The organism is Pseudomonas sp. NPDC089752, from assembly GCF_044748725.1.
In the GTDB taxonomy this organism is placed as follows: domain Bacteria; phylum Pseudomonadota; class Gammaproteobacteria; order Pseudomonadales; family Pseudomonadaceae; genus Aquipseudomonas.
The window spans coordinates 342,345-398,614 of record NZ_JBIVGP010000003.1; the positions used below are offsets into that span (position 1 = coordinate 342,345).

Sequence of the window (56,270 nt, forward strand, 5' to 3'; positions counted from 1 at the left end):
ATGGCTGCAGCTTCCTTGGGCAACCCGGCGGTCTGTTGCACGCGCAGGTAGTCGCTGGCCTTGTCCAGCGTCAGCAGCATGATGCGCTGCATGCCACAGGCCAGCAGGGCTTCACGCGCCTGGGTGGCCAGGTGCACGGCATTGGTGAATGGGCTGGGCTGGGCCAGCAATTCCTGGCACAGCTTGCGCCACTGGCCGAGCGCGTCGCTGGATGGCGGCGGCGGAGCCAGCATGTCGGGATGCGGGCGGCGCTGATCCCAGGGCCAGATCAAGGCTTCGGCTGGGTGGAACAGCGCATGCCTGGCATGGCGGCGGGCACTGGCGGCTGCCTGCTGGTGGACCTGTTGCTGGACGTCTTCCAGGGACGTCTGCAGGTACAGCGCGGTCAGCAGTTGCCAGCGCAGCAGGTGCGGGTTGTCCCAGCCCACCTGCGCCGCCAGGGCCAGGTTGTTGGCCAGCAGCAGGGTGTTGGCCGGCTGGTTGAACCAGCGGCTCAAGGCCGGCGCCTCGTCCAGACGGTGCTGCTGGCTCAACAGGTCTTCGTCGCGGGCGATGCTCAGTATCTGCCCAAGCTGTTCCCGCTCCTCCAGCAACAGACGGTAGCCTTGGGTGACCCATTGCGACAGACGCCAGTGCTCGGCCATGGCTTGGCACAGCGCCATGATGCGCACGCCAAACAGCTCCTGCTCGACTTCTGCAGCCTCCTCACCCTTGTGAATGACCCGCAGCTCCCAGGCGTCGAGCAGCTTGGGGTAGGCCAGTGCCATGGGCCACAGCGGCGACAGGAACAGCAGGCTGCCCCAGTGGATTTCCTGCCACAGCCGCGCCAGGCGGCTGGCGAACAGGCCGCTGGCCTGTTGGGACGCGTGCTGGCTGATCAGCAGGAACTGGCGCAGCACCGGCGGGATATCGTCATCCGGCAGTGCTGGCAGGCGGTTGAGCAGTTCGCGGGTGCGCGCCAGGCCCAGGCGATTGAGGGCGATTTCCAGGCTTTCGGCAGGTACGGCCTGGCTGGCATTGGCCGGGTGATTGGCCTCGCGCATCACCGACAGCACCAGGGCCGGGCTGTCCTGCATCAGTTCGGCGATATCGCGCAGCGAGCGGCGGTTATCATTGATGGCGCTCATGACCCGGTCGTAGCTGTGCTTCGGCACCGGTACACGGATACCGTCGAGCAGCTTTACCCAGGCCTCTAGCGTACGCGGATTCTGAGTGGGTACCTTGGATTCCATTGGCATTTTGACATCAGTCCGAACTGGCTTTTCGCTTTGAGTGGCTATAGTCTGGCGCAGTTCTGCCGATAAGTAGAAGAAGAGTTTTAAAGCTCCCGTCCCTCATCCCGACCACGACAGCAAGTGCTTTGAACCTATGGCTAAAATTATCGGCATCATCGTCGTATTCGCGAGCGTGCTCGGCGGATACGTACTCTCCCACGGCAAGATCGCGGCACTGATCCAGCCGTTCGAAGTGCTGATCATCGGCGGTGCAGCCTTTGGCGCCTTCATGCAGGCCAACCCCGGCTACATGACCATGCATGTGGTCAAGAAGTCGATGAAGATGTTCGGCTCCCGGTTTACCCACACCTTTTACCTGGAAGTACTGGGCCTGGTGTACGAAATCCTCAACAAGAGCCGTCGCGAAGGCATGATGGCGATCGAGAGCGATATCGAAGACGCCGCGGCCAGCCCGATCTTCGCCAAGTACCCCGCCGTGCTGGGCGATGAGCGCATGACCGCGTTCATCTGCGACTACCTGCGCATCATGTCCACCGGCAACATGGCACCCCACGAGCTCGAAGGCCTGTTCGACATGGAGCTGCTGAGCATGAAGGAAGAGCTCGAGCACCCGTCACACGCGGTCACCGGCATCGCCGACGGCATGCCCGGCTTCGGTATCGTCGCGGCGGTACTGGGTATCGTGGTGACCATGGCATCGCTGGGCGAGGGCGACCAGGCGGCCATCGGCATGCACGTGGGCGCGGCCCTGGTCGGTACCTTCTTCGGTATTCTCGCGGCCTACGGCTTCTTCGGCCCGCTGGCCAAGTGCCTGGAACACGACGCTAAGGAAGAGATCAACCTGTACGAGTCGATCAAGGCCTCGCTGGTGGCCTCGGCTTCCGGCATGCCGCCTTCGCTGGCCGTCGAGTTCGGGCGCAAGGTGCTGTATCCCAAGCACCGCCCGAGCTTTGCCGAGCTGGAACAAGCCGTTCGCGGTCGCTAAGCCATGGAAAACAATCAGCCGATAATCATCAAGCGCGTCAAGCGCTTCGGTGGAGGCCACCACGGCGGCGCCTGGAAGATCGCCTTCGCCGACTTCGCCACGGCGATGATGGCGTTCTTCCTGGTGCTGTGGTTGATGTCCACCGCCACGCCCGAGCAGAAGATCGCCATCGCCGGCTACTTCAAAGACCCGATCGGCTTCTCCGAAAGCGGTACGCCCTACGTGATCGACCTGGGCGGCTCGCCGCAGTTGGCACCGGAAAAGACCATCAACCCCGAAGAGAAGTCCGAGCCGACTCCTGATACCAGCATTCAGCTGGACAAGGATCAGGTCGAGACCATGGCCGAGCAGGTCGAGCGCGAGCGCCTCGAATTGCTGCTGCAGGAGCTGCAGAACAAGGTCGAGGAAAATCCGCAGCTGCAGAAGTTCAAGGACCAGATCCTCTTCGAGATCACCCAGGACGGCCTGCGCATCCAGATCATGGATGCCGAGAACCGGCCGATGTTCGACATCGGCAGCGCCCGCCTGCAGCCGTATTTCGAGGACATCCTGCTGGCCATGGCCGACACCATCAAGGCGGTGCCGAACAAGATCAGCATCAGCGGCCACACCGATGCCAAGCCGTATTCGGGCAGCGGTGATTACGGCAACTGGGAACTGTCGGCCAACCGCGCCAACGCCGCGCGCCGTGCGCTGGTCGCCGGTAGCTACCCGGATGACCAGGTGGCGCGCGTGGTGGGGTATGCGTCGTCGTCGCTGTTCGATCGCAAGGACCCGTTCAACCCGGTCAACCGTCGCATCGACATCATCGTCCTGACCAAGAAGGCCCAGCGCAATATCGAGGGTGAGCAAGGTGCGCCCGAGGCGCCAGCTGCCCAGCCCGCGCCGCCTGCCGGTACTGCCCCGGGGGCTTCTGCAGCGCCCGGTGCGGAGCAAGCGCCGATGCAGCCACGTGAACTGCGTCAGAAACTGAACATCTTCGAGGAAGGCACCTTGAAGATGGACGAGGCCAAAGACCAGTAACCCAGGGGCGCCGCAGTGGGAGCGGCTTCAGTCGCGAACACCGGCGTAGCCGGTGCCATCCACCGCGGCGCTTGCTTCGCGGCTAAAGCCGCTCCCACGGGGTGATCAGTAGCTGTCTTCCGGCAGGCTGGCGATGATCGAGCGGTAGCTGTTCATGCGCTGCGGCTTGATACGGCCGTCTTCCAATGCCTTGAGCAGCGCGCAACCTGGCTCGCGATCATGCTTGCAGTCGCGGAAGCGGCAGGTGCCGAACAAGTCCCGAAACTCGATGAACCCGCCCTCGACGTCATCGCGGCTGACGTGGCCCAGGCCGAATTCGCGAATACCCGGGGAGTCGATCAGGTCACCGCCGTTGGGGAAGTGGTACAGGCGCGCGGTGGTGGTGGTGTGCGTGCCCTGGCCCGACCATTCCGACAAGTCGCCAACGCGGGTATCGGCGGCTGGCAGCAGGCTGTTGACCAAAGACGACTTGCCCACGCCCGACTGGCCGACGAACACGCTGATGTGGCCGTCGAGCATCTGCTGCAGCCGCTGCATCCCGTCACCCTGGTGAGCCGAGACTTCCAGCAACGGATAGCCAAGGTCGCGATAGACCTCAAGCAACGCATGCAGGCCCGGGCCGTTCTCGTCGTTGATCAGGTCGGCTTTGTTAAGCAGCAGTAACGGGCGGATGCCGGCATGCTCGGCGGCGACCAGATAACGGTCGATCAGGTTCGGGTGCGGCTCGGGCGCCGGCGCGAAGACGATCACGATCAGGTCGACGTTGGCCGCCACCGGCTTGAGCTGGCCATGGTTGTTCGGCCGGCAGAGCTCGGTGCTGCGCGGCATCTGCGCGACGATCACGCCAATGCCCTGGTTACCGGCGCGCCAGACCACGCGGTCGCCGGTAACCAACGCCGGCAGGTTGGCCCGCAGGTGGCAACGGAACACCTGGCCGGCGACATCGCCGTCCTGGGCCTCGACTTCGACCTGCACGCCAAAGTGCGCGATCACCAGGCCCAACTGCTCTGGCCCCAGGTCACCGCCCTCCAGCTCATGCAGCACGTGCTGTTCGCGTTTGGCGGCGCGAGCAGCGCGTTCGTTCTGGATTTTTTCGATACGCCAGTTTTGGCGACGATTGAGCTGGCGTTTGGCCATGGACCTTCCAAGGTGGGGCAAGTTGAAAACGGCAGGCAGTTTAGCACGCCGGGTCATCGACCATTCTGCTTACCTTTGCGCCGCGCATGCGCAGGCCGTCGTCGCTAGGCTAATATGACGGCCATTACGAGGAGCCCCTTCATGCAAAACCCACAGAACCTGATCTGGATCGATCTGGAAATGACCGGCCTGGATCCGGACACCGATGTCATCATCGAGATGGCCACCATTGTCACCGACAGCGATCTGAACATCCTGGCCGAAGGCCCGGTGATCGCCATCCACCACAGTGACGAGGTGCTGGCGCGCATGGACGAGTGGAATACCCGCACCCACGGCGGTTCCGGGCTGACCCAGCGCGTGCGTGAAAGCAAGATCAGCATGGCCGAGGCCGAGGCGCAGACCCTCGCGTTTCTGGAGCAGTGGGTGCCGAAAGGCGAGTCGCCGATCTGCGGCAACAGCATCGGCCAGGACCGGCGTTTCCTGTACCGCTACATGCCTGCCCTGGAAAGCTACTTCCACTACCGCTACCTGGATGTTTCGACCCTGAAGATTCTGGCCAAGCGCTGGGCGCCGAAGGTGGCCGACGACTTCAAGAAGGGCAGCACCCACCTGGCGCTGGACGATATCCGCGAGTCGATCGCCGAACTGCGCCACTACCGCGAGCACTTCCTCAAGGTGTGAGCCGAAAGGGCGCAGATATTCTCATCGCGCCCTCTTTTGGTGCCTTGGGCAACTGGTTAGACTGCGCGCCTTTCTCGCACGGACCCGCGCCATGTTGTTGATGCTCTACCTTATCGCCATCACCGCCGAGGCCATGACCGGCGCCCTGTCTGCCGGCCGGCGCGGCATGGACTGGTTTGGCGTGGTGCTGATCGCCTGCGTCACTGCGCTGGGTGGCGGCTCGGTGCGCGACGTGCTGCTCGGGCACTACCCGTTGACCTGGGTGAAGCACCCGGAATACCTGGTGCTGACCAGCTGCGCCGCGCTGTTCACGATCTTCATTGCGCCGATGATGCGCCGCCTGCGCTCGCTGTTCCTGGTGCTGGATGCCCTGGGGTTGGTGGCCTTCACCCTGATTGGCTGCATGACTGCGCTGGAGATGGGGCAGGGCATGCTGGTGGCGTCGATCAGCGGGGTGATTACCGGGGTGTTTGGCGGGATTCTGCGGGATATCTTTTGTAACGACATCCCGCTGGTGTTCCGGCGCGAGCTGTATGCCAGCGTGTCGTTCGCTGCGGCGTGGTTCTATCTGGGGTGCGTGTATTTCAAGGTGCCGGCGGAGCAGGCGATGCTGCTGACCTTGTTTGGTGGGTTCCTGGTGCGGCTGTTGGCGATTCGCTTTCACTGGGAGATGCCGAAGTTTCACTACAACGACCAGCAGTAGGATGCGATACGGACTTTGTGGGAGCGGGCTTGCCCCGCGAAGGACGACGCTGAGCATGGCACCGGCTTTGCCGGTGTTCGCGGGGCAAGCCCGCTCCCACAGTTGAATTGTGTTGCTAGTTGATGCCGTGCCTGGCCAGCGCCCACGCCACGTGCTCGCGCACCAGCTCCGAGGGATCGTCCTTGCGGGCCTTCAAGGCCTCCAACACCGGAATCGTCGAAGGCGCATTGCCCAAACCCACGGCCAGGTTACGCAACCACCGCTCATACCCCGCCCGCCGCAAAGGCCCGCCCTCGGTCTTGCGCAGGAAGGTCTTCTCGTCCCACAGGAACATCTCGGCCAACTCGGCATTCTCCAGCCCGTGGCGAGGCTGGAAGTCGCTCTCCTGCGTGGGGCGTGCGAAACGGTTCCACGGGCAGACGATCTGGCAGTCATCGCAGCCGAATACCCGGTTGCCCATCATCGAGCGCAACTCCACGGGAATCGCGCCCTTCAACTCGATGGTCAGGTACGAGATGCAGCGTCTGGCATCCAGCACGTAAGGCCCGACGAAAGCCTGGGTCGGGCAGATGTCCAGGCACGCCTGGCAGCGCCCGCAGTGCTCGCTGGCATGCGCGTCGTCCACCGGCAGCGGCAGGTCGACGAACAGCTCGGCGAGGAAGAAGTAGCTGCCGGCCTTGCGGTTGAGCAGCAGGGTGTTCTTGCCGATCCAGCCTAGCCCGGCCTGTTCGGCGATCGCCTTTTCCAGTACCGGGGCGCTATCGACGAACGCGCGGTAACCGAACGGGCCGATGTCTTCCTGGATGCGATCGGCCAGGTGCTGCACGCGCTTGCGCACCAGCTTGTGGTAGTCCCGGCCCAGGGCGTAACGCGAAACATAGGCTTTTTCCGGCTGGGCCAGGCGTTGTGCCATCTGTGTGTCGCCCGGCAGGTAGTCCATGCGCAGCGACACCACGCGCACGGTGCCGGGAATCAACTGGTCGGGGTGGGCGCGTTTGCCATCGTGGGCGGCCAGGTACTCCATCTCACCCTGGTAGCCGGCGTCGAGCCAGCGTTGCAGGTGTTTTTCATGCTCGCCAAGGTCCACACCGGCGATGCCGACGTGGGCAAAACCGAGTTCTTGGCCCCAGATCTTGATCGATTGGGCCAGGGCGGCGAGGTCAAGTGTGCAAGCGGACATGGATGGGTAAGGCAATACGGGCTCAGGTGCGTATAATTCTGCCAGACATTGGAGCCTTTGACCCCATGCCGCAGACCAAACACCCCAGTAACACCCCGCAACTGCTCAGCAGCGTGTCCGTCGCGCGCCTGCCCGCCCGGCATGCGCATGCCCACAAAGGCGACTTCGGCCACGTGCTGGTGGTGGGCGGCGACCTCGGCACCGGCGGTGCCGTGCTGCTTAGCGCTGAAGCCGCCTTGCGCTGCGGTGCTGGGCTGGTCAGTGTGGCGACTCGCCCCGAACACGTGGCAGCAGGGCTCACCCGCCTGCCCGAAACCATGTGCCTGGGGGTGAGTTCGGCCAACCAGCTGATGGGCGTGCTGGAGCGCGCTTCGGTATTGGTGGTCGGGCCTGGTCTAGGCCAAGCCGCCTGGGGACGCAGCCTGTTATCGGCGGTGGCCAATGCCGAGCGGCCGCAGGTGTGGGACGCCGATGCGCTCAACCTGCTGGCGCGCACTCCGCTGGCATTGCCCAGTGGCAGCATCCTCACTCCGCATCCGGGGGAGGCAGCGCGGCTGTTGGGGATTTCCACCGAGGCGGTGCAGGCTGATCGCCCGGGCGCCGCGCGCAAGCTGGCGCGCCGTTACAACAGCATTTGTGTGTTGAAGGGCGCCGGTACACTGGTGGCCGACCCGGCCGGGCAGTTGATGCTGTGTGAACGTGGTCATCCGGCAATGGCCGGCGCGGGCTTGGGCGATGTGCTGACTGGCGTGCTGGCGGCGTTGCTGGCCCAGGGGCTGGATGCCTGGAGTGCAGCTGGCCTGGGCGTGTGGTTGCACGCCTGTGCCGGCGAGCGTCTGGGTGTAAAAGGTAGAGGCTTGGCGGCCAGTGATCTGGTGCCGGTCATTCGTGAGTTGTTGGAGGAGCATTCTGCGTGTCTGGCATAACCCTGTTTCTGGCCGATGAAGAGGCCACGGTTCAATTCGGCGCAGCACTGGCCAAAGTGACCGGCGGTCGCGGCGTGATCTTTCTGGAGGGCGACCTGGGCGCAGGCAAGACTACGCTTTCCCGAGGGCTGATTCGTGGCCTTGGTCATACGGGTGCAGTTAAAAGTCCGACCTTCACCGTGGTCGAACCCTACGAAATCGGTGATGTGCGCGCCTACCATTTCGACCTGTATCGCCTGGTCGACCCGGAGGAGCTCGAGTACCTGGGCATTCGCGACTATTTCGAGGGCGACCCGCTGTGCTTGTTCGAATGGCCAGAAAAGGGTGCGGGCGTTTTGCCAAAGCCTGACCTGACCATTACCATAAGCCCCCAAGCGGGCGGACGCTCGCTTCACCTTTCGCCGCAGGGGGCTCGCGGCGAGGCTTGGTGCAAGGCACTGGGCGAACACTAAAAACAGTAAGTGGGGTAGGTATGCGCATACGCGCACTGGTCGCATTCGTTGGGCTGCTGCTGACAACGGTGACCGTTGACGCTCTGGCCGTCACTCAAGTCAAGAGCATGCGCCTGTGGCGCGCGCCGGACAACACGCGGCTGGTCTTCGACCTTTCTGGCCCGGTGCAGCACAGCGTCTTCACCCTCAGCGCACCCGATCGCCTGGTCATCGATATCAATGGCGCAACCCTGGGCGCGCCGCTGAACGTTTCCACCTCCAATACGCCGATCAGCAGCGTGCGCTCCGCCCAGCGCACGCCGACCGACCTGCGCGTGGTGGTCGACCTGAAAAAGTCGGTCACACCCAAAAGCTTCACCCTTGCGCCCAACGCCCAGTACGGCAACCGCCTGGTCGTCGACCTGTACGACCAGGAAGCCGATGCCATCGCCGCCACGGCGCCGGTAGCACCACCCACGCCGGTGCAAACCCCGGTGACCACGCCCGCCGTACCGGTGTCCCCGGCTCAGCCCGCGATCAAACTGCCCCCTGTGCCCAGCGGCAAGCGCGACATCGTGGTCGCCATCGACGCCGGTCATGGCGGCGAAGACCCGGGCGCCTCCGGTTCGCGCGGCCAGCACGAGAAAGACATCGTGCTGCAGATCGCCAAGGAACTGCAGCGCCAGATCAACGGCGAGAAGGGCTACCGCGCCGAGCTGACCCGCACCGGTGACTACTTCATTCCGCTGCGCAAGCGCACCGAGATCGCCCGCAAGAAGGGCGCCGACCTGTTCATCTCGATCCACGCCGATGCCGCGCCGTCGCGGGCCGCCTTTGGCGCCTCGGTGTTCGCCTTGTCCGACCGTGGCGCCACGTCCGAGACCGCGCGCTGGCTGGCCGACACGGAAAACCGTTCCGACCTGATCGGTGGTGCCGGCAACGTCAGTCTCGACGACAAGGACCGCATGCTCGCCGGCGTGCTGCTGGACCTGTCGATGACCGCCACGCTCAGCTCCAGCCTCAACGTTGGGCAAAAGGTATTGGGCAACATGGGCCGCGTCACTTCGCTGCACAAGCAGCGTGTGGAACAGGCAGGCTTCATGGTGCTGAAGTCGCCAGACATCCCGTCGATCCTCGTTGAAACCGGGTTCATCTCCAACAACAACGAAGCCGCCAAGCTGGCCACGCGCAGCCATCAGCAGGCGCTGGCCCGTTCCATTCATACCGGCGTGCGCCAGTACTTCCAGCAGAACCCGCCGCCCGGTACCTACATCGCCTGGCTGCGCGACAGTGGCAAGATCGCCCAGGGGCCGCGTGAGCACACCGTCCGCCCGGGTGAAACGTTGGCGATGCTCGCTGTGCGCTACCAGGTCAGCGTGGCCAGCCTGCGCAGCACCAACAGCCTGAAGACCGATGAGTTGAAAGTCGGCCAGCACCTCAACGTCCCCGCTACCACACTGGCCGCACAATGAGTGGTGGTTCGCGCATCCAGCTGCTGAGCCCGCGGCTGGCCAACCAGATTGCCGCCGGTGAGGTGGTCGAGCGGCCGGCATCGGTGGCCAAGGAACTGCTGGAGAACAGCCTCGACTCCGGTGCCCGGCGCATCGATGTCGAGGTCGAGCAGGGCGGCGTCAAGCTGCTGCGGGTGCGTGACGATGGCAGCGGCATTTCCGCCGATGACCTGCCCTTGGCGCTTGCCCGTCACGCCACCAGCAAGATCCGTGAGCTGGAAGACCTCGAAGGCGTACTGAGCCTTGGTTTCAGGGGCGAGGCATTGGCCTCGATCAGCTCGGTGGCGCGCCTGACCCTGACCTCGCGCACCGCCAGTGCCGGCGAGGCTTGGCAGGTCGAAACCGAAGGCCGCGACATGACCCCGCGGGTACAGCCGGCGGCGCATCCTGTGGGTACTTCGGTAGAAGTGCGCGACCTGTTCTTCAATACCCCGGCCCGGCGCAAGTTTCTCAAAGCCGAAAAGACCGAATTCGATCACCTGCAGGAAGTCATCCGCCGGCTCGCCCTGGCCCGCTTCGATGTCGGCTTCCACCTGCGCCATAACGGCAAAAGCATCCTCAGCCTGCACGAAGCGCACGACGAAACCGCCCGTGCCCGCCGGGTCGGCGCCATTTGCGGCGCCGGCTTCATGGAGCAGGCGCTGCCAATCGATGTCGAGCGCAACGGCCTGCGCCTGTGGGGCTGGGTCGGCCTGCCGACCTTTTCGCGCAGCCAGGCTGACCTGCAGTACTTCTTCGTCAATGGTCGTGCGGTGCGCGACAAACTGGTCGCCCACGCGGTGCGTCAGGCCTACCGCGACGTGCTGTTCAACGGCCGTCACCCGACCTTCGTGCTGTTCCTGGAGCTTGAGCCCAATGGCGTCGACGTCAACGTCCACCCGACCAAGCACGAGGTGCGCTTCCGTGAGGGGCGCTCGGTCCACGATTTTCTCTATGGCACCCTGCACCGTGCCCTGGCTGACGTGCGCCCGGAAGATCAGTTGGCAGCCCCCGCAGCAGCTGCCGAGCTCGTTCGCCCGACCGGGCAACAAGTCGGTGAATTCGGCCCACAAGGTGAAATGCGCCTGGCCTCACCCGTGCTGGAGCAGCCTCAGTCGCCCCAGCACTCGATTTCCAACGGCGGCAGCGGCGCTGGCTATCAATACCAATACACCCCACGGCCGCAGCCGCTGCCGGCGGCAGAGGCCCAAGCGGCCTATCGCGAGTTCTACAAGCCGCTGAACGATGGCGCCGCCGCACCATCGACGCTGCCGCAAAGCCAGGGCGACATTCCGCCGCTGGGCTATGCCATGGCCCAGCTCAAGGGCATCTACATACTCGCCGAGAACGCGATCGGCCTGGTGTTGGTGGACATGCACGCCGCCCACGAGCGCATCATGTACGAGCGGCTCAAGGTGGCGATGGCCAGCGAAGGCCTAAGCGGCCAGCCGCTGCTGGTGCCCGAAACGCTGGCGCTGAGCCAGCGTGAGGCGGATTGTGCCGAGGAGCACGCCCAGTGGTTCCAGCGCCTGGGCTTCGAGCTGCAGCGCCTGGGCCCCGAGACCTTGGCGATCCGCCAGATTCCGGCGCTGCTCAAGCAGGCCGAGGCCAACCGCCTGGTGCAGGATGTGCTCGCCGACCTGATGGAGTACGGCACCAGCGATCGCATTCAGGCGCACCTCAACGAGTTGCTCGGTACCATGGCCTGTCACGGCGCCGTGCGCGCCAATCGGCGTCTGGCCATCCCCGAGATGAACGCCCTGCTGCGCGATATGGAAAACACCGAGCGCAGCGGTCAGTGCAACCATGGCCGACCGACCTGGACCCAGATGGGCCTGGACGACCTGGACAAACTTTTCCTGCGCGGTCGATGACATGAGCGGCAACCCCCCAGCAATATTCCTCATGGGCCCGACGGCGGCCGGCAAGACCGACCTGGCCATCGAACTGACCAAGGTCATGCCATGCGAATTGATCAGCGTCGATTCTGCGCTGGTCTACCGTGGCATGGACATCGGCAGCGCCAAGCCCTCCAAGGAAATCCTGGCGGCCCATCCGCACCGCCTGATCGACATCCGCGACCCGGCCGAAAGCTATTCCGCCGCGCAGTTTCGCAGCGACGCCCTGGAGGCGATGGCCGAGATCACCGCGCGCGGCAAGATCCCGCTGCTGGTCGGCGGCACCATGCTCTATTACAAGGCCTTGCTCGACGGCCTGGCAGACATGCCGCCCGCCGATGCTGCGGTGCGTGCAGAGCTCGAAGCCCAGGCCGAGGCGCTGGGCCTGGGCGAGCTGCACCGGCAGCTGGCCGAAGTGGACCCGGTGTCTGCTGCACGCATCCACCCCAACGACCCGCAGCGGTTGATCCGCGCGCTGGAGGTCTACCGGGTGAGTGGCGAGAGCATGACGGCCCATCGCCAGCGTCAATTCGCGGAAAGTAGCGCCGCAGACGCAGGCGCTGACGGGCATTTGCCCTATACTGTCGCGAGTTTGGCGATTGCTCCTACAGATCGTCACATTTTGCATCAGCGAATTGCGTTACGATTTTCGCAGATGCTGGAACAGGGCTTCGTCGACGAGGTCCGATCGCTACGAGCCAGAAGTGACTTGCACGCCGGGCTGCCGTCTATACGGGCAGTGGGGTATCGGCAAGTCTGGGACTACCTCGACGGCAAGCTGACTGAGAATGAGATGCGAGAACGCGGTATCATTGCCACTCGCCAGCTGGCCAAGCGGCAGTTCACCTGGTTGCGCGGTTGGTCCGACGTGCACTGGCTCGACAGCCTGGCCTGCGACAATCTGTCCCGCACCTTGAAATACCTGGGAACCGTCTCCATATTGAGCTGAGTCCCTGCTGATTGCCGTCTATTCTCTCGAAGGGGCGGCCTAACTTATCGATTTCTTTGATTTTCTATTATTGATCCTTACAGGAGTGCGGCATATGTCAAAAGGGCATTCGCTACAAGACCCTTACTTGAACACCTTGAGAAAAGAAAAGGTCCCGGTTTCGATCTATCTGGTCAACGGGATCAAGCTGCAGGGCTCGATTGAATCGTTCGACCAGTTCGTCGTACTGCTGAAGAACACTGTCAGCCAGATGGTCTACAAGCACGCGATTTCGACTGTGGTACCTGCCCGTCCGGTTCGCCTGCCAAGCCCGTCCGATTCCGAACACGGCGACAGCGAGCCAGGCAACGCCTGATAGGAGCCTGCATTGTTCTTTGAGCGCCACGGTGGTGGTGAGCGGGCGCTGCTCGTTCACTTGGAAGGTCAGAACCCTGAGGCGCGCGAAGACCCGCAGGAGTTTCAGGAGCTGGCATTGTCGGCCGGCGCCGACATCGTCTCGCTGGTCACGGTGGGCAGGCATCAGCCTACCGCCAAATACCTGATTGGCAGTGGCAAGGTCGAAGAGCTGCACGACCTGGTCCATGCCGAACAGGTAGACCTGGTGATTTTCAATCACACCCTCACGCCCAGTCAGGAGCGCAACCTCGAACGTGTGTTCGAGTGCCGTGTGCTCGACCGTACCGGGCTGATTCTCGATATCTTTGCCCAACGGGCGCGTACCCATGAAGGCAAGCTGCAGGTCGAACTGGCTCAGCTTGATCACATGAGCACGCGGCTGGTGCGCGGCTGGACTCACCTTGAGCGACAAAAAGGTGGTATCGGCCTGCGCGGCCCGGGTGAAACCCAGCTGGAAACCGACCGCCGCCTGTTGCGGGTACGCATTCGCCAGATCAAGTCTCGCCTGCAGAAGGTGCGCAGCCAGCGTGAGCAGGCGCGTCGCGGGCGCAAGCGCGCGGATATCCCGTCGGTATCCTTGGTGGGCTACACCAACGCCGGCAAGTCCACGCTGTTCAACGCCCTGACCGAATCCGAGGTCTACGCCGCCGACCAATTGTTCGCCACCCTCGACCCGACCCTGCGTCGTCTCGAGCTCAACGACCTTGGGCCGATCGTGCTGGCCGATACCGTAGGCTTCATTCGCCACCTGCCGCACAAGCTGGTCGAGGCATTTCGGGCTACGCTCGAAGAGTCGAGCAACTCCGACCTGCTGCTGCATGTGATCGACGCCCATGAGCCGGAGCGCATGGAGCAGATCGAGCAGGTGTTGGCGGTATTGGGCGAGATCGGTGCAGAAGGCTTGCCGATCCTCGAGGTCTATAACAAACTCGACCTGCTCGAAGATGTCGAGCCGCAGATCCAGCGCAACGCCGACGGCAAGCCGGAGCGGGTCTGGGTATCGGCACGAGACGGGCGTGGCCTGGAGCTGGTCGGTCAGGCGATTGCCGAGTTGCTGGGGGATGATCTGTTTGTCGGTACCCTGTGCCTGGAGCAGCGTTTTGCCCGCTTGCGCGCGCAATTCTTTGCAATGGGTGCCGTGCGGGGTGAGGAGCATGACGAAGAAGGGCGCAGCCTGCTGAGTGTGCGATTGCCCATGGTCGAATTGAATCGCCTGGTCAGCCGCGAAGGCATGGAGCCGCAAGTGTTTGTCGAGCAACACACTTTGCAATAAATGCCCGCCGAGGTCGTCGGGCAGCAGTGGCAGGCATTCTGTAGCATTGGACGGCGCGCCGTGGGCGCGTCTTTGCTTTATCAGATGGAGAGCGCTATGGCTTGGAACGAGCCGGGTGGCAACTCGAACAATCAGGATCCCTGGGGCGGTCGCCGTGGTGGCGGCGGCGGTGGTGGCGATAAAAAAGGCCCGCCGGATCTGGACGAGGCCTTCCGCAAACTGCAGGACAGCCTGAACGGCATGTTCGGCAGCGGCAAGAAACGTGGCGGCGGTGACCGCAATGTCGGCAAGGGCGGGGGCTATGGCCTGCTGGGCATCGGCCTGGCGGTACTGGCTGCCATCTGGCTGTACAGCGCCGTGTACGTGGTCGACGAGCAGGAGCAAGCCGTGGTGCTGCGCTTCGGCAAGTACTATGAGACGGTCGGTCCCGGCCTGAACATCTACTTCCCGCCTTTCGATCGCAAGTACATGGAAAACGTCACGCGTGAGCGTGCCTACACCAAGCAGGGCCAGATGCTCACCGAAGACGAGAACATCGTCGAGGTGCCGCTGACCGTCCAGTACAAGATCAGCAACCTGCAGGACTTCGTGCTCAACGTCGACCAGCCGGAAGTCAGCCTGCAGCATGCGACCGACAGCGCCCTGCGCCACGTGGTGGGTTCCACCTCGATGGACCAGGTGCTGACCGAAGGCCGTGAGCAGATGGCTGTGGATATCCGCGAACGCCTGCAGCGCTTCCTCGACAACTACCGCACCGGCATCACCGTCACCCAGGTCAACGTACAGAGCGCGGCAGCCCCGCGTGAAGTGCAGGAAGCCTTCGACGACGTGATCCGCGCCCGTGAAGACGAGCAGCGTGCCCGCAACCAGGCCGAGTCCTACGCCAATGGCGTGGTGCCGGAAGCCCGTGGTCAGGCCCAGCGCATCATCGAGGACGCCAACGGTTATCGCGACGAAGTCATCGCCCGCGCCAAGGGTGAGGCCGACCGCTTCACCAAGCTGGTCGCCGAGTACCGCAAGGCACCTGACGTGACCCGCCAGCGCCTGTACCTGGAGACCATGCAAGAGGTCTACAGCAATACCAGCAAAGTCATGGTGGCCACCAAGGACGGGCAGAGCAACCTGCTCTACCTGCCGCTGGACAAGATGGTCGAAGGCAGCCGCAACACGTCCGCGCCTACCACCAGTGTTTCCCCGTCGGCCAACGACGCGGCGGCACGTGCGGCGCAGGACCTGCAACAGCAACAGCAGCAGCTGCGTACTAGGGAGAGCCGCTGATGAGCAACAGATCGCTGATCGCCCTGATCGCCGTCGTGGTTCTGGCCATCGTCGGCTGGAACAGCTTCTACATCGTGGCCCAGACCGAGCGTGCGGTAATGCTGCGCTTCGGTAAGGTGGTCCAGGCCGATGTCCAGCCTGGCCTGCACATGAAGATCCCGTACGTGAACCAGGTCCGCAAGTTCGACGCTCGCCTGATGACCCTCGACGCTCCGACCCAGCGGTTCCTGACCCTGGAGAAAAAAGCGGTGATGGTCGACGCCTACGCCAAGTGGCGCGTCAAGGATGCCGAGCGTTTCTACACCGCCACTTCCGGCATGAAGCAGATCGCCGACGAGCGTCTGTCGCGTCGTCTGGAAAGCGGCCTGCGTGACCAGTTCGGTAAGCGCACCCTGCACGAAGTGGTTTCCGGTGAACGTGACGCGCTGATGGCTGACATCACCGCTTCGCTGAACCGCATGGCTGCCAAGGAGTTGGGTATCGAAGTCGTTGACGTCCGCGTCAAGGCCATCGACCTGCCGAAGGAAGTCAACCGCAGCGTGTTCGACCGCATGAGCACCGAGCGTGAGCGTGAAGCCCGCGAGCATCGCGCCAAAGGTAACGAACTGGCCGAAGGTATCCGAGCGGATGCCGACCGTCAGCGCCGTGTACTGCTGGCCGAAGCTTACCGCGAAGCTGAAGAAACCCGTGGTGATGGCGACGCCCAGTCGGCCTCCATCTATGCCAAGGCCTACACCCAGGACGCCGATTTCTATGCGTTCTACCGTAGCCTGCAGGCATACCGCGAGAGCTTCTCCAGCAAGAGCGACGTGCTGGTCCTGGATCCGAAGAACGAGTTCTTCCGCTTCCTGGACAAGAGCAAGCCGTAATGCATTGAGCCTCGTTTCATGGGGTGGCGCCCCGCCTGGCAGCTAAAACACCAGGCGGGGTGCATTCTGAATGAAAAGGGGTGTAAGATGCGGCAGCCGGGAAATTTCCCGGCTTTTTTGCGTCTGCAAGGTCAATTGGCAAAGCGCCAGTTGACGGTTTGGTCAGCTCGCAAGGCAATTTGAGGGTGTCGGGTACGGTGGTTGCGCTGGGATCAGTGCTGCCCGCTGCTGTGCGCGATACCGGCTTTACTGACGGCTGGCCTCTCGGCAAGCCGCCCGGACCAGAGGGGAAATGGCGTAATGGCAACGGTAGACCGCTGGCTGCTGCCAGATGGCATCGAGGAAGTACTGCCACCTGAGGCTGCGCGCATCGAGATCGCGCGCCGCCAGGTGTTGGACCTGTTCCAGAGTTGGGGTTACGAACTGGTCGTCACCCCGCATATCGAGTACCTGGAGTCGCTGCTCACCGGCGCCGGCCAGGACCTGGACCAGCGCACCTTCAAGGTGGTCGACCCGCAGTCGGGCCGCCTGATGGGCTTCCGCGCCGACTTCACCCCGCAGGTGGCGCGTATCGACGCCCACACCCTGCGCCGTGAAGGCCCGAGCCGCCTGTGCTACGCCGGCAGCGTGCTGCACGCCCAGCCGCGTGCACTGTCCACTTCGCGCAGCCCGATTCAGCTGGGTGCCGAGCTGTACGGCGACGCCAGCCCCACCAGCGATGTCGAAGTCATCAGCCTGATGCTCGCCACGCTGCAACTGACCGACGTTGCAGACGTGCACATGGACCTCGGCCACGTTGGCATCTACCGTGGCCTGGCGCGCGCCGCCGGCCTGTCGGGCGCAGTCGAGCAGCAGCTGTTCGACGCCCTGCAGCGCAAGTCGGTGGATGAAGTGCAGGCACTGACCGCCGACCTGCCGAAGGACCTGGGCAATATGCTGCGCGCCCTGGTCGAGCTGTGCGGTGGCCGCGAAGTGCTGGCCGAAGCCCGCGTGCGCCTGGGCCGTGCCCCGGCCAGCGTGCTGGCGGCGCTGGACGACCTGCTGGCGATCGCCGATCGCCTGGCGTCGCGCTACCCGGACTTGCCGTTGTACTTCGACCTCGGCGAGCTGCGTGGCTATAACTACCACACCGGCGTGGTGTTCGCCGTGTTCGTCCCCGGCGAAGGTCAATCGATCGCCCAGGGCGGTCGTTACGACGACATCGGCGCCGATTTCGGCCGGGCACGCCCGGCCACCGGATTCTCCACGGATTTGAAGACCCTGGTCACACTGGGGCGAGCGGAGGTCGTGTTACCAGCTGGCGGCATCTGGATGCCCGACAGTGGCGACGCGGCCCTCTGGCAGCAGGTCTGCCAGTTGCGCAACGAGGGCCAGCGTGTGGTCCAGGCTCTGCCTGGCCAGCCGTTGAGTGCTGCTCTCGAGGCGGATTGTGATCGGCAATTGATTCAGCAAGACGGGCGCTGGCAGGTTCTGCCGCTGACCCATTGAGTTTCTGCGTCGGCAGTAGGCCGGCAACCAAGTTTGCGTGAATGAGGACCAATGTAATGGGTAAGAATGTCGTCGTCCTGGGCACCCAGTGGGGTGATGAGGGCAAAGGCAAGATCGTCGATCTGCTGACCGAACATGCTGCCGCCGTAGTGCGCTACCAGGGTGGCCACAACGCGGGCCACACCCTGGTGATCAACGGTGAAAAAACCGTTCTGCACCTGATTCCCTCGGGCATCCTGCGCGAAGGCGTGCAGTGCCTGATCGGCAACGGCGTGGTCGTTGCCCCCGATGCCCTGATGCGTGAAATCACCAAGCTGGAAGAGAAGGGCGTGCCAGTGCGCGAGCGCCTGCGCATCAGCCCGGCTGCGCCGCTGATCCTGTCGTACCACGTGGCCCTGGACCAGGCCCGCGAAAAAGCCCGTGGCGAAGCCAAGATCGGCACCACCGGCCGTGGTATCGGCCCAGCCTACGAAGACAAGGTGGCGCGTCGCGGCCTGCGCGTGGGCGACCTGTTCCACCGTGAGCGTTTCGCTGCCAAGCTCGGTGAGCTGCTGGACTACCACAACTTCCAGCTGGTCAATTACTACAAAGAGCCGGCCATCGACTTCCAGCAGACGCTGGACGAGTGCATGGAGTACGCCGAGCTGCTCAAGCCGATGATGCTCGACGTCACTGCCGAGCTGCACAACCTGCGTCGCGCCGGCAAGGACATCATGTTCGAAGGCGCCCAGGGCTCGCTGCTGGACATCGACCACGGCACCTACCCGTACGTCACCAGTTCCAACACCACCGCTGGCGGTATCTCCACCGGCTCCGGTGTCGGCCCGATGTACCTGGACTACATCCTGGGTATCACCAAGGCCTACACCACCCGCGTGGGTTCCGGTCCGTTCCCGACCGAACTGTTCGACGAGACCGGCGCCGGCCTGGCCAAGCGTGGCCACGAGTTCGGTTCGACCACCGGCCGTGCCCGCCGTTGCGGTTGGTTCGATGCCGTCATCCTGCGTCGCGCCATCGACGTCAACAGCATCTCGGGCATCTGCCTGACCAAGCTGGACGTGCTGGACGGCATGGAAACCATCAACATCTGCGTTGGCTACAAGGACGCAAACGGCGCCGTCAACGATGCCCCGTCCGACGCCGACAGCTACATCGGCCTGGAGCCGGTGTACGAAACGATGCCAGGCTGGAGCGAGTCGACCGTGGGCGCCAAGTCCCTGGAAGCCCTGCCAGAAGCTGCTCGCGCTTACATCAAGCGTATCGAGGAGCTGGTCGGCGCGCCGATCGACATCATCTCCACCGGCCCGGACCGCAACGAGACCATCGTCCTGCGTCATCCGTTCGCCTGATCTGCCCTCCAGGCTGATCTGACGCCGCGGTCCTGAAAGGGATCGCGGCGTTTTCATTTGTGACCATTGCTAGACCTTGGCGCTTATCCCTGCTGTGCTCGGCACAACCCTTGCTGTAAGAAGCTCTGTAGATGCCATCAAAATAATGGCGCCAGAAAGCACGAGGGTTTCACCGTGTCTGCCATCCTTTCAGTGTTACGAAGCCGCCTGTTGCGGCCTGTGTTTGTTGCCCTCGGTATCGCCCTTTTGGTGCAGGTGCTGGTGGCGGTTGCGCTAACCCGAAGCACGGTCACCGCCCTTGAGGCCGACCTGGGCGAACGCCTGGGCACCGACAGCCGCAAGCTCGCCAGCGAGCTTGAACAGGCCGGGCAGGATGTCCGTGCGGGTCTCGACAACCTTTCTAGCAATACCCGTCAGCGCCTCAGCGCCGGCCTCTCCGAACGCTTGCAAAGCGAGCAGCAACAACTGCGCACGACGCTGGAAAAGAACCTCAAGGACTCAGCCAACGACATGGCCGAGCTGCTGGCCTCGGTCGCACCACGGGCGATCTGGGACAACGACGTGCCGACGCTGTCCGACTTCGCCCGCCGTGCCCAGCGCAATCCCAATGTACTGTTCGTGATCTATGACGACGCCCAGGGCCAGCACCTGACCCGCTACCTGAACCGACAGAACCCGATCAACCAGGCCTTGATGGAAAAAGGCCAAGGGGAGCGTGCTCTGGACAAAGTGCTCGAAGCTGCCCGCCGCGATCCGTCGGTGTATTTCGTCGAGGCCTCGATCAACCCCAATGGCGCGGAAATCGGCAAGGTCTTGATGGGCGTCTCCACCGCCGGTGTCGATCAGGAGCTCAAGGCGCTGGATCAACGCTTCAACGCCTTGATCGCCAGCGGCGAGCAACTGGTGGGTGACAGCCTCGGCGCAGCGGCCGCGGACAGCGGCAAGGCCCTCAGGGAGCGTTTGCAGACCGCGCAGGGCAGCGCCACGGCAATGCAGGCCAACACCGCGCAAACCGTGCGCGATGCGGCTGCAGAACTGCGCTGGCGGATTGGCCTGGGCCTGGTGCTGGTTGGCCTGGGCGTGCTGGTGCTCGTGGCTGTGGTGCTGGGCCGGCGGGTGCTCAGCAAGTTGCGCCTGCTGATCGCCGCGCTCAACGACCTGGCGGCCGGTGAGGGCGACCTGACCAAGCGTGTCAACCTCGACAGCCGCGACGAGATTGGCGACATGGCCTCGGCGGTCAACCGCTTCGTCGACAAGCTCCAGCCGATCGTCCGCGAGGCGGGTGAAGTGGCGCAGCGAACCGGTGTCGAAATTGGCGCAATGGCCCAGCGCAACGCCGGAGCCGATGCTGCCGCTGCGCTGCAGCGCGACGAAGTAGCCGCCAGCTTGCGCGACCTGTCGAGCATGGCGGACGAAGCCCAGGCCGAAAGCCACGCCATGCAGGCGGCGCTGCAGCAGGTGGTCGACATCCGCCAGGCTACCGACGAGAACAGCCGCGCTTCGACGCAATTGGCCGGCATGATCGAGAACCTCGCCGGCCAGGTCGAAACCGGCGCCCAGGTCATCGAGCGGCTTGCCAGGCAGAGCGAGCAGATCGAGGTGGTGCTGACCGTGATCCATGGCATTGCCGAGCAGACCAACCTGCTGGCCCTCAACGCGGCCATCGAGGCGGCGCGTGCCGGCGAAACCGGGCGCGGCTTTGCCGTGGTGGCGGACGAGGTGCGAGCGCTGGCGAGCAAGACGCAGAGCTCTACCGGAGACATTCAGGCGCATATCGCAGCGCTGCAGAAGGGCGCCAAAGAAGCGGTGGCCACCATCGGCCAGGCCGGCCTCAAGGCCAGCGAAGGCCTGTCGGTGCTGCGCGACAACGAGCGCCGCCAGCAATCGGTGCAGGCGGCGGTGGAGCAGGTGCATGCCGCCATCGGCCTGGCGACCCGCGCGGCAGAGCAGCAAGCCCATGGCGCCCAGGCGGTGCGCGGACGGGTGGAAACGATCCACGCCCAGGCCGAGCGCTCTGCCGAAGTCGTCATGCAGACCACCGCCAGCAGCAAGGTGCTGGACGATCTGGCAGCGCAGCTGCGCGCCAGCCTGGGGCAATTCCGCGCCTGAGCAATGCGTTGGGGATTTCCCTGTGGGAGCGGCTTCAGCCGCGAAGCAAGCGGCGCGATGAATGGCACCGGCTTCGCCGGTGTTCGCCGCTGAAGCCGCTCCCACAGTAGCCTCGATCAGTCCGTAAGCTGACCTTCATTAAGGCTGTTGCACAGCCTGGACCCGATCTCACGCCTTGTTCAAATACATCCGTGTCGTCAGCAAATACACCGGCAACCCCGAAACCACGATCAACAACGCCGCATAAGGCGCCGCCGCCGCAAACTCGACATTGGCCGTATGTGCCCACACTTCGGTAGCCAGGGTGGTCATGCCAGTCGGGCTAAGCAGCAAGGTAGCGGTCAGCTCCTTCATGGCATCGAGGAACACCAGGGCGAAGGCAGCGGCCAGGGCCGGGAAGATGATCGGCAACGTGACCCGGCAGAATGCCGAGAAGCTGCTGGCGCCCAGCGTGCGCGCCGCCTCCTCGAGCGTCGGCGAGGCCTTGTTCAGGGCCGTGCGCACAGGCGCCTGAGCCAGTGGCAGGAACAGCAGCGCATACGCCAACAGCAGCAACGCGGTGGTCTGGTAGAGCGCGGGCACGTAGTGCAGGGCGAAAACCACCAGCGTCAGCGCAATCACCAAACCAGGCAGGGCGTGAAGCAAGTACGGCAGACGCTCGGCCCATATCGCCAGGCGGCCTTTGTAGCGCACCACCAGGAAACTCACCGGCAGCGCCAGCAGCACACAGAAACCTGCGCCACCCAGCGACACTGATAACGAGGTGAGCAGCGCCTTGCTGATCGCCGCGACCGGGAATGCCGCCGAGGAGCCTACGCTCAGCCAGTAGCCAAGCATGGCCAGCGGAATTCCACTGCCCAGTATCGCCAGCCCCACGCAAAACACCTGCGCCAACGGCATCCAGCCGCCCAGCCGCACCGGCTGCGCACGGCGTGCCACACCTTGGCCGATACGCACGTGGCGGGCCTTGCCGCGCACTTTCAGCTCCAGCCAGAGCATCGCCAGGCACAGCGCCAGCAGCACCGCCGACAGCATGGCGGCATTGGCATTGCTGAACTCCAGCTCGAACTGCTGATAGATCGCTGTGGTAAACGTCTGCAGACCAAGGATCGACAGGGCGCCGAATTCCACCAGCATGTGCAGGGCGATCAGCAGCGCACCGCCGAGCATCGATGGCCACAGCAGCGGCAGGGTGACCTTGGTGAATACGCCCCAACGGCTGCAGCCCAGCGTCCGTGCCGACTCTTCAAGCGAAGTGTCGAGGTTGCGCAGGGTGGCGGCCACCGGCAGGAATACCAGCGGGTACTTGGACAAGGCCATGACCAGGATCGCTCCGCCCAGACCTTCGAAGTCCGAGCTCAACGACACCCAGGTAAAACTGCTGACGAACGATGGCACGGCGAACGGCAGGCACAGCACCACGCCCCACAACCTGCGCCCGGGCAGGTTGCTGCGTTCGAGCAGCCAGGCCAGGGCCAGTCCGATCACCATGCACGCCAGCGTCACCCCGACCATCAGCATCAGGGTGTTGCGCATCAGGCCCCAGACGAACGGGCGCCACAGCAGGTGCAGGGCTTCGCGCCAGCCGGCTTCCCAGGCTTTCATGGCGACGTACAGCAACGGCAGCAGGCTCATCGCCACCAGGAACAGCACAGGCAGCACCACCCAGATCGAGGGGCGCTTGCGGCGCGGTACGAAGCGTACCGGCACCGGCTCGGACAGGGCGGCGGTCATCAGAGCAGGCCGACCTCACGTTCAAGCTCCAGCGCTTCCTCGGCATTGCCCAGGTCGGCCGGCGAGATTTTCGGTGGGCGCAGGTCTTCGAACGGCTTCAGGCCACGGTCGGAAACCATGCCTTTGTGCAGCGGGTACTCGGCGGTGGTCTGGGTGATCACGCGCTGGCCTTCTTCGCTAGCCATCCAGTTGAGCAGCGCCTGGGCTTCTTTCGGATGCTTGCTGGCCTTGACCGCAGCGGCGCCGGAGATGGTGACCAGGTTGCCGGCGTCGCCGTCGGCAAGGTAGTACAGCTTGGAATCCAGTTTGCCGCGCTCGCGTTCCAGGGCGTACCAGTAGTAGTTGTTCACCAGCACGGCGGCGACTTCGCCTTTTTCCACGGCTTTGAGGGCGACCATGTTGTTGGTGTAGGTCTTGCCGAAGGCTTTCAGGCCGGTCAGCCATTCTTCGGTGGCTTCACGGCCGTGCATCTTGAGGATGGCTACGGCCTGTTCCTGGAAAGCACCGCTGGTCGGCACGTAACCGACGCGGCCATCCCACTCAGGGCCGGCGAAATCCATCACCGTGGTCGGCAGTTCTTTCTCGTCGATCTTCTTCGGGTTGAACACCACCACCCGGGTGCGTGCGGTGACGCCCATCCAGGTGCCGTTGGCGCCTACGTATTCCTTGGGCAGCATGTTTAGCGTGGCGTCGTCGATCTTCGCCAACAGGCCCAGCTCGCCCAGGTTGTTCAGTGGTGGCGATTCTTCGGTGTAGATGATGTCGGCCGGCGAACGGTCGCCTTCTTCGATGATCTGGCTGGCCAGCTGGTTGCTGCTGCCTTTGCGGATATTGATGTGAATACCGGTCTTGGCCTCGTAGGCCTTGGCGATGGCTTCGCCGATTTCCTTGTGCTGACCGTTGTACATGGTCAGGCTGACCGGGTCGTCTGCCATGGCGGCCGGAGCGCCTATCACCAGGCTCAGAACAGCGGCGGCCAGGGTGCGCATCAGCGGTTGCGGACGGATCGTCATGCGGGTACTTCCTCGCTTACGGCTACATATTTGGAAACAATGGTAAACGAAATCGTTTCTCAAGTGGCCGGGTGACGAGAAATTCATGGTCAGACCTTTGCCGGGCTGCAGCCATGCAGGGGAGGGCGATGCGAAAATCGCAGGCAAGAAAAAACCCACTAGCAAGCTAGTGGGTTTTTGTATGGTGCCCAGGAGAAGACTCGAACTTCCACGGCCGTGAAGCCGCTGATACCTGAAACCAGTGCGTCTACCAATTCCGCCACCTGGGCAAAGCTTTACATCATCTGATGAAGGCGACTATCGTTCGCTTCACACAGTAGTAACAGATCCTTGGTCATCTGTTACTTGAAATAGTTGGTGCCCAGGAGAAGACTCGAACTTCCACGGCCGTGAAGCCGCTGATACCTGAAACCAGTGCGTCTACCAATTCCGCCACCTGGGCACACATTCGAGATTACAAGATGCTTTACAGCGCCGTTCATCTCTTCTACAACTTCGGGGTTGCCCGTCGTTGTGGTGCGCACTATACGGGCGGTACGGAGGGCTGTAAAGCCCCCAATCGAAAAAAATTTCAAAAAATTCAACTTGTTGATTCCACACGCCTATTGCCGCACGCCGGACATGCTGCTGGGGCTGTCCAAGCCCGACATTTCCGGTTTCAATAGGCCTATGCCAGAATTCCTATCTATATACCCCAAGGTGAACCCCTTCTGATGGCCGATTGGCAATCCCTCGATCCCGAGGCCGCTCGCGAAGCGGAAAAATACGACAACCCTATCCCCAGCCGTGAGCTGATCCTGCAGCGCCTTGCCGACCGTGGCGAACCGGCCGCGCGCGAGGAGCTGGCGGCCGAGTTCGGTCTTTATGAAGAAGACCAGATCGAAGCCCTGCGCCGACGCCTGCGTGCCATGGAGCGTGACGGCCAGCTTATCTATACCCGGCGTGGCACCTATGCCCCGGTCGACAAGCTGGATCTGATCTGCGGCCGTATCTCCGGCCACCGCGACGGTTTCGGCTTCCTCATCCCTGACGATGGCAGCGAAGACCTGTTCCTCAGCCCGTCGCAGATGCGCCTGGCCTTCGATGGCGACCGCGGCCTGGCCCGGGTTTCAGGCGTCGACCGCCGTGGCCGCCGTGAAGGCGTGCTGGTCGAGATCATCTCGCGTGCCCACGAAAGCATTGTCGGCCGTTACTTCGAAGAAGGCGGCATCGGTTACGTGACGCCGGACAATCCGAAGATCCAGCAGGAAGTGCTGGTGACCGCGGGCCGCAACGGCGGCGCCAAGATCGGCCAGTTCGTCGAGATCAAGATCACCCATTGGCCAACCCCGCGCTTCCAGCCGCAGGGTGATGTGGTCGAAGTGATTGGTAACTACATGGCGCCGGGCATGGAAATCGACGTTGCCCTGCGCAGCTACGACATTCCGCACGTCTGGCCCCAGGACGTGATCAAGGAGGCGCGCAAGTTCCGCTCCGAAGTCGAAGAGAAGGACAAGGAAAAGCGCATCGACCTGCGCCACCTGCCGTTCGTCACCATCGACGGCGAAGATGCCCGCGACTTCGACGACGCCGTTTATTGCGAACCACTGGGCAAGCTGCGCATGTTCTCGGGTGGCTGGCGTCTTTATGTGGCCATCGCCGACGTGTCCAGCTACGTACGCCTGGGTTCGGCCCTGGACGTGGAAGCCCAGCAGCGCGGCAACTCGGTGTACTTCCCCGAGCGCGTGGTGCCGATGCTCCCCGAAGAGCTCTCCAACGGCCTGTGCTCGCTGAACCCGCACGTCGATCGCCTGGCCATGGTCTGCGAAATGACCATGAACAAAGCCGGCCAGATGGTCGACTACCAGTTCTACGAAGGGGTGATCCACTCCCATGCGCGCCTGACCTACAACAAGGTCAGCAGCATGCTCGAACACGCCCGCACCCGTGAGGGCAAGGCGCTGCGCGAGGAGTACAAGGAAGTCCTGCCGGACCTGAAGAACCTGTACAACCTGTACAAGGTGCTGCTCGAAGCCCGTCACGCCCGTGGCGCGATCGACTTCGAAACCCAGGAAACCCGCATCATCTTTGGTGAAGAGCGCAAGATCGCGGAAATCCGCCCGACCGTGCGTAACGACGCCCACAAGCTGATCGAGGAATGCATGCTGGCGGCCAACGTCGCCACCGCCGAGTTCCTCAACAAGCATGGCGTGCCAGCGCTGTACCGCGTGCACGACGGCCCGCCACCGGAGCGTCTGGAAAAGCTGCGCGCCTTCCTCGGCGAGCTGGGCCTGAGCCTGCACAAGGGCAAGGACCCTTCGCCGAAGGACTACCAGGCGCTGCTGGCGAGCATCGCCGGGCGCCCGGACTTCCACCTGATCCAGACCGTGATGCTGCGTTCGCTGAGCCAGGCGGTGTACAGCACCGACAACAACGGCCACTTCGGTTTGAATTACGAGGCGTACACCCACTTCACCTCGCCGATCCGTCGTTACCCGGACCTGCTGGTGCACCGTGCCATCCGCAGCGTCATCCGCTCCAAGGTCGATACCCCGCACGTCAAGCGTGCCGGTGCCATGAGCATTCCCAAGGCGCGTATCTACCCGTATGACGTCAACACCCTCGACCAGCTCGGCGAGCAGTGCTCGATGACCGAGCGCCGGGCCGATGAAGCCACCCGTGACGTGGTCAACTGGCTCAAGTGCGAGTTCATGAAGGACCGCGTCGGCGAGACCTTCCCGGGTGTGATCACTGCCGTGACCGGTTTCGGGTTGTTCGTCGAGCTGACCGATATCTACGTCGAAGGCCTGGTGCACGTCAGTGCGCTGCCGGGTGACTACTACCACTTCGACCCGGTGCATCACCGCCTGTCGGGTGAGCGTACCGGGCGCAGCTTCCGCCTGGGCGACACCATTGAAGTCAAGGTCATGCGCGTCGATCTCGACGAGCGCAAGATCGATTTCGAAGTATCCCAGCAGCAACTCGCTGCCCCGATTGGTCGTAAAAACCGCGGTGCCGCACCGGCCGCCGAGCAAGCCGAGCAGCAGCCGGTGGAGGTGGCCAAGGCCACGCCGAAGCCGCGCAGCCGCAAGAGCGAAACCGCTGAGGCGTACTTCCCGAAAGACGCCGTGCAGCGTAATGCCGAAGTGCGCAAGAGCCGCGAAATGAAGAAGGCGCTGATGAGCGATGCCCGCAGCGGTGGGCATGCCAGCAGCAAGTCGGATAAAGGCAGCAAGCCGTCCGGCAAACCGACCAAGCACCGTAAAGGCCCGCCGAAGTCCGGCGGCGCGCCACGCAAGAGCAAGAACAAGTCATGAGTCAGCTGGAAAAGATCTACGGCGTGCACGCCGTGCAGGCGCTGCTGCAGCACCATCCGAAGCGGGTCAAGCAGATCTGGTTGTCGGAAGGGCGCAGCGAGCCGCGCATCCAGGCGTTGCTGGCCCTGGCTGCGGAAAACCGTGTGCAGGTCGGCCAGGCCGAGCGCCGTGAGCTGGATGCCTGGGTCGAAGGCGTGCACCAGGGCGTGGTCGCCGAAGTCAGCCCTAGCCAGGTGTGGGGCGAGCTGATGCTCGAGGAGTTGCTCGAGCGCACCGAGACACCGCCGCTGATCCTGGTGCTGGACGGTGTCACCGACCCGCACAACCTCGGCGCCTGCCTGCGTACCGCCGATGCCGCTGGTGCCACGGCGGTGGTGGTGCCCAAGGACAAGTCGGCGACCCTGACGCCGGTGGTGCGCAAGGTAGCCTGTGGCGCGGCGGAAGTGATTCCGCTGGTGGCCGTGACCAACCTTGCGCGGACCCTTGAAAAGCTCCAGCAGCGCGGACTGTGGGTGGTCGGCACGGCCGGCGAAGCCGAACAGGAGATCTACCAGCAGGACCTGACCGGGCCGCTGGTGATGATCATGGGCGCGGAAGGCAAAGGCATGCGCCGGCTGACCCGCGAGCACTGTGATTTCCTGGTGAAGTTGCCGATGTCGGGTAGCGTGAGCAGCCTGAACGTGTCGGTGGCGACCGGGGTTTGCCTGTTCGAGGCCGTGCGTCAGCGTCAGGCCAAGCGCTGATTTACAGGCTGTGCCGGCCTTATCGCGGATGAATCCGCTCCTACACGGTTTCTGTAGGAGCGGATTCATCCGCGATAGGGCCGGCACAGTCGCAAATATGTTTCCGGCTGTTCAAATAATCGCCAATCACCTTGCTTGTCCGCCCCGCCTTCTCTACAATTGCGCCCCTTGCCGAGCTGGCAGGCGCTCATGTGCCTCCCCTCCGTGGCAAGACATACAGTGTCATTCACTCCTTGTCTGACCAGATTCGCTGGCAGACTACTAACCCGTAAGGAGCATTCATGCGTCATTACGAAATCATCTTCCTGGTTCACCCGGACCAGAGCGAGCAAGTCGGCGGCATGGTTGAGCGTTACACCAAGCTGATCGAAGAAGATGGTGGCAAGATCCACCGCCTGGAAGACTGGGGCCGTCGTCAACTGGCCTACGCAATCAACAATGTTCACAAGGCTCACTACGTGATGCTGAACGTTGAGTGCACCGGCAAGGCCCTGGCCGAGCTGGAAGACAACTTCCGCTACAACGATGCCGTGATCCGTAACCTGGTCATCCGTCGCGACGAAGCCGTAACCGGTCAGTCCGAGATGCTCAAGGCCGAAGAGAACCGCAGCGAGCGCCGTGAGCGTCGTGAGCGTCCTGAGCATGCTGACTCCGCCGAAGGCGATGACAGCAATGACAGCGACTCCAGCGATAACGCTGACGAGTAATCCACGGACCTTTTGAGGAGCCTATTACATGGCACGTTTCTTCCGTCGTCGTAAATTCTGCCGCTTCACTGCTGAAGACGTGAAAGAGATCGACTTCAAAGATCTCAACACCCTGAAAGCTTACGTATCCGAAACCGGCAAGATCGTTCCAAGCCGTATCACCGGTACCAAAGCTCGTTATCAGCGTCAGCTGGCTACCGCTATCAAGCGCGCCCGCTTCCTGGCCCTGCTGCCCTACACCGACAGCCACGGCCGCTGAGACCGGGTTGTCGACAAGTAGTAAGGGATAAGCATGCGAGCGTTGGCTGATTTCATCATGCGCGGTCGTGTGCAGGCCACCCTGGTGGTGGTCGTGAGTGCGGTATTACCGCTGCTGTTCTGGTTGAGTGCCGCTGCTGGCAGCCTTGTGCTGCTGCGGCGCGGGTTCAAGGACGCTTCAACGGTCATCGCCTTCGGCCTTTTGCCGGCGGTGGCGATCTGGGCCTTCGGTGACCCAAGCACCTTGCTGGTGCTGTTGGGGACACTGGGGCTGGCCGCCTTTTTGCGTGCCGGGCATTCCTGGAGCCGGGTGTTGTTGTTCAGTGTTGTGCTGGGGCTGGTCTACAGCCTCATCCTGGACACGGTGCTGCGCGAAACCTTCGAGGTGTTGGCCAAGGCGCTTTCCGAAGCGCTGCCGCAGGTCGAAGGCAAGCCAGTGATTCCCGGTGAGCTGATCGGCCCTGTGCTGGTCGCTTCCACAGCGGTGATGCTGCAGTTGTTCAGCGTGCTGGCGTTGATGCTGGCGCGTTATTGGCAAGCAGCGTTGTACAACCCTGGAGGCTTCGGTCGCGAGTTTCGCGCGCTGAAGTTGCCGCGGGCGGTCATGCTGGCTCTGGTTGCCGCGATGGTGTTGGGCCCGTTCATCGGCCCGCAGTTCATCGTCCTGGCTTCCGCGTCCAGCCTGGTGCTCGTTCTGGCCGGCATCGCCTTGATGCATGGGCTGGTGGCACAGGGGAGGCTGGCCGGTTTCTGGCTGGTCGGCATGTACGTGACGCTGCCGCTGATAATGCAGCTGATTTATCCGTTGCTCGTGGTGTTGGCCATTGTCGACAGCCTGATTGATTTTCGCGGTCGCAAGTCCCCTGAGGGGAATGACTCCGCGAACGGTGAAGGTTAAAAGTTAAGAGGTTTTACCAAATGGAACTGATCCTGCTGGAAAAAGTCGCTAACCTGGGCAACCTGGGCGACAAAGTAAAAGTTAAGGCTGGTTACGGCCGTAACTTCCTGCTGCCATTCGGCAAGGCCACCGTTGCCAACGCCGCCAACCTGGCTGCGTTCGAAGAGCGTCGCGCCGAGCTGGAAAAAGCTGCAGCAGACCGTAAATCGTCGGCTGAAAGCCGCGCTGCCCAACTGGCCGAGCTGGAAGTGACCATCACTGCCACCGCTGGCGACGAAGGCAAGCTGTTCGGTTCGATCGGCACCCACGACATCGCTGACGCCCTGACCGCCTCCGGCGTTGAAGTGGCCAAAGCTGAAGTGCGTCTGCCGAACGGCACCATCCGTCAGGTTGGCGAATACGACGTAGCCGTGCACCTGCACAGCGACGTTGAAGCCACCGTACGTGTGGTCGTCGTAGCTGCCTAAGCTGCGCTGACTGGCTGGCCCCTCGCGGTCTGGCCGGTTAACATCGGGCACGGTCCTGTTCTGAACAGGCCGTGCCCTTTGTCTTTTTCATCCTCCAGAATTCTTTCGTGGCCATGAACGAGATCACCAACCCCGAACAACTCGACCTGCAAACCGCTGCCCTGAAGGTGCCGCCGCATTCCATCGAGGCCGAACAGGCCGTGCTCGGTGGCCTGATGCTGGACAACAACGCCTGGGAGCGGGTGCTGGACCAGGTGTCGGACGGCGATTTCTATCGGCATGACCACCGCCTGATCTTCCGTGCCGTGCACAAGCTGGCCGACGCCAACCAGCCGTTCGACGTCGTTACCCTGCACGAGCAACTGGACAAGGAAGGTTTGTCGACCCAAGTCGGCGGCCTGGCGTACCTGGCCGAGCTGGCCAAGAACACGCCGTCGGTGGCCAACATCAAGGCCTACGCCGCGATCATTCGCGAGCGCGCCACGTTGCGCCAGCTGATCAGCATCAGCACCGACATCGCCGACAACGCCTTCAACCCGCAGGGGCGCAACGCCGAAGAGATCCTCGACGACGCCGAACGGCAGATCTTCCAGATCGCCGAAGCACGGCCGAAGACCGGCGGCCCGGTGGGCGTCAACGAGCTGTTGACCAAGGCCATCGACCGCATCGACACGCTGTTCAACTCCGACAGCGATATCACCGGTGTGTCCACCGGTTACACCGACCTGGACGAGAAAACCAGCGGCCTGCAGGCGGCCGACCTGATTATCGTCGCCGGCCGTCCGTCGATGGGTAAAACCACCTTCGCCATGAACCTCGTCGAAAACGCCGTGTTGCGTACCGACAAGGCGGTGCTGGTGTTCTCCCTCGAGATGCCAGGCGAATCGCTGATCATGCGTATGCTCTCGTCGCTGGGCCGCATCGACCAGACCAAGGTGCGTTCCGGCCAGCTGGATGACGACGACTGGCCGCGCCTGACCTCGGCGGTCAACCTGCTCAACGACCGCAAGCTGTTCATCGACGATACCGCTGGCATCAGCCCTTCGGAGATGCGCGCACGAACCCGCCGCCTGGCGCGTGAGCATGGCGAGATCGCCATGATCATGGTCGACTACCTGCAGCTGATGCAGATCCCGGGTTCGGCCGGTGATAACCGGACCAACGAGATTTCCGAGATTTCCCGCTCGCTCAAGGCCCTGGCCAAGGAATTCAACTGCCCGGTGATAGCCCTGTCGCAGCTCAACCGCTCCCTCGAACAGCGGCCGAACAAGCGCCCGGTGAACTCCGACTTGCGTGAATCCGGTGCAATCGAGCAGGACGCCGACGTGATCATGTTCGTTTACCGGGATGAGGTCTACCATCCGGAAACTGAGCACAAGGGCGTTGCCGAAATCATCATCGGCAAGCAGCGTAACGGCCCCATCGGTTTCGTTCGCTTGGCGTTCATTGGCAAGTACACCCGTTTCGAGAACCTCGCGCCGGGCATGTACAACTTCGACGACGACGAATAAAAATCTGGCGCGAAGCCCTGTGGGAGCGGGCTTGTCCCGCGAAGCAGGCACCGCGCTTGGATGGCACGAGCTTCGCCCGTGTTCGCGGGACAAGCCCGCTCCCACAGGAATCAGCGCAATTTTTTGTGAGCAAGACAGTTGCCCCTACAAGCGTCTGATGAATCCGACAGCTATCGTCGGATTTGGTCAAAATTTGTGCTATCCTCCGCGCCCGCGATTTCCCTGAACACCAAAACCGGTCACTGACATGCAAGCAGCCAAACCACTCTACGACTATCCCAAGTACTGGGCCGAATGCTTCGGACCAGCACCTTTCCTGCCGATGAGCAGGGAGGAGATGGATCTGCTCGGCTGGGATTCCTGCGACATCATCATCGTGACCGGTGACGCCTACGTCGACCACGCGTCGTTCGGCATGGCCATCATCGGCCGCCTGCTGGAGGCCCAGGGCTTCCGCGTGGGCATCATTGCCCAGCCGAACTGGCAGTCGAAAGACGACTTCATGAAGCTGGGCGAGCCGAACCTGTTCTTCGGCGTCGCGGCGGGCAACATGGACTCGATGATCAACCGCTACACCGCGGACAAGAAAATCCGTTCCGACGATGCCTACACCCCAGGCGGCATGGCCGGCAAGCGCCCGGACCGCGCCAGCCTGGTGTACAGCCAGCGTTGCAAGGAAGCCTACAAGCACGTGCCGATCGTGCTTGGCGGCATCGAGGCGTCGCTGCGCCGCATCGCCCACTATGACTACTGGCAGGACAAGGTCCGCCATTCGATTCTGGTCGACGCCAGCGCCGACATCCTGCTGTACGGCAACGCCGAGCGGGCCATCGTCGAAGTCGCCCAGCGCATGTCCCAGGGCGAGCGCATCGAGCAGATCACCGACGTGCGCGGTACGGCGTTCATCCGCCGTGACACGCCAGCGGGTTGGTATGAAATCGACTCGACCCGCATCGACCGCCCAGGCCGGGTCGACAAGATCATCAACCCCTACGTCAACACCCAGGACACCCAGGCCTGCGCCATCGAGCAAGCCAAGGGCGACCAGGAAGACCCGAACGAAGCCAAGGTCGTGCAGATCCTCGACAGCCCGAGCGTGACCCGGGAAAAGTCGGTGATCCGCCTGCCATCGTTCGAAAAGGTGCGCAACGACCCGGTGCTCTACGCCCACGCCAACCGCGTGCTGCATCTGGAGACCAACCCAGGTAACGCCCGCGCGCTGGTGCAGAAGCATGGCGAAGTGGATGTGTGGTTCAACCCGCCGCCCATTCCCATGACCACCGAAGAAATGGACTACGTGTTCGGCATGCCGTACGCCCGTATCCCGCACCCGGCCTACGGCAAGGAGCGCATTCCGGCCTACGAGATGATCCGCTTCTCGGTGAACATCATGCGTGGCTGCTTCGGCGGCTGCACCTTCTGCTCGATTACCGAGCACGAAGGCCGGATCATCCAGAACCGTTCGCACGAGTCGATCCTGCACGAAATCGAAGAGATGCGTGACAAGGTGCCGGGCTTCACCGGCGTGGTCTCCGACTTGGGCGGCCCGACCGCCAACATGTACCGCATCGCGTGCAAGAGCCACGATATCGAGAAGCACTGCCGCAAGCCGTCGTGCGTGTTCCCCGGCATCTGCGAGAACCTCAACACCGACCACAGCTCGTTGATCGAGCTATATCGCAAAGCCCGTGCCCTGCCAGGTGTGAAGAAGATTCTGATCGCCTCGGGCCTGCGTTACGACCTGGCGGTGGAATCGCCGGAGTACGTCAAGGAGCTGGTCACCCACCACGTGGGCGGCTACCTGAAGATTGCCCCGGAGCACACCGAGCGTGGCCCGCTGGACAAGATGATGAAGCCGGGCATCGGCACCTACGACCGCTTCAAGCGCATGTTCGAGAAGTTCTCGAAAGAGGCGGGCAAGGAGCAGTACCTGATCCCGTACTTCATCGCCGCGCACCCAGGCACCACCGACGAAGACATGATGAACCTGGCCCTGTGGCTCAAGGGCAACGGCTTCCGCGCCGACCAGGTGCAGGCGTTCTACCCATCGCCCATGGCTTCGGCCACGGCCATGTACCATTCGGGCAAGAACCCGCTGCGCAAGGTCACCTACAAGAGCGAAGGCGTGGACATCGTCAAGAGCGACGAGCAGCGCCGCCTGCACAAGGCGTTCCTGCGCTACCACGACCCGAAGGGCTGGCCGATGCTGCGTGAGGCGCTGGAGCGTATGGGCCGTGCCGATCTGATTGGCCCGGGCAAGCACCAGCTGATCCCACTGCACCAGCCGCAGACCGACAGCTACCAGAGCGCCCGGCGCAAGAACTCGACCCCGGCTGGCAGCCATAAGGTGGGCAAGGATCAGAAGATCCTCACCCAACACACCGGCCTGCCACCGCGTGCAAGCGACGGCAGCAAGCCGTGGGACAAACGCGAGAAGGCCAAGGCCGAGGCGTTTGCCCGCAATCAGCAGGCAGCCAAGGAACGCAAGGAAGCCGCAAAGGGCGGCAAGGGCGGCAACAAAAAGCCGCGACAGCCCGTTATTCCTCGCTGACCTCTGAGCTGTAAACCAAACCTGTGGGAGCGGGCTTGCCCCGCGAATGCGATAGTGGATTCACTGACGTATTCGCGGGACAAGCCCGCTCCCACAGGTTTTTTTGGGCGCTTGATAATGGCTTATGTCACTCCGGACGGGAGAATTCGCAGATCGCGCCGCTTGCCCCGTGAGCGTAAGCGGCGAGCAGGCTGTTCATGAAACTTGAGAGGGACATGGCGATTGCTCCTAAATGAGAGGTTGTCCCATCGTCTATTAAAAGGGCATGATGTGCCCTTAGATTGGTTGTATACAATCCATTGAACAATTCAACTGGCTGGCCACTTGACACCCCCTTGATGCATGTCAGCAGGGGACACGGCGGTTTCAGGCAGTCTCGCAATTGATAAAACCCTGCCAAGGAGATTCATGATGTTTGCGAAAGCTGTAGCGGTATCCCTGTTGACCCTCGCCAGCGCTTCCGTCTTCGCCGCCGAGTGCTCGGTAACTGTCGAATCGACGGACCAGATGTCCTATACCACCAAGGAATTCACCGTCGACAAGAGCTGCAAGGAGTTCACCGTCAAACTGACCCACTCCGGCAGCCTGCCGAAGAATGTGATGGGTCATAACCTGGTGATCAGCAAGACTGCCGACATGCAGGGCATTGCCACCGAGGGCATGAGCCAAGGCATCGACAAGGGTTACCTGAAGGAAGACAACGCCAACATCATCGCCCACACCGCGATGATCGGCGCGCCTGAGAAAGAAACCGAAGTGAAGTTCGACACTTCCAAGCTGGAAGCCGGTGGTGATTACAGCTTCTTCTGCACCTTCCCGGGTCACATCTCGATGATGAAGGGCAAGGTCGTCGTCAAGTAATGACAGCTGTATAGGTCTTTAGGGCCTATTCGCGGGCAAGCCCGCTCCCACAGTTCCTCTACTGATCTCAAGTGCAGTGGAGAACCTGTGGGAGCGGGCTTGCCCGCGAAGCTTTTAAGGGGCGAACGGCAGTTCGCGCTTGTGCTGGGTCTTGCGGTAGGTGGCCACGATGATATCGAACGCCGCTTGATCCACCGGCTCCCCATGCAGGAATGCATCAATTTGCTGGTAGGTCACGCCGTGTGACGCCTCGTCCGGCTTGCCCGGCTCCAGGTCTTCCAGGTCCGCGGTCGGCACCTTCTCCACCAGCGACTCAGGCGCACCGAAGCTGCGTGCCATCGCCCGCACCTGGTTCTTCACCAGGCCGCTCAGCGGCGCCAGATCACAAGCACCGTCACCAAACTTGGTAAAGAAGCCCATCACCGCCTCGGCGGCGTGATCGGTACCGATCACCAGGCCCGAACGGGCACCGGCGATGGTGTACTGCGCGACCATGCGCGTACGCGCCTTGATGTTGCCGACGACGAAGTCTACGAGGGTCGGCGAGCCATCCTTCAGCGCCTCCACTTCCAGCGCCAGCGCACGCACGGCGGGGGCGATGTCGACCGTATGCACCTCATCGGCCTTGATCACTTCCAGGCAGGCCTGGGCGTCATGCTCATCGTGCTGCACCTGATACGGCAGGCGCACGGCAATGAAACGATAATCCGGGTCGGCTTTTTCCGCACGCAGCTCATTGATGGCGCGCTGGGCGAGCAGGGCGGCGGTCAGTGAGTCGACACCACCACTGATGCCCAGCACCAGGGTCTTGAGCCGGGCGTTGGCCAGGCAATCCTTGATAAACGCCACGCGCCGGGCGACTTCGGCCTCCAGCGCAGCGGCGTCGGCGAACGGCGGCTGGACCTTGAGCGCCTGGGCAATCTCTTGCTGAACGGCTTGCATGGGTTACTCCTTGCTGGGGATTTTGAATACGTGACGCAGGTAGGCGACGAAGTTCTCGTCGCGGCACTGGGTCTTGGCGGCTTCGTCGGAGATCTTCGCCACTGGCGAGCCGTTGCAGTCGGTCATTTTCAGCACGATGTTCATCGGCGTCACGCCAGGGATGTCGCAGGTCAGGTTGGTGCCGATGCCGAAGCTGACGTTGATGCGACCACGCAGGGCACGGAAGATCTCCAGCGACCGAGTCAGGTTGAGGCCATCGGAGAACACCAGAGTCTTGGTCATCGGGTCGATACCCAGTTTCTGGTAGTGGGCGATGGCCTTTTCCGCCCAGGCCACCGGCTCGCCCGAATCATGGCGCAGGCCGTCGAACAGCTTGGCGAAGTACAAGTCGAAGTCGCCAAGGAAGGCATCCATGGTGATGCAGTCGGTCAGGGCGATGCCGAGCAGGCCGCGGTATTCGCGAACCCAGCAGTCGAGCGCGGCGATCTGGCTGTCGATCAGCCGCGGGCCGAGTTGCTGGTGGGCCATGATCCATTCGTGGGCCATGGTGCCCAGCGGCTTGATATCGAGTTTCCAGGCCAAGTCGACGTTGCTGGTGCCGACGAAGCGGGCCGGGAAGTCGTCGCGCAGTACCCGCACCACCTCTTCCTGGACGCGGCTGGAAAAGCGGCGGCGGGTGCCGAAGTCGGCCACTTGCAGCTCTGCCAGTTCGTCGGCGCTGGCGTGCGCCTGCAGCCAGTCGAACTTGCGGTACAGCTGGTCGCGCGCTTCGGCCAGGCGCAGGCGCGGGTGCAGGTGGCGGTTGCGCACCTCGCTGATGATCGCCAGCAGCGGCACTTCGAAAAGGATCACGTGCAGCCACGGGCCTTTCAGGCGCAGGCACAGCTGGTCGTTTTCAATGCCGAGGCGCACGTAGCGCAGGTTGAAGCGGAACAGGCGCAGGAAGCGCAGGAAATCGGGCTTTAAGAAGCTGATGCGTTCGAGGAAGGCCAACTGGCCATCACCCAGGGTGAGCTCGCTGAGCAGTTCGAGCTGGTGGCGGATCTCGCCGAGGTAGGGGCGCAGATCCTCGCCGTTGCGGCAGCGGAATTCCCATTCGACGTCGGCGTCGGGGTAGTTGTGCAGCACGGCCTGCATCATGGTGAGCTTGTAGAAGTCGGTGTCGAGCAGGTTGTGCACGATGCGCTCGGCGAATGCGCTCTCGCTCATCAAGGGTGGCTCCAGAAGCGGCGAATGGCGGTCATTGTGCCAGTCTTTTGGGTTCTATGGTGTTTGGGCGGGCCTCATCGCGGATGAATCCGCTCCTACCGGGTTCCGTGTCGTCTGTAGGAGCGGATTCATCCGCGATGAGGCCCGCGCAGGCTAAACAAGGTGTTTTTCCGTGCACCAGCTAGCCTTGAAACAGTGCGGTCGCGCACCAGCGGTGTGCAGTTCGGTGACGTCCGCTGTTACAGGGCGGTTGTACGTAAACACTTGCCAGGGTTGCAATGATGGCACAAGACAGTTGCTCCTTGTCTGCGCGCGTGGTGGCGCCTGCCCTATGGCAGACGGTTGCACGCTCAATAAAGAAAAGGCCGCCGGTCGCCTCGATGCCGCCTGCAAAGTGTGATTTCCCGGAATACAAAACCAATGGCACGGCCCTTGCTCGGAGCACAGGGCTGAGAAGTTGTAGTGCCAACCAAAAAAAACTCTAGGAGCACCACCTCATGTCGCAGACGTTTTACAAGAAAGGTTTCCTGGCACTTGCCGTCGCTACGGCACTGGGTGTTTCTTCGTATGTTCAGGCCGACGTCAAGATCGGTGTCGCGGGGCCCATGACTGGGGCGAACGCAGCGTTTGGCGAGCAATACATGAAAGGTGCGCAGGCAGCGGCCGACAAGGTCAATGCCGCCGGTGGCGTGAATGGCGAGAAGATCGTCCTGGTCAAAGGCGATGACGCCTGCGAGCCGAAGCAGGCCGTGGCCGTGGCCAACCGCCTGGTCGATCAGGACAAGGTGATCGGCGTGGTCGGCCATTTCTGTTCCTCCAACACCATCCCGGCGTCCGAGGTGTATGACGAAGCGGGCGTGATCGCCATTACCCCCGGCTCCACCAACCCGCAAGTGACCGAACGCGGGCTAAGCGGCATGTTCCGCATGTGCGGCCGTGACGACCAGCAGGGCATCGTCGCCGGCAACTACATCGTCGATGTGCTCAAAGGCAAGAAAGTCGTGGTGCTGCACGACAAGGACACCTACGGCCAGGGGTTGGCCGATGCGACCAAGGCACAGTTGGAGAAGCGCGGCGTGAAGCCTGTGCTGTACGAAGGCCTGACCCGTGGCGAGAAGGACTTCAGCGCCGTGGTCACCAAGATTCGCGCCGCCGGTGCCGACGTCGTGTACTTCGGTGGCCTGCATCCCGAGGCCGGCCCGCTGGTCCGTCAGCTGCGTGAACAGGGCTTGAAGGATGTGGCGTTCATGTCCGACGACGGCATCGTCACCGACGAATTGGTCGCCACCGCTGGCGGCGCCCAGTACACCAACGGCGTCTACATGACCTTCGGCGCCGACCCCCGCCTGCTGCCGGACAGCAAGGCCGTGGTCGAGGAGTTCCGCAAAGCCGGCACCGAGCCTGAAGGCTACACCCTGTACGCCTACGCCTCGGTTCAAGCCCTGGCCGCTGCCTTCAACGGCGCCAAGTCGAACAAGGGCGAAGACGCCGCCAAGTGGCTCAAGGCCAACCCGGTACAGACCGTCATGGGCGAGAAGAAGTGGGACAGCAAGGGCGACCTGACCGTCTCCGACTACGTGGTCTACCAGTGGGACAAGGACGGCAAGTACCACCAGCTGGAAAAACAAAAATAACAACGGCAGCCAGCCCGGGCACACGCCCGGGCCAATGCCCCTGCGGTACCTGTCCTTATTCGGAGACTTGCACGGTTCTGCGCTGCTGGGGTCGCTTCATCCGTGGCCCGTGGTGGTCGGCGCGCGTGCAGTCTCGCTCAGGTGAGATTGCGTTATGGATGGTATTTTCCTGCAGCAACTGGTCAACGGCCTGACCCTCGGGTCGGTCTATGGCCTGATCGCCATCGGCTACACAATGGTCTATGGCATCATCGGCATGATCAACTTCGCGCACGGCGAGGTGTATATGATTTCCGCGTACCTCGCGGCGATCAGCCTGGCATTGCTGGCTTATTTCGGTATCGAATCCTTCCCGCTGCTGATGCTCGGTACGTTGTTGTTCACCGTGGTCGTCACCGGCGTCTATGGCTTCACCATCGAACGCATCGCCTACAAACCCCTGCGCAACTCCACCCGCCTGGCACCGCTGATCAGCGCCATCGGCATCTCGCTTATCCTGCAGAACTACGCGCAGATCAGCCAGGGCGCTCGCCAGCAAGGCGTGCCGACCCTGCTCGAAGGCGCCCTGCGCGTCGAAGTGGGCACCGGTTTCGTGCAGCTGACCTACACCAAGATCTTCATCCTGATCGCCGCCTTCGTCGGCATGGGTCTGCTGACCTACGTGATCAAGTACACAAAGCTTGGCCGCATGTGCCGCGCCACCCAGCAAGACCGCAAGATGGCCTCGATTCTCGGTATCAACACCGACCGGGTGATTTCCTACGTGTTCGTCATCGGTGCGGTGATGGCCGCGCTGGCCGGTGTGCTGATCACCATGAACTACGGCACTTTCGACTTCTATGCCGGCTTCATCATCGGCATCAAGGCGTTCACCGCCGCAGTACTCGGTGGCATCGGCTCGCTGCCTGGCGCCATGCTCGGCGGGATCATCCTGGGGATTTCCGAGTCGCTGTTCTCTGGCCTGATCAATTCTGACTACAAGGACGTGTTCAGCTTCTCGCTGCTGGTGCTGATCCTTATCTTCCGCCCACAAGGCCTGCTGGGTCGCCCGCTCGTGGCTAAGGTGTGAACATGTCCACTGCCAAAACTGCTCCTGTTGCCGAAACCCACGGTTTCGATCTCAAACGCAGCCTGCTGGAGACCCTCGTCGCCGGCCTGCTGGCGCTCATCGTGTTCGGCCCGGTGGTCGGCGTGGTGCTCGATGGTTACACCTTCAATGCCGAACCGCGCCGCGTGGCCTGGCTGGTCGGCGGGGTGATGCTCGGGCGCTTCCTGCTCAGCTTGTACCTGCAGACCGCTGCCGGCCAACGCATGCTGCAAGGCTTCGACAGCGGTGGCTCGGGGGTGCACGTCAACGCCCCGGACTACAAGTCGCGGCTGCGCTACATCATCCCGGCGCTGGTGGTGATCGCCATCGTCTTCCCGATCTTCGCCAACAAATACCTGCTGACCGTGGTCATCCTCGGCCTGATCTACGTGTTGCTGGGCCTTGGCCTGAACATCGTGGTCGGCCTGGCGGGCCTGCTCGACCTGGGCTACGTGGCGTTCTACGCGATTGGCGCCTATGGCCTGGCGCTGGGCTACCAGTACCTCGGCCTGGGCTTCTGGAGCGTGCTGCCACTGGCGGCCATCGCCGCAGCGCTAGCGGGGTGCATACTCGGCTTCCCGGTGTTACGCATGCACGGTGACTACCTGGCGATCGTGACCCTGGGCTTTGGCGAGATCATCCGCCTGGTGCTGAACAACTGGCTGTCGTTCACCGGCGGCCCGAACGGCATGCCGGCACCTTCGCCGACCTTCCTGGGCCTGGAGTTTGGCCGGCGCGCCAAGGATGGCGGGGTGCCGATCCATGAGTTCTTCGGTTTCGATTACAACCCCAACCTCAAGTTCGTGTTCATCTACGCGGTGCTGTTCCTGGTGGTGCTGGCGGTGCTGTACATCAAGCACCGGCTGACCCGCATGCCAGTCGGCCGTGCCTGGGAAGCGCTGCGTGAAGACGAGATCGCCTGCCGCTCGATGGGCCTCAACCACGTGCTGGTCAAGCTTTCGGCGTTCACCCTCGGCGCCTCTACGGCGGGCCTGGCGGGGGTGTTCTTCGCCACCTACCAAGGCTTCGTCAACCCGTCCTCGTTCACCTTCTTCGAGTCGGCGCTGATCCTCGCCATCGTGGTGCTCGGTGGCATGGGCTCGACCGTGGGCGTGGTGATCGCGGCGTTCGTGCTGACCGTGGCGCCGGAGCTGCTGCGCAGCTTCTCCGAGTATCGGGTGCTGCTGTTCGGCGTGTTGATGGTGCTGATGATGATCTGGCGACCGCGGGGGCTGATCCGCATCAGCCGTACCGGTGTGGTCCCGCGTAAAGGAGTGGCGCCATGAGCGACGAAATCATTCTTTCGGTCGACAACCTGATGATGCAATTCGGCGGCATCAAGGCGCTGAGTGATGTCAGCCTCAAGGTCAAGCGCAACCAGATCTTCGCCCTGATCGGCCCCAACGGTGCCGGCAAGACCACGGTGTTCAACTGCCTCACCGGCTTCTACAAGGCCAGCGGCGGGCGTATCGAACTGAATGTGCGTGGCAGCCACACCAATGTCATCCAACTGCTCGGCGAGCGCTTCCAGGCGGCGGACTTCGTCTCGCCGGCGCGTTTTGCCAACCGTATGTACTACAAGATGTTCGGCGGCACCCACCTGGTCAACCGCGCAGGGCTCGCCCGTACCTTCCAGAACATTCGCCTGTTCAAGGAAATGTCGGTGGTGGAAAACCTGCTGGTGGCCCAGCACATGTGGGTCAACCGCAACCTGCTGGCTGGGGTGCTCAACACCAAGGCCTATCGCAAGGCCGAGAGCGATGCTCTGGACCATGCGTTCTACTGGCTGGAGGTGGTCGACCTGGTCGATTGCGCCAACCGCCTGGCCGGAGAACTGTCGTACGGCCAGCAGCGTCGCCTGGAAATCGCCCGCGCCATGTGCACGCGGCCGAAGATCATCTGCCTGGACGAGCCGGCCGCCGGCCTCAACCCGCAGGAGACCGAGGCCCTCAGCCGCATGATTCGCGTGCTGCGGGACGAGCACGACATCACCGTGGTGCTGATCGAGCACGATATGGGCATGGTCATGAGCATCTCCGACCACATCGTCGTGCTCGACCACGGCAACGTGATCGCTGAAGGCGCGCCGCAGGACATCCGCCACAACCCGACGGTGATCGCCGCCTACCTGGGTGCCGACGAAGAGGAACTGGTATGACTGCACCCATTCTCGAACTGCAGGACCTGGACGTGTTCTACGGGCCGATCCAGGCGCTGAAAAAGGTTTCGATGCACATCAACGAAGGCGAGACGGTGAGCCTGATCGGCGCCAACGGTGCCGGCAAGTCGACGCTGCTGATGTCGATCTTCGGCCAGCCGCGCGCGGCCTCCGGGCACATCGTCTATCGCGGCACCGATATCACCCGCAAGTCATCGCACTACATCGCGTCCAATGGCATTGCCCAGTCGCCGGAAGGGCGGCGGGTATTCCCCGACATGACGGTCGAGGAGAACCTGATGATGGGCACCATCCCCATTGGCGATAAATATGCCACTGAGGATATGCAGCGCATGTTCGAGCTGTTCCCGCGGCTCAAGGAGCGCCGCAATCAGCGCGCCATGACCATGTCCGGCGGTGAGCAGCAGATGCTGGCCATCGCCCGTGCGTTGATGAGCAGGCCCAAATTGCTGCTGCTCGATGAGCCTTCGCTGGGGCTGGCACCGATCGTGGTCAAACAGATCTTCTCGACCCTGCGGGAGTTGGCCAAGACCGGGATGACCATCTTTTTGGTGGAGCAGAACGCCAACCATGCCTTGAAGCTGTCGGATCGGGCCTACGTGATGGTCAACGGGCAGATTCGCATGACCGGGACGGGGCAGGAGTTGTTGGTCAACGAGGAAGTGCGCAACGCCTATCTGGGCGGGCACTGAGCAGTATCCGGGGCTGCTGGGCAGCCCCTTCGTCCATGTGGACAACTTGTCGCATATCTTTCTCCACCCACTCGACATTCCCCTCGCAAGCCCTTGTTTCCACAGGTTGAATTTTTTCCACGTTTAATGTGGAACCGCCTGTGGAAAACATGGTGGCACTTCGTTAAGAGCCTTTGAATCCGCGGCCTTCACAGGTTTGGTTATTATTTGATCAGGTCGCCGTTGTGGATGAATTCAAAGGCTTTTTTCCACAGTGCTGGCGGGATGGCAGTGCGCCATGTTTCTGTGGATAACTCTGTGGGAAACCCTTGGACAGACTGCTACAGGCGGCATGCTTGAAAGCCTTGCGCTATCAGGGTGCCGGTACGCAGCGACCGCGTTACGCTGAAAGGGTTCCGCCCTGGGGACAAGTTGCCCCCAATCCATGGGGAAAGCCTTGTGGATAACATGCGAATAGCTGGCGGCGGGCCCTCTGCGACAAGGCTTTGCGCATAATGTACAAAAAATGACCAGTAGCTTTGGCGGCTTGCTGACTGCGCCCAGCGCGGGCATGCTGCTAAGCCTGCCGATGACTATCCACAGCGAGGAACAGAGCATGACGTCCACCGTATTCATCACTGGCGCGACTTCCGGTTTTGGCGAGGCCAGCGCGCGCCGTTTCGCCGATGCCGGCTGGAAGCTGATCCTCACTGGCCGGCGCAAGGAGCGCCTGGACGCGCTGTGCGCCGAGCTGTCGGCCAAGACCGAAGTGCATGGCCTGGTGCTCGACGTGCGCGACCGCAAGGCCATGGAACAGGCCATCGCCAACCTGCCGGCCGGTTTCGACAAGCTGCGCGGGCTGGTCAACAACGCGGGGCTGGCGTTGGGCGTGGATGCGGCGCAGAACTGCAGCCTGGATGACTGGGAAACCATGGTCGACACCAACATCAAGGGCTTGATGTTCACTACCCGTCTGCTGCTGCCACGCCTGATCGCCTACGGCCGTGGGGCGTCGATCCTCAATGTGGGGTCGGTGGCGGGCAATTATCCGTATCCAGGCAGCAACGTGTATGGCGGCACCAAGGCGTTCGTCGGTCAGTTCTCGCTGAGCCTGCGTTGCGACCTGCGTGGTACTGGCGTGCGTGTCAGCAACATCGAGCCGGGGCTGTGCGAGAGCGAGTTCTCGCTGGTGCGCCACGGCGGTGACCAGGCCAAGTATGACGCGACCTATGCCGGTGCAGAGCCGATCCAGCCAGAGGACATCGCCGAGACCATCTTCTGGATCCTCAACCAGCCGGCCCACATCAACATCAACAGCCTGGAGCTGATGCCGGTGAGCCAGGACTGGGCTGGGATGTCGATCAACCGCACGAACAACGTCTGATCCGAGGGCCTCTTCGCGGGGCAAGCCCGCTCCCACAGGTATCAGTAGCGCCTCGTACCCTGTGGGAGCGGGCTTGCCCCGCGAATACGTCAGCTCACGCGCTGCAGGCCTTCCAGGCAGGTCGCCAAGTGATAAGGCGTCGTCGAAGGCATGTCATGCCGACTGACAGCACCCTCACCATCCCGGCACTCATACCAGCCGCCGTCATGCAGAAACCGCTGCTCCATCGTCTGCAACTGCTCAGCCAGCTTCGCTTCACTCCCCGCGCGCAACGCCAGCGCTCGCAGATATTCCGCCTGTGCCCAGACCCGCTGGGTCGCATCGATCACCTTGCCATCCACATCCAGCATCGCCAGCACGGCGCCATCCTTCACCCCGCATTGTTCGGCGTAGCCGAAAGCGCGGTCGATCGAGGCATGCAGCGGGGTACCCCGCAACAGCGGTGATGTATCCAGCAGGTAAAACCACTCGAACTGATGCCCCGGCTCGAACCAGTTATCCACAGCGCCGCGCGGTTTCTCCAGCATCAGCCCGTGCTCTGGGTCGATGAAGTGCGCCTGCAGCGCATCGCACAAGCCCAATAGCGCCTGTTGCACGCCTTGATCTTCACGCACGGCGAGGACCTGCAGGAACGCTTCTGCCAAGTGCATCTGCGGATTCTGCAGCGGCCCGCTGCCCAGGTCCGCCCAGTCTTCACCGAGGCTCGCCTCGTACAGGCCATCATCACGGGCGAACTGCTCGCTAACGATCTCCAGCGCTGCATTCAACGCGGACTCGACCAGGCCTTCACGAACCTTGCCCCAGTAATGCGCGCAGGCAAACACGATGAACGCATGGGTGTAGAGGTCCTTGCGCCGGTCCAGCGGCTTGCCCTCGGCATCGATGCTATAGAACCAGCCGCCGTGCTCGGCGTCATGGAAGTGCCGCTGCAGCGAGCGGAACAGCGCCGCAGCCCGCTCTGCCGCCCCCGGTTGTTCGATGCGGCTGCTGAACAGGTAGAGCTGGCGCGCGCAGGCCATCGCCCGGTAACGCTGCACCGGCAGCGGCCGGTGCTGGGCATCCAGGGCCTCGTAGGGCAGGGCCATTTCGGCGTTCCAGCCCGGGCCTTGCCACAGCGGCACGATGCGCTCGGCGAAGTGCTGTTGGAAGCGGGCCAGTTCGGGCGGAGTGGGGCGGGGGTTGGACATGAATGCGCTCGTCACAATCGGGCAGTGCGCCATGGTAGCAGAACTGCGCTTCAGCCCGGATTGCCCAGGCCTTGCCAATGCCGTGCACCGACGAAAATGAAGCGCAACTGCTGGGTGATCTTCTCACGCGCGCTCAGCGCCTGTGGATAACCTTGCTCCGGGTCATCGATCAGCTCGGGCAGAGTGGCGAATACGGTCTTCACCACCAGGTCGGCCATCACCGTCAGCGCCGCGCTGTCCAGGTGCTGCCAGCGTTTCATGCGGGCCAGGTCGGTGGCCAGGTCGTTGCTGATGCCCTGGCGCAGCCGGGCGATGGCCTGGCGAACGGCCTGTGAACCGCCGTACTGTTCGCGGGCGAGGAACAGGAACTGCGCGCGGTGGGCGGCGACCACGTCGAGGAAAATACGCACCGAGGCGTCGGTGATGCCACCCAGTTCGAACTCGTTGTGCCGCACCAGGCGGATGGTCTGGCGGAAGGTGTCGTCGACCTCGGCCACCAGGGCCAGGCCCAAGGCGTCCATGTCGGGGAAATGCCGGTAGAAACCGGTAGGCACGATGCCGGCGGCCTTGGCCACTTCGCGCAGGCTGATGCTGCCGAAGCCACGGCCACTCTCCATGAGCTGGCAAGCCGCATCGAGCAGGGCCTGGCGAGTCTGTAGCTTCTGTTCGGCGCGCGGCAGCATGGTGCAGGATTCTGTGACAGGGAAACTCGGCACTCTAGTTAAAAAAACGAAGCCCGGTCAATGGACCGGGCTTGGAGGGGAGCAGGCGCTGTGCTGTAGGTTGTTCTTTTCGGCCATGGTGATCAGCTCACACGGCTGATTTCGACCAGGCGATCCGAACCACCTTCTGCAACACGGCCACTTTGTTCGATCAGGCGATCGGAGCCACCTTCGGCGACGCGACCACTTTGTTCGATCAGGCGGTCCGAACCACCTTCGGCAACGCGGCCACTTTGTTCGATCAGGCGGTCCGAACCACCTTCGGCGACGCGGCCACTTTGTTCGATCAGGCGATCCGAGCCTCCTTCGGCAACGCGGCCAGCGCGTTCTTGCAGGCGTTCGGCGCCACCTTCGGCAACGGTTTTCAGCGGTTGGGCGATTTCAGCGGTGCTGGAGCGCGATTCGGCGGTCAGGTGCTGGTCGGCAGCTGGCAGGGCGAAGGCGTTGGCAGCCAGGATGGACAGGGTCAGGGTCAGCAGATGGCGTTTCATGATTCGGTGCTCCTCTCGGGGGCTGGAAAGTGGGTACGGAGCCAATGCTACGCCCGGTAACGCCAGAGAGAAGTTCATATGGGTAATGGTAACAATCGACGGTATTGATAGCGGATCAGCATGGCTCTAGGACGGCTGTTTCGCAGTGCGGCATGGCCATTGGCTATTGGTGTTTCCGAGGCCAGTCAGCGCGCTACTCCGACCGAATGCCAAGCCAGAAGCCCGAAAAAACTTCGCTATCATGGGCGTAATCAATAAAACCCAGCGGGTTTTGATCAGTCCGACATATTGAGTGCCATCGCTGCACCCGTTTCATGCCAAGCCGTCAGGAGAATCACGCAATGACGCGTCCCGCCAGAATCCTCGTCTGGACCCTAACCAGCCTGCTGACCCTGCTGGCGATACTTGTGGTGGTGATCGCCACCTTCGACTGGAACCGCGTCAAGCCGTTGCTCAACGAGAAAGTTTCCGAAGCCTTGCACCGGCCCTTCGCGATCAACGGCAACCTCGCCGTGCAGTGGCGCACCGAGCCAGAAGAAGGCGGTTGGCGCGCCTGGGTGCCGTGGCCGCACTTCATCGCCGAGGACCTGACCTTGGGCAACCCGGAGTGGCTCAAGGAGCCGAAGATGGTCGGGCTGGAGCGCGTTGAATTCCGCCTGGCGCCGCTGCCGCTGGTGTTCCAGCAGATCGTCATCCCCCGTATCGACCTGGTCAAACCCACTGCCAGCCTCACCCGTCTGGCCGATGGCCGCGCCAACTGGACTTTCGATTTCGGCCCCAAGGACGAGAACGCCGAGCCTTCCAAATGGCAGCTGGACATCGGCGCCATCGGTTTCGACCAAGGCAACGTCAGCTTCGACGACCAGACCTTGAAGACCACCATGAAGGTGCAGATCGATCCGCTGGGCAAGCCGATTCCCTTCAGCGACATCGTCGGCAAGGCGAGCGCTGAAAAGGCGGCCGGCACCCAGGATTATGCGTTTGGGCTCAAGGCCCAGGGCCGCTACAAAGCCCAGCCCGTTTCCGGTACGGGCAAGATCGGTGGCCTGCTGGCGCTGCAGGACGCCAGCCAGCCGTTCCCGCTGCAAGCCGACGTGCGCATTGCCGACACCCACGTGGTGCTCGCCGGTACCCTGACCGACCCACACAACCTCGGCGCCCTGGACCTGCGCCTGCGCTTGTCCGGCGCCAGCCTGGGCAATCTCTACCCGCTGACCGGTGTGACCCTGCCGGACACGCCCGCCTACGAAACCGACGGCCACCTCACCGCCAACCTGCACGCGGCTGAAGGCGCAACTTTCAATTACCAGGGTTTCAACGGCAAGATCGGTGACAGCGATATTCACGGCGACCTGGCCTTCATCGCCAGTCAGCCCCGTCCCAAGCTTTCCGGCAAGCTGGTCTCCAACCAGCTGTTGTTCAAGGACCTGGCACCGCTGATCGGCGCTGACTCCAACGCCGAGCAGAAAGCCCGCGGTGGCGCCAGCAAACAGCCGGCCGGCAAGGTGCTGCCGGTAGAAGAATTCCGTACCGAACGCTGGCGCGCCATGGACGCCGATGTCGAGTTCACCGGCAAGCGCATCGTCCACAGTGAAAAGCTGCCGTTCAACGACCTGTCCGCCCACGTCATCCTCGAAGACGGCCTGCTGCGTCTGGAACCGCTGCGCTTTGGCGTAGCCGGTGGCAACCTGGCTTCGAGGATCCGCCTGGACGGGCGCAGCGTGCCGCTGCAGGGTCGTGCCCAGCTGACCGCGCGAGGCTTCAAGCTCAAGCAGTTGTTCCCCTCGTTCGCACCGATGCAGACCAGCTTCGGCGAGCTGAACGGCGATGCCGATATCAGCGGCCGCGGCAACTCGGTGGCGGCGTTGCTGGGCACGGCCAATGGCGACCTGCGCCTGCTGATCAACGATGGCGCAATCAGCCGCAGCTTGATGGAAATTGCCGGGTTGAACGTGGGCAACTATGTAGTCGGCAAGCTGTTCGGCGACGAAGATGTGCAGATCAACTGTGCTGCGGCGGATGTCGGCATCAAGGATGGCTTGGCGACCACGCGGCTGTTCATCTTCGATACCGAGAACGCGATCATCTACATCGACGGCACCGCCAATTTCGCCAGCGAGCAGCTGGACCTGAAGATCACCCCGGAATCGAAAGGCCTGCGCCTGTTCTCGCTGCGCTCGCCGCTGTATGTACGCGGGCCGTTCGCCAAGCCCAGCGCGGGTGTGCAGGCAGTGCCGCTGGCGTTGCGCGGGGCGGGGATGGTGGCGTTGGGTGTAGTTGCGGGGCCGGCGGCGGGGCTGCTGGCGCTGATAGCGCCGAGCAGTGGCGATGCGCCGAACCAGTGCACTCCGTTGCTGCAGCAGATGAAAGCCGGCAAGGCGCCGGCTGCGGTGAAGGGCAAGAAGTGAGTATATGGGGCCGCTTCGCGGCCCATTCGCGGGGCAAGCCCGCTCCCACAGGGCCTGCGGTGACCAGAGGATTGCAGTAAGCCTTTGTGGGAGCGGGCTTGCCCCGCGAATGGGCTGCAAAGCAGCCCCGTGCGATTACAGACCTTGCAGCAGATCCGACATATCGTCCGCGTGCTCTTCTTCCTGAGCCAGGATGTCCTCGAAAATGCGGCGGGTAGTCGGGTCCTTGTCACCGATGTACTGAATGATCTCGCGGTAGCTGTCGATCGCAATCCGCTCGGCCACCAGGTCTTCCAGCACCATTTCCTTCAGCGAATTACCCGCCACGTACTGGGCATGGGAATTCTTGGTCAGGTTGTCGGGGTTGAAGTCTGGCTCGCCACCCAGCTGCACGATGCGCTCGGCCAGCTTGTCGGCGTGCTCGGCTTCCTGGTTGGCGTGCTCCAGAAATTCCTTGGCCGCGACGCTCGCCTTGATCCCGCTGGCCATGAAGTAATGGCGCTTGTAGCGCAGCACGCAGACCAGTTCGGTGGCCAGCGACTCGTTGAGCAGGCGCAGGATTTCTTGGCGGTCGGCATGGTAACCCTCGGTCACCGCGCCTTGTTCGACGTGCTGGCGGGCACGCTGGCGCAGGGTTTGCACATCGGTCAGTTCAACGTTGCTCATGGTCATCTCCAAACAGATCAGGACGGTAGGTCAGAATGAAAGAGAGGCTTACGCGCCTTTTACGGCCTGGCTGTCCTCTTCTCGTTGCTTGCAGGTCTTGAAGCCCTTGGCATCGACATGGCCGGTGGCGTCGAAGCGCACGTAATACGGCTGTTGCTGGCCATCGCGGTTGAGGATGTAGTCGTTGCAGGTGCCCCCGTGCGGCAGGTCGATCACGTTGGACGGGCTGCCGCCGATGGCGATGACTTTCTGCATGGTCATGCCGTTCTCGACCTGCTTGACCAGCGGCTCATCGCGATAAGTGACGTAATCCACCGGGTTTTCCGGGCGGCTGCCGCAGGCGGCGAGGGTGGCGCTTGCCAGAAGGACTGCCAGGGTCTGCTTGTACATGGTCCCGCTCCTTGCTCAAGGGTCTGTCTGGTTTGGAACCGCGCGGCGCGTCAGGAGTTCGATTGCGATGGTCATCCAAGCCGCTGTAGTGTTGGCCGGTCGTCCATGGAGAAGGGCTAGGGCCATGCAGCAGGAATTGACCACGCGATACCCATTGGTGCTGGTGCCGGGCATGCTCGGCTTTGTCCGGGTGCTGCTGTATCCCTACTGGTTCGGCATCGTCGCGGCACTGCGCAAAGGTGGCGCACAAGTGTTTCCGGTGCAGGTCTCGCCGCTGCACTCCAGCGAAGTGCGTGGTGAACAGTTGCTGGCGATCATCGAAGACATCTGCCAGCGCACCGGTGCCGACAAGGTCAACCTCATCGGCCATAGCCAGGGCGCCCTGAGCGCACGCTATGCCGCTGCCAGGCGGCCTGATCGGGTAGCGTCGGTCACCTCTGTGGCAGGCCCCAATCAGGGTTCGGAACTGGCCGATCATCTAGAGCGCACAGCGCCGGGCGATTCACCCCAGGGACGCATCCTCAAAGCCGTGCTGCACGGTCTGGCGGTGCTGCTGGTGTGGCTGGAGACCGGCTGGCGCCGCGATCCACTGCCAGTTGATGTGCATGCCTCGCACCAGTCGCTGACCAGCGCCGGGGTGGCGCTGTTCAACCAGGCTTATCCACAGGGGCTGCCGCACACCTGGGGCGGGGAAGGGGCTTATGAGGTGAACGGCGTGCGCTACTACTCCTGGTCCGGCACCTTGCAACCGGGGCTGACCGACCAGGGGCGCAACCGCTTCGACGGCAGCAACCGCTTCTGCCGTCTTTTTGCCCGCAGTTTCGTCAGGGAAAAGGGCCATTGCGACGGCATGGTCGGGCGTTTCAGCTCGCACCTGGGCCAGGTGATCGGCGATGACTACCCGCTCGATCACCTGGACATCGTCAACCAGTCGCTCGGCGCCGTGGGCAAGGGCGCCGAGCCGGTGCGCCTGTTCACCGAGCACGCCGCCCGGCTCAAGGCTGCGGGGCTTTAGCGGCGCACGGGGGTGGTCCAGCGTTCGGCCAGGATCACCCCGGCCAGGGTCAGCAGGCCGCCGACCAGGTGATAGCTGGCCAGTTGTTCATCCAGCACTGCGGCAGCGATCAGCGCAGTCACCAGCGGCAGCAGGTTGAAGAACAGCGTGGTGCGGCTAGGCCCCAGGCGGTGTACGGCTTGCATCCACAGGAGTGGCGCGATCATCGAGGCGAGGACGCAGGCGTACAGCACCAGGCCGATGTTGTGACCATTCAAGCCGGTCTTGTCCGAGAGCAGGAACAGCGGCAACAACACGACAATGGCCACCAGCACCTGCAGGTACAGCAATTGCAAGGGCGGCAGGCGCAGCTGCCATTTCTTCAGCAGGAAGCTGTACAGCGCATAGGCCAGGGTGGCTATCAGCATCAGCAAGTCGCCGCTGTTCAGGCCTTGTTCCAGCAGAATGCCCGGCTGGCCGGCGGACACCACTTCGAGCACGCCGAAGAACGACACCACGGCGCCCAACAATGCCCCGTAGCTCAGGCGCTGGCCCAGCCAGGCGATGGACAGCGCCAGCGACATCAGGGGCATCAGCGAAAGGATGATGCCCATGTTGGTGGCACTGGTAATGCTCGCGGCGAAGTAGGCCAGGCTCTGGTAGACGGCCATGCCCAGCACGCCAAGTACGGCGATCTTGCCCAGGTGCGGGCGAATGGCCGCGCGGTTGCGCCACACGGCGGGCAACAGGAACGGGGTGAACAGCAAACCGGCCAGCAGCCAGCGGTAAAAGCCGATTTCGGCGGGTTGGATCGCGCCGGCCGACATCTTGGTGACCACGGTATTGCCGGCCCAGATGAGGATGGCGAAGAGGGGGAACGCGTAATTCATGCAACAACAGACTCTTTCGTATGGCGCGGACGCCTTGGCTGACCATTATGAAGGTCCCTGCCCAGGCAGAATGTAAAAAATCTTGTCTACACTCAGGCGCATGTCCGTGCACCGGGCGCGGAGCCAAGGAGACCACTCCATGAAGATGCTGCACATGCCGTTGCTGGTATTGGCCGTGTTGTTCAGCGCGCAAGGGTTCGCCGCCACCGCGCAGCAGGAAAAGATGAAAACCTGCAACGCCGACGCCACCACCCAGGCGCTCAAGGGTGATGAGCGCAAGGCCTTCATGAGCACCTGCCTGAAGAAGGACGTGCCGCAGACCCAGCAGGAAAAGATGAAGACCTGCAATGCCGACGCCACCACCAAGGCGCTCAAGGGCGACGAGCGCAAAGCCTACATGAGCGACTGCCTGAAGAAGAAATGACCTATGCCTGTAGGTCGAAGGCTGGCAGACTGCGGGACTTTCCGCTGTCTGCCGCCGAGGCTGTATGACCTTCACCCCCCGCCAGATCACCCTTGCCAGCCTGATCATCGTCATGACCGGGTTGCTGCTGGCCCTGCCGCTCAAGTTGCTGCCCAGCCTGCTTGCCGGGCTGTTGGTGTTCGAACTGGTCAACATGCTCACCCCGCGTCTGCAACCGCTGCTCGCTGGCCAGCGCGCGCGGTGGCTGGCAGTGGCGCTGCTCGGCACATTGGTGGTCACCACCCTGGCGCTGCTGATTGCCGGTGCGTTCAGCTTCCTGCTGCACGAGGCCGAGAATCCCGGCGCCTCGCTGGACAAGTTCATGGGGCTGGTCGAACGTGCCCGGGGCCAGTTGCCGCCGTTCATCGAAGGCTACCTGCCGGCCAGCGCAGCCGAGTTCAAGATCGCCATCGGTGACTGGATCAAGAGCCATCTGAGCGACCTGCAACTGGTCGGCAAAGGCATGGCGCACATGTTCGTGACATTGCTGATCGGCATGATCCTCGGCGCTATCATCGCCTTGCAGCGCATACCCGACATTTCCCGGCGCAAGCCGCTGGCTGCGGCGCTGTTCGAACGCCTGAGCCTGTTGGTGCAGGCGTTTCGCAACATCGTCTTCGCGCAGATCAAGATCTCGCTGCTGAACACCGCCTTCACCGGGGTCTTCCTCGCTGTGGTGCTGCCACTGTTCGGCGTGCACCTGCCGCTGACCAAGACGCTGATCGTGCTGACCTTCCTGTTGGGGCTGCTGCCGGTGATCGGCAACTTGATGTCCAACACCCTGATCACCATCGTCGGCTTGTCGCTGTCGATCTGGGTGGCGGCGGCGGCGTTGGGTTACCTGATCGTCATCCACAAGGTCGAGTACTTCCTCAACGCGCGGATCGTTGGCGGGCAGATCAGTGCCAAGGCCTGGGAGCTGTTGCTGGCGATGCTGGTGTTCGAAGCGGCGTTCGGCTTGCCGGGGGTGGTGGCGGGGCCGGTCTACTATGCCTACCTGAAGAGTGAGTTGCGGCGGGCGGAGCTGGTGTGAACTGAGGGGTGTCAGTGCCGGCCCTTTCGCGGGCAAGCCCGCTCCCACAGGTACATCACTGTTCTTGATGGCAGTGATGTACCTGTGGGAGCGGGCTTGCCCGCGAAAGGGGCGACACCGATATCAGATCGAGCCGTAACGCTTGCGCGCCTCGATCGCCAACCCGCTACCAATGCTGCCAAAGATGTTGCCTTCCACATGCCGCGCATTCGGCAGCATCGCCGCCACGCTGTTGCGCAGGGCCGGGATCCCGCTGGAACCCCCGGTGAAGAACACCGTGTCGACCTGGCCTTCACTCACCCCAGCCTTGGCCAGCAATTCGCTCACGCTGCCGCGCACCCGCTCCAACAGCCCTTCGATGGCACCTTCAAACACCGCCCGGGTCAGGTCCACAGCCAATTCGCGCTCGACCCGACCGAGGTCGACACGGCGGCTTTGCTGATCAGTCAGCTCGATCTTGCTGGCCTCCACTTCCATCGCCAACCAGTGCCCCGCACGCTGCTCGATCAGTTTGAACAGGCGATCGATGCCCAGGGTGTCCTCGATGTCATAGCGCATGTTGCCCAGGGCCAGCTGCGATTTTTGCGAGTACAGGGCGTTGATGGTGTGCCAGGTGGCCAGGTTGAGGTGGTAGCTGGTGGGCATCAGCGCGCCGCTCTTCATCCGGCTGCCATAGCCGAACATTGGCATCACGCCCTGCAGGCTCAGCTGCTTGTCGAAGTCGGTACCGCCGATGTGCACGCCGCCGGTGGCGAGGATGTCGCTCTGGCGCTCGGCGACCTGGTGGCGCTCGGGCGACAGGCGGATCAGGGTAAAGTCCGACGTACCGCCGCCGATATCGACGATGAGTACCAGCTCTTCACGGCTGATGCCCGACTCGTAGTCGAACGCCGCGGCGATCGGTTCGTACTGGAACGACACGTCCTTGAAGCCGATCTTGCGCGCCACATCGGCCAGCGTGTCTTCGGCCTCCTGGTCGGCGGCCGGGTCTTCGTCGACGAAGAACACCGGGCGGCCCAGCACCACCTGGTCGAAGCTGCGCTCGGCGGCGGTTTCGGCGCGCGTTTTCAGTTCGCCGATGAACATCCCCAGCAGGTCCTTGAACGGCAGGGCGCTGCCCAGCACGCTGGTGTCGTGCTTGATCAGCTTGGAACCCAGCAGGCTCTTGAGCGAGCGCATCAGGCGGCCTTCATAGCCTTCAAGGTATTCGTGCAGCGCCAGCCGGCCGTACACCGGGCGACGTTCTTCGATATTGAAGAAGACCACCGAGGGCAGGGTGATCTTGCCGTCTTCCAGGGCGATCAGCGACTCGACGCCAGGGCGATGCCAGCCGACCGTGGAGTTGGAGGTGCCAAAGTCGATGCCAAGGGCGCGGGCCGGGGATACGTCAGACATGGGAAAAGGGCTTCCGGAGGCAAAACGGCCGCGCAGTTTATGCCACTTTGCCGAAGAATCAACACCGATCGTCTGCCATGGAGCAAAGCCAAGCGAACCTTGAAAGGCTATGCTTGGACCCAATCTTCAGATGCAACACGAAACTTCACACTGGTGATCCATAGATGGACTTCAAAGACTATTACAAGATACTCGGCGTAGAGCCCACGGCGGACGACAAGGCGATCAAGGCCGCGTACCGCAAGCTGGCGCGCAAGTATCACCCTGACGTCAGCAAGGAGCGCGACGCCGAGGACAAGTTCAAAGAGGCCAACGAAGCCTACGAGGTGCTTGGCGACGCCCAGAAACGCGCCGAATTCGACGAGATCCGCAAGTACGGCGGCCAGCACGGCCGTCCCTTCCAGGCCCCGCCTGGCTGGCAGAGCCGTGGCGGTGCGGGTGGCGCGGGCGGTGGTTTCGAGGGCGGGGATTTTTCCGATTTCTTCAGCTCGATCTTCGGCGCGCGGGGCGGTAACCCGTTTGGCGGCGCCCGGCAGCAACAGCGCAGTGCAGGCAGGCGAGGGCAGGACGTGGAACTGGAATTGGCGATCTTCCTTGAAGAAACCCTGAGCAAGGAATCCAAGCAGATCAGCTTCCAGGTGCCGCAAACCAATGCCGCCGGCCAGCGCACCGGGTTCACCACCAAGACCCTGAACGTGAAGATCCCCGCCGGCGTGACCGACGGCGAGCGTATCCGCCTGAAAGGCCAGGGCGCGCCGGGCAGCGCTGGCGGCGCCAATGGCGACCTGTTCCTGACCATCCGCATGGCACCGCACCCGCTGTTCGATGTCGAAGGCCAGGACCTGATCATCACCGTGCCCCTGGCACCGTGGGAAGCGGCGCTGGGTACCAAGGTGGCGGTGCCGACCCTGGACGGCAAGATCAACCTGACCATCCGGCCCGACAGCCAGAGCGGCCAGCGCCTGCGCGTGCCAGGCAAAGGTCTGGTCAACAAGCAGGGGGAGCGCGGCAACCTTTACGCGCAGCTCAAGGTGGTCATGCCACCTGCATCCGATGACGCTACCCGTGAACTGTGGGCCAAGC

The 56,270-nt window shown here is 62.9% G+C and carries 50 protein-coding genes, 2 tRNA genes and 1 pseudogene (2 of these 53 cut by a window edge); 37 read left to right on the forward strand and 16 right to left on the reverse strand.

Translation table 11 applies throughout. The annotated features are described in order from the left end of the window. Positions 1 to 1,238, reverse strand: partial view of an HDOD domain-containing protein gene (locus ACIPZF_RS06800; protein WP_400796815.1) — the 5' portion only. The gene continues 298 nt to the left of window position 1, outside the view; the window shows 1,238 of its 1,536 coding nt (coding positions 1-1,238); its start codon is at positions 1,236 to 1,238; its stop codon lies beyond the left edge, outside the window. Positions 1,239 to 1,368: 130 nt separating this feature from the next. Here ACIPZF_RS06800 and motA point away from each other — a divergent pair, with 130 nt between their 5' ends. Further along, positions 1,369 to 2,220 carry a flagellar motor stator protein MotA gene (gene motA, locus ACIPZF_RS06805; RefSeq protein WP_400687322.1) on the forward strand — a complete coding sequence of 284 codons (852 nt, stop codon included), beginning with the start codon at positions 1,369 to 1,371 and terminating at the stop codon, positions 2,218 to 2,220. Positions 2,221 to 2,223: 3 nt separating this feature from the next. After that, on the forward strand, positions 2,224 to 3,243 hold the full coding sequence (gene motB, locus ACIPZF_RS06810; RefSeq protein WP_400796818.1) for a flagellar motor protein MotB: 1,020 nt from the start codon (positions 2,224 to 2,226) through the stop codon (positions 3,241 to 3,243). Between the two features lie 105 nt (positions 3,244 to 3,348). Here motB and rsgA read toward each other — a convergent pair whose 3' ends face one another. Next, positions 3,349 to 4,380: a small ribosomal subunit biogenesis GTPase RsgA gene (rsgA, locus tag ACIPZF_RS06815; protein WP_400796821.1), complete on the reverse strand. Its 1,032-nt coding sequence runs from the start codon at positions 4,378 to 4,380 to the stop codon at positions 3,349 to 3,351. A gap of 141 nt (positions 4,381 to 4,521) precedes the next feature. Here rsgA and orn point away from each other — a divergent pair, with 141 nt between their 5' ends. Both orn and ACIPZF_RS06825 read left to right on the forward strand, forming a co-directional pair. After that, positions 4,522 to 5,064 carry an oligoribonuclease gene (gene orn / locus ACIPZF_RS06820; protein WP_400796824.1) on the forward strand — a complete coding sequence of 181 codons (543 nt, stop codon included), beginning with the start codon at positions 4,522 to 4,524 and terminating at the stop codon, positions 5,062 to 5,064. Between the two features lie 91 nt (positions 5,065 to 5,155). Further along, positions 5,156 to 5,767, forward strand: coding sequence for a trimeric intracellular cation channel family protein (locus ACIPZF_RS06825; protein WP_400796826.1), 612 nt, complete (start codon positions 5,156 to 5,158; stop codon positions 5,765 to 5,767). A 115-nt stretch (positions 5,768 to 5,882) separates the two neighbouring features. Here the strand turns inward: ACIPZF_RS06825 and queG are convergent, their stop codons facing one another. Continuing rightward, a complete protein-coding gene (gene queG / locus ACIPZF_RS06830) occupies positions 5,883 to 6,947 on the reverse strand; it encodes a tRNA epoxyqueuosine(34) reductase QueG (RefSeq protein ID WP_400796829.1) in 1,065 nt (354 codons plus the stop codon). A 65-nt stretch (positions 6,948 to 7,012) separates the two neighbouring features. On the opposite strand from queG, the gene ACIPZF_RS06835 reads away from it, so the two are divergent. The 13 genes and pseudogenes from ACIPZF_RS06835 to ACIPZF_RS06895 all read left to right on the forward strand — a co-directional run bounded on the left by ACIPZF_RS06835 (position 7,013) and on the right by ACIPZF_RS06895 (position 21,403). Further along, the gene (locus tag ACIPZF_RS06835) at positions 7,013 to 7,873 is read left to right on the forward strand and encodes an NAD(P)H-hydrate dehydratase (protein WP_400796832.1); all 861 of its coding nucleotides are present in this window, start codon (positions 7,013 to 7,015) and stop codon (positions 7,871 to 7,873) included. Beyond that, entirely contained in the window at positions 7,870 to 8,325 is a 456-nt protein-coding gene (gene tsaE / locus ACIPZF_RS06840; RefSeq protein WP_400797138.1) for a tRNA (adenosine(37)-N6)-threonylcarbamoyltransferase complex ATPase subunit type 1 TsaE, read from the forward strand. Before ACIPZF_RS06835 ends, tsaE begins: the two co-directional genes overlap by 4 nt. A 20-nt stretch (positions 8,326 to 8,345) precedes the next feature. Next, positions 8,346 to 9,776, forward strand: a complete 1,431-nt coding sequence (locus tag ACIPZF_RS06845; protein ID WP_400796835.1) for an N-acetylmuramoyl-L-alanine amidase — start codon at positions 8,346 to 8,348, stop codon at positions 9,774 to 9,776. Then, positions 9,773 to 11,668: a DNA mismatch repair endonuclease MutL gene (gene mutL / locus ACIPZF_RS06850; protein WP_400796838.1), complete on the forward strand. Its 1,896-nt coding sequence runs from the start codon at positions 9,773 to 9,775 to the stop codon at positions 11,666 to 11,668. Before ACIPZF_RS06845 ends, mutL begins: the two co-directional genes overlap by 4 nt. Before the next feature lies 1 nt (position 11,669). Next, positions 11,670 to 12,641 (forward strand): tRNA (adenosine(37)-N6)-dimethylallyltransferase MiaA, encoded by a 972-nt coding sequence (gene miaA, locus ACIPZF_RS06855; protein WP_400796841.1) that lies wholly within the window; start codon positions 11,670 to 11,672, stop codon positions 12,639 to 12,641. Positions 12,642 to 12,735: 94 nt separating this feature from the next. Next, a complete protein-coding gene (gene hfq, locus ACIPZF_RS06860) occupies positions 12,736 to 12,996 on the forward strand; it encodes an RNA chaperone Hfq (RefSeq protein WP_003258160.1) in 261 nt (86 codons plus the stop codon). Between the two features lie 12 nt (positions 12,997 to 13,008). Beyond that, on the forward strand, positions 13,009 to 14,310 hold the full coding sequence (gene hflX, locus ACIPZF_RS06865; RefSeq protein ID WP_400796844.1) for a ribosome rescue GTPase HflX: 1,302 nt from the start codon (positions 13,009 to 13,011) through the stop codon (positions 14,308 to 14,310). 96 nt (positions 14,311 to 14,406) lie between these two features. After that, complete coding sequence (hflK, locus tag ACIPZF_RS06870) at positions 14,407 to 15,588, forward strand: FtsH protease activity modulator HflK (RefSeq protein WP_400796847.1); 1,182 nt, start codon at positions 14,407 to 14,409, stop codon at positions 15,586 to 15,588. Continuing rightward, positions 15,588 to 16,457: a protease modulator HflC gene (hflC, locus tag ACIPZF_RS06875; protein WP_400796849.1), complete on the forward strand. Its 870-nt coding sequence runs from the start codon at positions 15,588 to 15,590 to the stop codon at positions 16,455 to 16,457. Before hflK ends, hflC begins: the two co-directional genes overlap by 1 nt. A gap of 300 nt (positions 16,458 to 16,757) precedes the next feature. Further along, positions 16,758 to 17,945, forward strand: coding sequence for an ATP phosphoribosyltransferase regulatory subunit (locus ACIPZF_RS06880; RefSeq protein ID WP_400796852.1), 1,188 nt, complete (start codon positions 16,758 to 16,760; stop codon positions 17,943 to 17,945). A 56-nt stretch (positions 17,946 to 18,001) separates the two neighbouring features. Beyond that, positions 18,002 to 19,294 (forward strand): adenylosuccinate synthase, encoded by a 1,293-nt coding sequence (locus ACIPZF_RS06885; RefSeq protein WP_241806242.1) that lies wholly within the window; start codon positions 18,002 to 18,004, stop codon positions 19,292 to 19,294. Between the two features lie 990 nt (positions 19,295 to 20,284). Next, positions 20,285 to 20,497, forward strand: a pseudogene (locus ACIPZF_RS06890) (methyl-accepting chemotaxis protein); the annotation flags it as partial. Between the two features lie 201 nt (positions 20,498 to 20,698). Further along, positions 20,699 to 21,403, forward strand: a complete 705-nt coding sequence (locus ACIPZF_RS06895; protein ID WP_400797141.1) for a methyl-accepting chemotaxis protein — start codon at positions 20,699 to 20,701, stop codon at positions 21,401 to 21,403. 168 nt (positions 21,404 to 21,571) lie between these two features. Here the strand turns inward: ACIPZF_RS06895 and ACIPZF_RS06900 are convergent, their stop codons facing one another. The 4 genes from ACIPZF_RS06900 to ACIPZF_RS06915 form a co-directional block, all read right to left on the reverse strand. Beyond that, positions 21,572 to 23,137, reverse strand: a complete 1,566-nt coding sequence (locus tag ACIPZF_RS06900; protein ID WP_400796854.1) for an ABC transporter permease — start codon at positions 23,135 to 23,137, stop codon at positions 21,572 to 21,574. Further along, the gene (locus ACIPZF_RS06905; protein ID WP_400796857.1) at positions 23,137 to 24,150 is read right to left on the reverse strand and encodes an extracellular solute-binding protein; all 1,014 of its coding nucleotides are present in this window, start codon (positions 24,148 to 24,150) and stop codon (positions 23,137 to 23,139) included. The genes ACIPZF_RS06900 and ACIPZF_RS06905 overlap by 1 nt, the downstream gene beginning before the upstream one ends. A 182-nt stretch (positions 24,151 to 24,332) precedes the next feature. Beyond that, positions 24,333 to 24,419: transfer RNA gene (locus ACIPZF_RS06910), tRNA-Leu, on the reverse strand. Between the two features lie 86 nt (positions 24,420 to 24,505). Further along, a tRNA-Leu gene (locus ACIPZF_RS06915) sits at positions 24,506 to 24,592 on the reverse strand. A gap of 271 nt (positions 24,593 to 24,863) precedes the next feature. On the opposite strand from ACIPZF_RS06915, the gene rnr reads away from it, so the two are divergent. From rnr to azu, 9 genes are all read left to right on the forward strand, one after another. Further along, a complete protein-coding gene (gene rnr, locus ACIPZF_RS06920) occupies positions 24,864 to 27,446 on the forward strand; it encodes a ribonuclease R (RefSeq protein ID WP_400796860.1) in 2,583 nt (860 codons plus the stop codon). Next, positions 27,443 to 28,189, forward strand: coding sequence for a 23S rRNA (guanosine(2251)-2'-O)-methyltransferase RlmB (gene rlmB / locus ACIPZF_RS06925; RefSeq protein WP_012316466.1), 747 nt, complete (start codon positions 27,443 to 27,445; stop codon positions 28,187 to 28,189). The genes rnr and rlmB overlap by 4 nt, the downstream gene beginning before the upstream one ends. A gap of 281 nt (positions 28,190 to 28,470) precedes the next feature. Then, positions 28,471 to 28,896, forward strand: coding sequence for a 30S ribosomal protein S6 (rpsF, locus tag ACIPZF_RS06930; protein WP_003249557.1), 426 nt, complete (start codon positions 28,471 to 28,473; stop codon positions 28,894 to 28,896). Positions 28,897 to 28,924: 28 nt separating this feature from the next. Then, positions 28,925 to 29,155, forward strand: a complete 231-nt coding sequence (gene rpsR / locus ACIPZF_RS06935; protein ID WP_003249563.1) for a 30S ribosomal protein S18 — start codon at positions 28,925 to 28,927, stop codon at positions 29,153 to 29,155. 33 nt (positions 29,156 to 29,188) lie between these two features. Then, a complete protein-coding gene (locus tag ACIPZF_RS06940) occupies positions 29,189 to 30,052 on the forward strand; it encodes a hypothetical protein (protein WP_400796863.1) in 864 nt (287 codons plus the stop codon). A gap of 20 nt (positions 30,053 to 30,072) precedes the next feature. Then, entirely contained in the window at positions 30,073 to 30,519 is a 447-nt protein-coding gene (gene rplI / locus ACIPZF_RS06945) for a 50S ribosomal protein L9 (RefSeq protein WP_012316464.1), read from the forward strand. 113 nt (positions 30,520 to 30,632) lie between these two features. After that, on the forward strand, positions 30,633 to 32,030 hold the full coding sequence (gene dnaB, locus ACIPZF_RS06950; protein WP_176516051.1) for a replicative DNA helicase: 1,398 nt from the start codon (positions 30,633 to 30,635) through the stop codon (positions 32,028 to 32,030). A 247-nt stretch (positions 32,031 to 32,277) separates the two neighbouring features. Beyond that, a complete protein-coding gene (locus ACIPZF_RS06955; RefSeq protein ID WP_400796866.1) occupies positions 32,278 to 34,581 on the forward strand; it encodes a YgiQ family radical SAM protein in 2,304 nt (767 codons plus the stop codon). Between the two features lie 411 nt (positions 34,582 to 34,992). After that, positions 34,993 to 35,442, forward strand: a complete 450-nt coding sequence (gene azu, locus ACIPZF_RS06960) for an azurin (RefSeq protein ID WP_400796868.1) — start codon at positions 34,993 to 34,995, stop codon at positions 35,440 to 35,442. Between the two features lie 114 nt (positions 35,443 to 35,556). Here azu and nadE read toward each other — a convergent pair whose 3' ends face one another. Together nadE and pncB are read right to left on the reverse strand one after the other, a co-directional pair. Continuing rightward, positions 35,557 to 36,384, reverse strand: a complete 828-nt coding sequence (gene nadE / locus ACIPZF_RS06965; RefSeq protein WP_400796871.1) for an ammonia-dependent NAD(+) synthetase — start codon at positions 36,382 to 36,384, stop codon at positions 35,557 to 35,559. Positions 36,385 to 36,387: 3 nt separating this feature from the next. After that, positions 36,388 to 37,593 (reverse strand): nicotinate phosphoribosyltransferase, encoded by a 1,206-nt coding sequence (gene pncB, locus ACIPZF_RS06970; protein WP_400796874.1) that lies wholly within the window; start codon positions 37,591 to 37,593, stop codon positions 36,388 to 36,390. A gap of 497 nt (positions 37,594 to 38,090) precedes the next feature. Here pncB and ACIPZF_RS06975 point away from each other — a divergent pair, with 497 nt between their 5' ends. The 6 genes from ACIPZF_RS06975 to ACIPZF_RS07000 all read left to right on the forward strand — a co-directional run bounded on the left by ACIPZF_RS06975 (position 38,091) and on the right by ACIPZF_RS07000 (position 44,548). Then, entirely contained in the window at positions 38,091 to 39,227 is a 1,137-nt protein-coding gene (locus ACIPZF_RS06975; RefSeq protein ID WP_400796877.1) for a branched-chain amino acid ABC transporter substrate-binding protein, read from the forward strand. A 154-nt stretch (positions 39,228 to 39,381) separates the two neighbouring features. Further along, on the forward strand, positions 39,382 to 40,296 hold the full coding sequence (locus tag ACIPZF_RS06980; protein ID WP_400796879.1) for a branched-chain amino acid ABC transporter permease LivH: 915 nt from the start codon (positions 39,382 to 39,384) through the stop codon (positions 40,294 to 40,296). A gap of 2 nt (positions 40,297 to 40,298) precedes the next feature. Beyond that, positions 40,299 to 41,600, forward strand: a complete 1,302-nt coding sequence (gene livM, locus ACIPZF_RS06985) for a high-affinity branched-chain amino acid ABC transporter permease LivM (RefSeq protein WP_400796882.1) — start codon at positions 40,299 to 40,301, stop codon at positions 41,598 to 41,600. Then, entirely contained in the window at positions 41,597 to 42,472 is an 876-nt protein-coding gene (locus tag ACIPZF_RS06990; protein ID WP_400612071.1) for an ATP-binding cassette domain-containing protein, read from the forward strand. The genes livM and ACIPZF_RS06990 overlap by 4 nt, the downstream gene beginning before the upstream one ends. Further along, positions 42,469 to 43,185, forward strand: a complete 717-nt coding sequence (locus tag ACIPZF_RS06995) for an ABC transporter ATP-binding protein (protein ID WP_400796885.1) — start codon at positions 42,469 to 42,471, stop codon at positions 43,183 to 43,185. The genes ACIPZF_RS06990 and ACIPZF_RS06995 overlap by 4 nt, the downstream gene beginning before the upstream one ends. Before the next feature lie 595 nt (positions 43,186 to 43,780). Next, positions 43,781 to 44,548 (forward strand): SDR family oxidoreductase, encoded by a 768-nt coding sequence (locus ACIPZF_RS07000; protein ID WP_400797144.1) that lies wholly within the window; start codon positions 43,781 to 43,783, stop codon positions 44,546 to 44,548. An 89-nt stretch (positions 44,549 to 44,637) separates the two neighbouring features. Here the strand turns inward: ACIPZF_RS07000 and ACIPZF_RS07005 are convergent, their stop codons facing one another. From ACIPZF_RS07005 to ACIPZF_RS07015, 3 genes are all read right to left on the reverse strand, one after another. After that, positions 44,638 to 45,735, reverse strand: coding sequence for an AGE family epimerase/isomerase (locus ACIPZF_RS07005; protein WP_400796888.1), 1,098 nt, complete (start codon positions 45,733 to 45,735; stop codon positions 44,638 to 44,640). A 50-nt stretch (positions 45,736 to 45,785) separates the two neighbouring features. Further along, on the reverse strand, positions 45,786 to 46,418 hold the full coding sequence (locus tag ACIPZF_RS07010; RefSeq protein ID WP_400796891.1) for a TetR family transcriptional regulator: 633 nt from the start codon (positions 46,416 to 46,418) through the stop codon (positions 45,786 to 45,788). 122 nt (positions 46,419 to 46,540) lie between these two features. After that, on the reverse strand, positions 46,541 to 46,948 hold the full coding sequence (locus ACIPZF_RS07015) for a phage infection protein (protein ID WP_400796893.1): 408 nt from the start codon (positions 46,946 to 46,948) through the stop codon (positions 46,541 to 46,543). Between the two features lie 341 nt (positions 46,949 to 47,289). On the opposite strand from ACIPZF_RS07015, the gene ACIPZF_RS07020 reads away from it, so the two are divergent. Beyond that, positions 47,290 to 49,356 (forward strand): AsmA family protein, encoded by a 2,067-nt coding sequence (locus ACIPZF_RS07020; protein ID WP_400796896.1) that lies wholly within the window; start codon positions 47,290 to 47,292, stop codon positions 49,354 to 49,356. 135 nt (positions 49,357 to 49,491) lie between these two features. Here the strand turns inward: ACIPZF_RS07020 and ACIPZF_RS07025 are convergent, their stop codons facing one another. After that, entirely contained in the window at positions 49,492 to 50,022 is a 531-nt protein-coding gene (locus ACIPZF_RS07025) for a bacterioferritin (RefSeq protein ID WP_400796899.1), read from the reverse strand. A gap of 48 nt (positions 50,023 to 50,070) precedes the next feature. Further along, positions 50,071 to 50,412, reverse strand: a complete 342-nt coding sequence (gene osmE / locus ACIPZF_RS07030; protein ID WP_400796902.1) for an osmotically-inducible lipoprotein OsmE — start codon at positions 50,410 to 50,412, stop codon at positions 50,071 to 50,073. A gap of 124 nt (positions 50,413 to 50,536) precedes the next feature. Between osmE and ACIPZF_RS07035 the strand changes: the two genes are divergently transcribed. Further along, the gene (locus ACIPZF_RS07035; RefSeq protein WP_400796903.1) at positions 50,537 to 51,427 is read left to right on the forward strand and encodes an alpha/beta fold hydrolase; all 891 of its coding nucleotides are present in this window, start codon (positions 50,537 to 50,539) and stop codon (positions 51,425 to 51,427) included. Here ACIPZF_RS07035 and ACIPZF_RS07040 read toward each other — a convergent pair. Continuing rightward, positions 51,424 to 52,296 carry a DMT family transporter gene (locus tag ACIPZF_RS07040; protein ID WP_400796905.1) on the reverse strand — a complete coding sequence of 291 codons (873 nt, stop codon included), beginning with the start codon at positions 52,294 to 52,296 and terminating at the stop codon, positions 51,424 to 51,426. The genes ACIPZF_RS07035 and ACIPZF_RS07040 overlap by 4 nt on opposite strands. A 139-nt stretch (positions 52,297 to 52,435) precedes the next feature. On the opposite strand from ACIPZF_RS07040, the gene ACIPZF_RS07045 reads away from it, so the two are divergent. Together ACIPZF_RS07045 and ACIPZF_RS07050 are read left to right on the forward strand one after the other, a co-directional pair. Then, positions 52,436 to 52,720: a PsiF family protein gene (locus ACIPZF_RS07045; protein WP_400796907.1), complete on the forward strand. Its 285-nt coding sequence runs from the start codon at positions 52,436 to 52,438 to the stop codon at positions 52,718 to 52,720. 64 nt (positions 52,721 to 52,784) lie between these two features. Further along, positions 52,785 to 53,792, forward strand: a complete 1,008-nt coding sequence (locus ACIPZF_RS07050; protein ID WP_400796910.1) for an AI-2E family transporter — start codon at positions 52,785 to 52,787, stop codon at positions 53,790 to 53,792. 123 nt (positions 53,793 to 53,915) lie between these two features. On the opposite strand, the gene ACIPZF_RS07055 is transcribed toward ACIPZF_RS07050, so the two are convergent. Further along, complete coding sequence (locus tag ACIPZF_RS07055; RefSeq protein ID WP_400796913.1) at positions 53,916 to 55,187, reverse strand: Hsp70 family protein; 1,272 nt, start codon at positions 55,185 to 55,187, stop codon at positions 53,916 to 53,918. Positions 55,188 to 55,351: 164 nt separating this feature from the next. Here ACIPZF_RS07055 and cbpA point away from each other — a divergent pair, with 164 nt between their 5' ends. Beyond that, positions 55,352 to 56,270: the 5' portion of a curved DNA-binding protein gene (gene cbpA / locus ACIPZF_RS07060; protein ID WP_400796916.1), read on the forward strand. 47 nt of this gene lie beyond the right edge of the window; 919 of the gene's 966 nt are visible here — the first part of the coding sequence; its start codon is at positions 55,352 to 55,354; its stop codon lies beyond the right edge, outside the window.

Excerpts from the sequence above, each read along its gene's own strand:
- azu (WP_400796868.1), top strand. The coding sequence starts at position 34,993 with ATGTTTGCGAAAGCTGTAGCGGTATCCCTGTTGACCCTCGCCAGCGCT.
- hflC (WP_400796849.1), top strand. The coding sequence starts at position 15,588 with ATGAGCAACAGATCGCTGATCGCCCTGATCGCCGTCGTGGTTCTGGCC.
- rpsR (WP_003249563.1), top strand. The coding sequence starts at position 28,925 with ATGGCACGTTTCTTCCGTCGTCGTAAATTCTGCCGCTTCACTGCTGAA.
- ACIPZF_RS07005 (WP_400796888.1), bottom strand. The coding sequence starts at position 45,735 with ATGTCCAACCCCCGCCCCACTCCGCCCGAACTGGCCCGCTTCCAACAG.
- mutL (WP_400796838.1), top strand. The coding sequence starts at position 9,773 with ATGAGTGGTGGTTCGCGCATCCAGCTGCTGAGCCCGCGGCTGGCCAAC.
- orn (WP_400796824.1), top strand. The coding sequence starts at position 4,522 with ATGCAAAACCCACAGAACCTGATCTGGATCGATCTGGAAATGACCGGC.
- rnr (WP_400796860.1), top strand. The coding sequence starts at position 24,864 with ATGGCCGATTGGCAATCCCTCGATCCCGAGGCCGCTCGCGAAGCGGAA.
- ACIPZF_RS06980 (WP_400796879.1), top strand. The coding sequence starts at position 39,382 with ATGGATGGTATTTTCCTGCAGCAACTGGTCAACGGCCTGACCCTCGGG.
- ACIPZF_RS06995 (WP_400796885.1), top strand. The coding sequence starts at position 42,469 with ATGACTGCACCCATTCTCGAACTGCAGGACCTGGACGTGTTCTACGGG.
- ACIPZF_RS06895 (WP_400797141.1), top strand. The coding sequence starts at position 20,699 with ATGGCGGACGAAGCCCAGGCCGAAAGCCACGCCATGCAGGCGGCGCTG.
- ACIPZF_RS06900 (WP_400796854.1), bottom strand. The coding sequence starts at position 23,137 with ATGACCGCCGCCCTGTCCGAGCCGGTGCCGGTACGCTTCGTACCGCGC.
- osmE (WP_400796902.1), bottom strand. The coding sequence starts at position 50,412 with ATGTACAAGCAGACCCTGGCAGTCCTTCTGGCAAGCGCCACCCTCGCC.
- ACIPZF_RS07015 (WP_400796893.1), bottom strand. The coding sequence starts at position 46,948 with ATGAAACGCCATCTGCTGACCCTGACCCTGTCCATCCTGGCTGCCAAC.
- hfq (WP_003258160.1), top strand. The coding sequence starts at position 12,736 with ATGTCAAAAGGGCATTCGCTACAAGACCCTTACTTGAACACCTTGAGA.
- motB (WP_400796818.1), top strand. The coding sequence starts at position 2,224 with ATGGAAAACAATCAGCCGATAATCATCAAGCGCGTCAAGCGCTTCGGT.
- ACIPZF_RS06835 (WP_400796832.1), top strand. The coding sequence starts at position 7,013 with ATGCCGCAGACCAAACACCCCAGTAACACCCCGCAACTGCTCAGCAGC.
- queG (WP_400796829.1), bottom strand. The coding sequence starts at position 6,947 with ATGTCCGCTTGCACACTTGACCTCGCCGCCCTGGCCCAATCGATCAAG.
- ACIPZF_RS06880 (WP_400796852.1), top strand. The coding sequence starts at position 16,758 with ATGGCAACGGTAGACCGCTGGCTGCTGCCAGATGGCATCGAGGAAGTA.
- ACIPZF_RS07010 (WP_400796891.1), bottom strand. The coding sequence starts at position 46,418 with ATGCTGCCGCGCGCCGAACAGAAGCTACAGACTCGCCAGGCCCTGCTC.
- ACIPZF_RS07045 (WP_400796907.1), top strand. The coding sequence starts at position 52,436 with ATGAAGATGCTGCACATGCCGTTGCTGGTATTGGCCGTGTTGTTCAGC.
- ACIPZF_RS07000 (WP_400797144.1), top strand. The coding sequence starts at position 43,781 with ATGACGTCCACCGTATTCATCACTGGCGCGACTTCCGGTTTTGGCGAG.
- hflK (WP_400796847.1), top strand. The coding sequence starts at position 14,407 with ATGGCTTGGAACGAGCCGGGTGGCAACTCGAACAATCAGGATCCCTGG.
- ACIPZF_RS06990 (WP_400612071.1), top strand. The coding sequence starts at position 41,597 with ATGAGCGACGAAATCATTCTTTCGGTCGACAACCTGATGATGCAATTC.
- ACIPZF_RS07040 (WP_400796905.1), bottom strand. The coding sequence starts at position 52,296 with ATGAATTACGCGTTCCCCCTCTTCGCCATCCTCATCTGGGCCGGCAAT.
- ACIPZF_RS06955 (WP_400796866.1), top strand. The coding sequence starts at position 32,278 with ATGCAAGCAGCCAAACCACTCTACGACTATCCCAAGTACTGGGCCGAA.
- motA (WP_400687322.1), top strand. The coding sequence starts at position 1,369 with ATGGCTAAAATTATCGGCATCATCGTCGTATTCGCGAGCGTGCTCGGC.
- ACIPZF_RS06940 (WP_400796863.1), top strand. The coding sequence starts at position 29,189 with ATGCGAGCGTTGGCTGATTTCATCATGCGCGGTCGTGTGCAGGCCACC.
- ACIPZF_RS06975 (WP_400796877.1), top strand. The coding sequence starts at position 38,091 with ATGTCGCAGACGTTTTACAAGAAAGGTTTCCTGGCACTTGCCGTCGCT.
- ACIPZF_RS06825 (WP_400796826.1), top strand. The coding sequence starts at position 5,156 with ATGTTGTTGATGCTCTACCTTATCGCCATCACCGCCGAGGCCATGACC.
- ACIPZF_RS07025 (WP_400796899.1), bottom strand. The coding sequence starts at position 50,022 with ATGAGCAACGTTGAACTGACCGATGTGCAAACCCTGCGCCAGCGTGCC.
- rpsF (WP_003249557.1), top strand. The coding sequence starts at position 28,471 with ATGCGTCATTACGAAATCATCTTCCTGGTTCACCCGGACCAGAGCGAG.
- rsgA (WP_400796821.1), bottom strand. The coding sequence starts at position 4,380 with ATGGCCAAACGCCAGCTCAATCGTCGCCAAAACTGGCGTATCGAAAAA.
- pncB (WP_400796874.1), bottom strand. The coding sequence starts at position 37,593 with ATGAGCGAGAGCGCATTCGCCGAGCGCATCGTGCACAACCTGCTCGAC.
- rplI (WP_012316464.1), top strand. The coding sequence starts at position 30,073 with ATGGAACTGATCCTGCTGGAAAAAGTCGCTAACCTGGGCAACCTGGGC.
- ACIPZF_RS06845 (WP_400796835.1), top strand. The coding sequence starts at position 8,346 with ATGCGCATACGCGCACTGGTCGCATTCGTTGGGCTGCTGCTGACAACG.
- dnaB (WP_176516051.1), top strand. The coding sequence starts at position 30,633 with ATGAACGAGATCACCAACCCCGAACAACTCGACCTGCAAACCGCTGCC.
- rlmB (WP_012316466.1), top strand. The coding sequence starts at position 27,443 with ATGAGTCAGCTGGAAAAGATCTACGGCGTGCACGCCGTGCAGGCGCTG.
- ACIPZF_RS06905 (WP_400796857.1), bottom strand. The coding sequence starts at position 24,150 with ATGACGATCCGTCCGCAACCGCTGATGCGCACCCTGGCCGCCGCTGTT.
- miaA (WP_400796841.1), top strand. The coding sequence starts at position 11,670 with ATGAGCGGCAACCCCCCAGCAATATTCCTCATGGGCCCGACGGCGGCC.
- ACIPZF_RS07055 (WP_400796913.1), bottom strand. The coding sequence starts at position 55,187 with ATGTCTGACGTATCCCCGGCCCGCGCCCTTGGCATCGACTTTGGCACC.
- nadE (WP_400796871.1), bottom strand. The coding sequence starts at position 36,384 with ATGCAAGCCGTTCAGCAAGAGATTGCCCAGGCGCTCAAGGTCCAGCCG.
- ACIPZF_RS07050 (WP_400796910.1), top strand. The coding sequence starts at position 52,785 with ATGACCTTCACCCCCCGCCAGATCACCCTTGCCAGCCTGATCATCGTC.
- ACIPZF_RS06885 (WP_241806242.1), top strand. The coding sequence starts at position 18,002 with ATGGGTAAGAATGTCGTCGTCCTGGGCACCCAGTGGGGTGATGAGGGC.
- ACIPZF_RS07020 (WP_400796896.1), top strand. The coding sequence starts at position 47,290 with ATGACGCGTCCCGCCAGAATCCTCGTCTGGACCCTAACCAGCCTGCTG.
- ACIPZF_RS07035 (WP_400796903.1), top strand. The coding sequence starts at position 50,537 with ATGCAGCAGGAATTGACCACGCGATACCCATTGGTGCTGGTGCCGGGC.
- livM (WP_400796882.1), top strand. The coding sequence starts at position 40,299 with ATGTCCACTGCCAAAACTGCTCCTGTTGCCGAAACCCACGGTTTCGAT.